The organism is Nocardioides sp. GCM10027114, assembly GCF_042659625.1.
GTDB lineage: Bacteria > Actinomycetota > Actinomycetes > Propionibacteriales > Nocardioidaceae > Nocardioides.
Genome location: NZ_JBHSSS010000003.1, coordinates 1 through 57,460 on the forward strand (window position 1 = coordinate 1; position 57,460 = coordinate 57,460).

General features: G+C 73.4%; 47 protein-coding genes and 1 pseudogene (1 of these 48 cut by a window edge). 33 read left to right on the top strand and 15 right to left on the bottom strand.

Features of this window, described 5'->3' with window-relative positions:
* Positions 1 to 186: 186 nt before the first annotated feature.
* Positions 187 to 1,599, top strand: a complete 1,413-nt coding sequence (locus ACFP2E_RS02235; protein WP_378522237.1) for a hypothetical protein — start codon at positions 187 to 189, stop codon at positions 1,597 to 1,599.
* Between the two features lie 22 nt (positions 1,600 to 1,621).
* Here the strand turns inward: ACFP2E_RS02235 and ACFP2E_RS02240 are convergent, their stop codons facing one another.
* Together ACFP2E_RS02240 and ACFP2E_RS02245 are read right to left on the bottom strand one after the other, a co-directional pair.
* Positions 1,622 to 1,894 (bottom strand): hypothetical protein, encoded by a 273-nt coding sequence (locus ACFP2E_RS02240; RefSeq protein WP_378522513.1) that lies wholly within the window; start codon positions 1,892 to 1,894, stop codon positions 1,622 to 1,624.
* A gap of 187 nt (positions 1,895 to 2,081) precedes the next feature.
* Positions 2,082 to 2,219, bottom strand: a pseudogene (locus ACFP2E_RS02245) (nucleotidyltransferase domain-containing protein); the annotation flags it as partial.
* Positions 2,220 to 2,308: 89 nt separating this feature from the next.
* On the opposite strand from ACFP2E_RS02245, the gene ACFP2E_RS02250 reads away from it, so the two are divergent.
* Entirely contained in the window at positions 2,309 to 3,958 is a 1,650-nt protein-coding gene (locus ACFP2E_RS02250; protein ID WP_378522238.1) for a DUF885 domain-containing protein, read from the top strand.
* A 6-nt stretch (positions 3,959 to 3,964) separates the two neighbouring features.
* Here ACFP2E_RS02250 and purU read toward each other — a convergent pair whose 3' ends face one another.
* A complete protein-coding gene (gene purU, locus ACFP2E_RS02255) occupies positions 3,965 to 4,846 on the bottom strand; it encodes a formyltetrahydrofolate deformylase (RefSeq protein ID WP_378522239.1) in 882 nt (293 codons plus the stop codon).
* Between the two features lie 86 nt (positions 4,847 to 4,932).
* Between purU and ACFP2E_RS02260 the strand changes: the two genes are divergently transcribed.
* From ACFP2E_RS02260 to ACFP2E_RS02325, 14 genes are all read left to right on the top strand, one after another.
* Positions 4,933 to 5,718 (top strand): IclR family transcriptional regulator, encoded by a 786-nt coding sequence (locus ACFP2E_RS02260; RefSeq protein WP_378522240.1) that lies wholly within the window; start codon positions 4,933 to 4,935, stop codon positions 5,716 to 5,718.
* 134 nt (positions 5,719 to 5,852) lie between these two features.
* The gene (locus tag ACFP2E_RS02265) at positions 5,853 to 7,322 is read left to right on the top strand and encodes an aldehyde dehydrogenase family protein (RefSeq protein ID WP_378522241.1); all 1,470 of its coding nucleotides are present in this window, start codon (positions 5,853 to 5,855) and stop codon (positions 7,320 to 7,322) included.
* An 8-nt stretch (positions 7,323 to 7,330) separates the two neighbouring features.
* Positions 7,331 to 9,049, top strand: coding sequence for a choline dehydrogenase (betA, locus tag ACFP2E_RS02270; protein ID WP_378522242.1), 1,719 nt, complete (start codon positions 7,331 to 7,333; stop codon positions 9,047 to 9,049).
* On the top strand, positions 9,049 to 10,131 hold the full coding sequence (locus ACFP2E_RS02275; protein ID WP_378522243.1) for a glycine betaine/L-proline ABC transporter ATP-binding protein: 1,083 nt from the start codon (positions 9,049 to 9,051) through the stop codon (positions 10,129 to 10,131). Before betA ends, ACFP2E_RS02275 begins: the two co-directional genes overlap by 1 nt.
* Positions 10,128 to 12,203, top strand: a complete 2,076-nt coding sequence (locus ACFP2E_RS02280) for an ABC transporter permease (protein ID WP_378522244.1) — start codon at positions 10,128 to 10,130, stop codon at positions 12,201 to 12,203. The genes ACFP2E_RS02275 and ACFP2E_RS02280 overlap by 4 nt, the downstream gene beginning before the upstream one ends.
* Before the next feature lie 61 nt (positions 12,204 to 12,264).
* Entirely contained in the window at positions 12,265 to 13,254 is a 990-nt protein-coding gene (locus ACFP2E_RS02285) for an ABC transporter substrate-binding protein (protein ID WP_378522245.1), read from the top strand.
* 121 nt (positions 13,255 to 13,375) lie between these two features.
* A complete protein-coding gene (locus ACFP2E_RS02290; RefSeq protein WP_378522246.1) occupies positions 13,376 to 15,916 on the top strand; it encodes an FAD-dependent oxidoreductase in 2,541 nt (846 codons plus the stop codon).
* On the top strand, positions 15,916 to 16,710 hold the full coding sequence (locus tag ACFP2E_RS02295; protein WP_378522247.1) for an electron transfer flavoprotein subunit beta/FixA family protein: 795 nt from the start codon (positions 15,916 to 15,918) through the stop codon (positions 16,708 to 16,710). Before ACFP2E_RS02290 ends, ACFP2E_RS02295 begins: the two co-directional genes overlap by 1 nt.
* Entirely contained in the window at positions 16,707 to 17,690 is a 984-nt protein-coding gene (locus ACFP2E_RS02300) for an electron transfer flavoprotein subunit alpha/FixB family protein (RefSeq protein ID WP_378522248.1), read from the top strand. The genes ACFP2E_RS02295 and ACFP2E_RS02300 overlap by 4 nt, the downstream gene beginning before the upstream one ends.
* 32 nt (positions 17,691 to 17,722) lie before the next feature.
* Positions 17,723 to 18,982 (top strand): M15 family metallopeptidase, encoded by a 1,260-nt coding sequence (locus ACFP2E_RS02305; protein WP_378522249.1) that lies wholly within the window; start codon positions 17,723 to 17,725, stop codon positions 18,980 to 18,982.
* A 99-nt stretch (positions 18,983 to 19,081) separates the two neighbouring features.
* Positions 19,082 to 19,339: a hypothetical protein gene (locus tag ACFP2E_RS02310; protein WP_378522250.1), complete on the top strand. Its 258-nt coding sequence runs from the start codon at positions 19,082 to 19,084 to the stop codon at positions 19,337 to 19,339.
* 10 nt (positions 19,340 to 19,349) lie between these two features.
* A complete protein-coding gene (locus ACFP2E_RS02315; RefSeq protein ID WP_378522251.1) occupies positions 19,350 to 20,327 on the top strand; it encodes an NADPH:quinone oxidoreductase family protein in 978 nt (325 codons plus the stop codon).
* Positions 20,328 to 20,332: 5 nt separating this feature from the next.
* The gene (locus ACFP2E_RS02320) at positions 20,333 to 22,276 is read left to right on the top strand and encodes a M13 family metallopeptidase (RefSeq protein WP_378522252.1); all 1,944 of its coding nucleotides are present in this window, start codon (positions 20,333 to 20,335) and stop codon (positions 22,274 to 22,276) included.
* 7 nt (positions 22,277 to 22,283) lie between these two features.
* Entirely contained in the window at positions 22,284 to 22,796 is a 513-nt protein-coding gene (locus ACFP2E_RS02325; RefSeq protein WP_378522253.1) for a universal stress protein, read from the top strand.
* Here the strand turns inward: ACFP2E_RS02325 and ACFP2E_RS02330 are convergent.
* Both ACFP2E_RS02330 and ACFP2E_RS02335 read right to left on the bottom strand, forming a co-directional pair.
* The gene (locus ACFP2E_RS02330) at positions 22,793 to 23,338 is read right to left on the bottom strand and encodes a hypothetical protein (RefSeq protein ID WP_378522254.1); all 546 of its coding nucleotides are present in this window, start codon (positions 23,336 to 23,338) and stop codon (positions 22,793 to 22,795) included. The two genes, ACFP2E_RS02325 and ACFP2E_RS02330, sit on opposite strands and share 4 nt — an antisense overlap.
* 35 nt (positions 23,339 to 23,373) lie before the next feature.
* On the bottom strand, positions 23,374 to 23,958 hold the full coding sequence (locus tag ACFP2E_RS02335) for a calcium-binding protein (protein WP_378522255.1): 585 nt from the start codon (positions 23,956 to 23,958) through the stop codon (positions 23,374 to 23,376).
* Between the two features lie 108 nt (positions 23,959 to 24,066).
* Here ACFP2E_RS02335 and ACFP2E_RS02340 point away from each other — a divergent pair, with 108 nt between their 5' ends.
* The gene (locus ACFP2E_RS02340) at positions 24,067 to 26,187 is read left to right on the top strand and encodes a RecQ family ATP-dependent DNA helicase (protein ID WP_378522256.1); all 2,121 of its coding nucleotides are present in this window, start codon (positions 24,067 to 24,069) and stop codon (positions 26,185 to 26,187) included.
* 2 nt (positions 26,188 to 26,189) lie between these two features.
* On the opposite strand, the gene ACFP2E_RS02345 is transcribed toward ACFP2E_RS02340, so the two are convergent.
* The 3 genes from ACFP2E_RS02345 to ACFP2E_RS02355 form a co-directional block, all read right to left on the bottom strand.
* Positions 26,190 to 27,656 carry an MFS transporter gene (locus tag ACFP2E_RS02345; protein ID WP_378522257.1) on the bottom strand — a complete coding sequence of 489 codons (1,467 nt, stop codon included), beginning with the start codon at positions 27,654 to 27,656 and terminating at the stop codon, positions 26,190 to 26,192.
* Between the two features lie 115 nt (positions 27,657 to 27,771).
* Positions 27,772 to 28,404, bottom strand: coding sequence for a GAF and ANTAR domain-containing protein (locus ACFP2E_RS02350; RefSeq protein ID WP_378522258.1), 633 nt, complete (start codon positions 28,402 to 28,404; stop codon positions 27,772 to 27,774).
* The gene (locus ACFP2E_RS02355) at positions 28,401 to 30,332 is read right to left on the bottom strand and encodes a SpoIIE family protein phosphatase (protein ID WP_378522259.1); all 1,932 of its coding nucleotides are present in this window, start codon (positions 30,330 to 30,332) and stop codon (positions 28,401 to 28,403) included. Before ACFP2E_RS02355 ends, ACFP2E_RS02350 begins: the two co-directional genes overlap by 4 nt.
* A gap of 196 nt (positions 30,333 to 30,528) precedes the next feature.
* Here ACFP2E_RS02355 and ACFP2E_RS02360 point away from each other — a divergent pair, with 196 nt between their 5' ends.
* Positions 30,529 to 31,449, top strand: coding sequence for a SigB/SigF/SigG family RNA polymerase sigma factor (locus ACFP2E_RS02360; RefSeq protein WP_378522260.1), 921 nt, complete (start codon positions 30,529 to 30,531; stop codon positions 31,447 to 31,449).
* Here ACFP2E_RS02360 and ACFP2E_RS02365 read toward each other — a convergent pair.
* On the bottom strand, positions 31,446 to 31,934 hold the full coding sequence (locus ACFP2E_RS02365) for a glutathione peroxidase (RefSeq protein ID WP_378522261.1): 489 nt from the start codon (positions 31,932 to 31,934) through the stop codon (positions 31,446 to 31,448). The genes ACFP2E_RS02360 and ACFP2E_RS02365 overlap by 4 nt on opposite strands.
* A gap of 51 nt (positions 31,935 to 31,985) precedes the next feature.
* Here ACFP2E_RS02365 and ACFP2E_RS02370 point away from each other — a divergent pair, with 51 nt between their 5' ends.
* From ACFP2E_RS02370 to ACFP2E_RS02385, 4 genes are all read left to right on the top strand, one after another.
* Positions 31,986 to 34,745, top strand: a complete 2,760-nt coding sequence (locus tag ACFP2E_RS02370; protein WP_378522262.1) for a DEAD/DEAH box helicase — start codon at positions 31,986 to 31,988, stop codon at positions 34,743 to 34,745.
* The gene (locus ACFP2E_RS02375; protein WP_378522263.1) at positions 34,742 to 35,416 is read left to right on the top strand and encodes a hypothetical protein; all 675 of its coding nucleotides are present in this window, start codon (positions 34,742 to 34,744) and stop codon (positions 35,414 to 35,416) included. Before ACFP2E_RS02370 ends, ACFP2E_RS02375 begins: the two co-directional genes overlap by 4 nt.
* A gap of 147 nt (positions 35,417 to 35,563) precedes the next feature.
* Positions 35,564 to 40,525, top strand: coding sequence for a BTAD domain-containing putative transcriptional regulator (locus ACFP2E_RS02380; protein WP_378522264.1), 4,962 nt, complete (start codon positions 35,564 to 35,566; stop codon positions 40,523 to 40,525).
* A 131-nt stretch (positions 40,526 to 40,656) separates the two neighbouring features.
* The gene (locus tag ACFP2E_RS02385; protein ID WP_378522265.1) at positions 40,657 to 40,998 is read left to right on the top strand and encodes a hypothetical protein; all 342 of its coding nucleotides are present in this window, start codon (positions 40,657 to 40,659) and stop codon (positions 40,996 to 40,998) included.
* 13 nt (positions 40,999 to 41,011) lie between these two features.
* Here ACFP2E_RS02385 and ACFP2E_RS02390 read toward each other — a convergent pair whose 3' ends face one another.
* A complete protein-coding gene (locus tag ACFP2E_RS02390) occupies positions 41,012 to 41,572 on the bottom strand; it encodes a TetR/AcrR family transcriptional regulator (RefSeq protein ID WP_378522266.1) in 561 nt (186 codons plus the stop codon).
* A 99-nt stretch (positions 41,573 to 41,671) separates the two neighbouring features.
* On the opposite strand from ACFP2E_RS02390, the gene ACFP2E_RS02395 reads away from it, so the two are divergent.
* Genes ACFP2E_RS02395 through ACFP2E_RS02420 form a run of 6 tightly spaced genes read left to right on the top strand, consistent with a single transcriptional unit; the run spans position 41,672 to position 49,531 of the window.
* A complete protein-coding gene (locus ACFP2E_RS02395) occupies positions 41,672 to 43,240 on the top strand; it encodes a carboxyl transferase domain-containing protein (RefSeq protein WP_378522506.1) in 1,569 nt (522 codons plus the stop codon).
* A gap of 7 nt (positions 43,241 to 43,247) precedes the next feature.
* Positions 43,248 to 45,182 (top strand): acetyl/propionyl/methylcrotonyl-CoA carboxylase subunit alpha, encoded by a 1,935-nt coding sequence (locus ACFP2E_RS02400; protein WP_378522267.1) that lies wholly within the window; start codon positions 43,248 to 43,250, stop codon positions 45,180 to 45,182.
* Positions 45,182 to 46,126 (top strand): hydroxymethylglutaryl-CoA lyase, encoded by a 945-nt coding sequence (locus ACFP2E_RS02405; protein WP_378522268.1) that lies wholly within the window; start codon positions 45,182 to 45,184, stop codon positions 46,124 to 46,126. Before ACFP2E_RS02400 ends, ACFP2E_RS02405 begins: the two co-directional genes overlap by 1 nt.
* Complete coding sequence (locus tag ACFP2E_RS02410; protein WP_378522269.1) at positions 46,123 to 47,223, top strand: hypothetical protein; 1,101 nt, start codon at positions 46,123 to 46,125, stop codon at positions 47,221 to 47,223. The genes ACFP2E_RS02405 and ACFP2E_RS02410 overlap by 4 nt, the downstream gene beginning before the upstream one ends.
* Positions 47,220 to 48,323 (top strand): hypothetical protein, encoded by a 1,104-nt coding sequence (locus tag ACFP2E_RS02415; RefSeq protein ID WP_378522270.1) that lies wholly within the window; start codon positions 47,220 to 47,222, stop codon positions 48,321 to 48,323. Before ACFP2E_RS02410 ends, ACFP2E_RS02415 begins: the two co-directional genes overlap by 4 nt.
* A complete protein-coding gene (locus ACFP2E_RS02420) occupies positions 48,320 to 49,531 on the top strand; it encodes a hypothetical protein (protein WP_378522271.1) in 1,212 nt (403 codons plus the stop codon). Before ACFP2E_RS02415 ends, ACFP2E_RS02420 begins: the two co-directional genes overlap by 4 nt.
* Here ACFP2E_RS02420 and ACFP2E_RS02425 read toward each other — a convergent pair.
* On the bottom strand, positions 49,492 to 50,172 hold the full coding sequence (locus ACFP2E_RS02425; protein WP_378522272.1) for an EcsC family protein: 681 nt from the start codon (positions 50,170 to 50,172) through the stop codon (positions 49,492 to 49,494). The two genes, ACFP2E_RS02420 and ACFP2E_RS02425, sit on opposite strands and share 40 nt — an antisense overlap.
* Positions 50,173 to 50,203: 31 nt before the next feature.
* Here ACFP2E_RS02425 and aat point away from each other — a divergent pair, with 31 nt between their 5' ends.
* Complete coding sequence (gene aat, locus ACFP2E_RS02430) at positions 50,204 to 50,938, top strand: leucyl/phenylalanyl-tRNA--protein transferase (RefSeq protein WP_378522273.1); 735 nt, start codon at positions 50,204 to 50,206, stop codon at positions 50,936 to 50,938.
* A gap of 43 nt (positions 50,939 to 50,981) precedes the next feature.
* Positions 50,982 to 51,548 carry a hypothetical protein gene (locus ACFP2E_RS02435; protein WP_378522274.1) on the top strand — a complete coding sequence of 189 codons (567 nt, stop codon included), beginning with the start codon at positions 50,982 to 50,984 and terminating at the stop codon, positions 51,546 to 51,548.
* A gap of 1 nt (position 51,549) precedes the next feature.
* Here the strand turns inward: ACFP2E_RS02435 and ACFP2E_RS02440 are convergent, their stop codons facing one another.
* Both ACFP2E_RS02440 and ACFP2E_RS02445 read right to left on the bottom strand, forming a co-directional pair.
* The gene (locus ACFP2E_RS02440; protein ID WP_378522275.1) at positions 51,550 to 51,885 is read right to left on the bottom strand and encodes a rhodanese-like domain-containing protein; all 336 of its coding nucleotides are present in this window, start codon (positions 51,883 to 51,885) and stop codon (positions 51,550 to 51,552) included.
* 47 nt (positions 51,886 to 51,932) lie between these two features.
* Complete coding sequence (locus tag ACFP2E_RS02445) at positions 51,933 to 52,799, bottom strand: Fpg/Nei family DNA glycosylase (RefSeq protein ID WP_378522276.1); 867 nt, start codon at positions 52,797 to 52,799, stop codon at positions 51,933 to 51,935.
* A 90-nt stretch (positions 52,800 to 52,889) separates the two neighbouring features.
* Between ACFP2E_RS02445 and ACFP2E_RS02450 the strand changes: the two genes are divergently transcribed.
* Positions 52,890 to 53,171: a hypothetical protein gene (locus tag ACFP2E_RS02450; RefSeq protein ID WP_378522277.1), complete on the top strand. Its 282-nt coding sequence runs from the start codon at positions 52,890 to 52,892 to the stop codon at positions 53,169 to 53,171.
* A gap of 50 nt (positions 53,172 to 53,221) precedes the next feature.
* Here the strand turns inward: ACFP2E_RS02450 and ACFP2E_RS02455 are convergent, their stop codons facing one another.
* Entirely contained in the window at positions 53,222 to 54,442 is a 1,221-nt protein-coding gene (locus ACFP2E_RS02455; protein WP_378522278.1) for an ATP-binding protein, read from the bottom strand.
* Between the two features lie 126 nt (positions 54,443 to 54,568).
* Between ACFP2E_RS02455 and ACFP2E_RS02460 the strand changes: the two genes are divergently transcribed.
* On the top strand, positions 54,569 to 55,366 hold the full coding sequence (locus tag ACFP2E_RS02460; protein ID WP_378522279.1) for a glycerophosphodiester phosphodiesterase: 798 nt from the start codon (positions 54,569 to 54,571) through the stop codon (positions 55,364 to 55,366).
* Positions 55,367 to 55,375: 9 nt separating this feature from the next.
* Positions 55,376 to 56,320 (top strand): DUF5926 family protein, encoded by a 945-nt coding sequence (locus ACFP2E_RS02465; protein ID WP_378522280.1) that lies wholly within the window; start codon positions 55,376 to 55,378, stop codon positions 56,318 to 56,320.
* Between the two features lie 217 nt (positions 56,321 to 56,537).
* Here ACFP2E_RS02465 and ACFP2E_RS02470 read toward each other — a convergent pair whose 3' ends face one another.
* A protein-coding gene (locus ACFP2E_RS02470) for an arginine deiminase (RefSeq protein WP_378522281.1) crosses the window boundary here: on the bottom strand, positions 56,538 to 57,460 show its 3' portion. Its footprint extends 319 nt past the window's final position; only the last 923 of its 1,242 coding nucleotides appear in the window; its start codon lies beyond the right edge, outside the window — the gene reads right to left on this strand; it ends in the stop codon at positions 56,538 to 56,540.

Genomic DNA, 57,460 nt, shown 5'->3' on the forward strand with positions numbered 1-57,460 from the left:
TACATCGGCAACGGCCGACCCCCTGGACCGCGACCCAGGAACCCCGAACCGTCACCGAAGTCCTGATACATCAAGTGTCACCGATCCCCTGATGCAGAACTGTCACCCATGTCTTGAGACATCACAGCCTCCACCCCGATCGACGAGCTCGACGCCGCGGCAACGCTGGCCGCGCTCGAGGACGGGGTGCGGGCCCGGCGCGAGGCCGAGGTCCGCGACCTGCTGCTGGTGGCCCGGTGGGCTGACCTGCAGGGCACCGACCCCGGTGAGGACCCCCGGCCGGACCCGTCGCTGCCGCGGCCGCCCGGTGGCGACCGGCTGGTGCCGGTCGGTGGTGAGGGGACGCCGATGGTCCGCGAGCTCACGCTGTGCGAGCTGGGCATCGCCCGCGGCGTCCACACGTTGGCGGCCCGCAAGGCGGTGGCCGACGTGCTCGACCTGCGTCACCGGCTGCCGCAGACCTGGTCCCTGGTGCTCGACCTCGACGCTGAGCCGTGGCTGGCCCGCAAGGTCGCCACGATGTGCCGCCACCTGCCGGTCGCGGTGGTGGGTGTCGTGGACGCCGCGGTCGCCGACGCGATCCGCACCGAGGCCCCCTCGCGGGTGATGGCGATCGCCGAGGCCAAGGTCATCGAGGCAGACCCCGCCGGCCACGCCGCCCGGATCGCCGCCGAGCGTGAGCGCCGCTACGTCGCCCTCACCCGCCCCGACGCCACCGGGCTGCGGACCATCGTGGCCCGGGTGACCGCCGGCGACGCGGCGTGGATCGACGCCACCGTGGCACGCGTCGCCGAGATCCTCGCCGCCCGGCCCGGCCATGCCGACACCCCTGTCGACGACTTGCGCGCCGAGGCCGCCGGCTGGCTCGCCCGTCCCGCCGAGCTCACCCGGCTCCTCCTCGAGGGAGCCGAGGTCCCTGCCGAGGTCGGCGAGGAGCCCGACCGCGAGGCCCAGGGCCTGGAGCCCGATGACACCCCGTGCCGGGCGCTCGCGTTCCCCGCCGACCTGCTCGACGCCCTGCGCGAGGTGGACCTCGAGAAGCTCCGCCCGCGCTCGGTCCTCTACGTCCACCTCCACGAGGCCGCACTGACCGGGATGGCGCAGAGCGTGGCCCGGGTCGAGGGCCTCGGCCCGCTCGCCCTGGCCCAGCTGGGCGACCTGCTCGGCCACTCCCGCGTCACGGTCAAGCCGGTGCTCGACCTGGCCCACCACCACAGCGTCAACGCCTACGAGCACCCCGAGGCCATCCGGGAGCGGATCCACCTGATCCGCCCCGGCGACGCCTTCCCCCACGCCTCCGCGGTCTCGCGCAACACCGACCTCGACCACCCCGTCGCCTTCGACCCCCATGGGCCTCCCGGGCAGACCTCCTGCCGCACCAGCCAGCCGCTGGGCCGGCGGGGCCACCGCGCCAAGACCCACCTCGGCTACACCGCCACCCCCGCCGCCGCGGGGACCACCATCTGGCGCACCCCCCATGGCCTGCACCGCAGGGTCGACGGGTCCGGCACCCACCACCTCGACCCACCCGACGATCAGGCCGTCACCCACACCGACGACATCGACCGTGTCCTGGAGCTCCTGCTCGGCGCTGCCTGACGCTCTGCCCACGTGCCGGGTTCTAGAGCCTCGCCATCCATGGGTGGTCCGGGGAGACCAGCGACAGTGCATCCGCGAGCCATGAGCTCTGGTCGGCATCCAGGTGAGGCAGGACGGCGAGCAGGCCGGCCTCGTCCTTGGGGCGCGGGTTCTTGCTCTTGTAGAGCAGCTGGACCTCGGGTGCGAGCACCCGTCGGCTCTGGTCCGACGCGGGGCCGTCGAGCTCCCCGACAGCACGCCGGATGCGTGGATCGCGACGGTAGGTCCACTCGCCGTCCGCGACGTCGTCCAGCATCACCTGCAGCGACCAGGCCGATCCCGGAGTGCGGCGGCACCAGATGTCGCGCCCGCGCGGGGAGCACCTCACCCGCGGACCAGGGCCGTAGCGAGCCCGGCGGATCGACGACGTGCAGGTCCCAGCCGGCGAGCGCTGCCTGCAGGGCGAGCTGGGAGTCGCGCGGGACCGTGACATCGGTGTCCTCGTGGACCCGGGTCTGCCGGCCGATGTGGAGGTCGATGGCCCAGCCGCCCGCGATCCACCACGGGTCCCCGAGGTCACCGAGAAGGTCGACGCTCTCCTCGGTCGCCAAGGGTTCCCAGACCCCGCCACTCAGCCGCACTCCCGTGCCTCACCCGCTCATCTCAAGGCACCGTGAGGTAGAACGGCTCCGACCGCTCGCGCAGCGAGCCCGCCCGCGGAAGGAACCTGATGAGCGACCTCGACGCCCTGGCCGACGAGTACTGGCAGCACTACCTCGAGGTCCACCCGACCGCCGGGCACCTGTACGGCTTCACCGAGCACGCCGGCCGATTCGACGACGCCACCCGGGCGGCCGAGGACGCCGACGTGGCTGCGCTGCGGGACTTCGCCCGTCGGGCCGAGGAGATCGACCCGACCGACCTCGACGAGAACGGCCGGCTCACGCGGGCGGTCCTCATCTCCGACGCCACCACCCGGGCCGACATGGTCGAGACGCGGCTGGCGCAGCTCAACGCCGACCCGATCTTCGGCCTCCAGGTGGAGCTGCCGATCGTGGTCGGGATGCTCTCGCTGCCGACCGCCGAGGTGGCCGAGAAGCTCGTCGAGACCTACCGCGGCCTGGGCCGCCACTACCGCGAGCTGGCCGACCGCCTGCGCGAAGGTGTCGAGGCGGGCCGGGCACCCGCCGCCTTCGCTGTGACCGGCACCGTCGAGCAGATCGACTCGATCCTCGCCTCCCCGGTCGAGGAGGACGGGCTGCTCCGCACCGCCGCGCCCCCGGAGGGTCTCGACGTCGATGCCTGGCGCGACCGCCTGAAGGCGGTCATCGAGTCCGACGTCCGGCCCGCGATGGCCCACTACCGCGACGTCCTCCGCGACGAGGTCGCCCCGCACGCCCGGCCGGACGACCGGTGTGGCCTGAGCTCGCTTGCCGACGGCGAGGAGACGTACGCCGCCGCGCTCCGCTACTACACGACCACGACCATGTCGGCGCAGGAGATCCACGACCTCGGCCTGGCGCAGATCGAGAAGCTGGCCGCCGAGTACCGCGCGCTCGGCCCCGAGGTCGTCGGCACCGACGACCTCGCCGCGATCTTCGAGGCGATGCGCACCGACCCGGCGCTGCACTTCGAGCGCGGCGAGGAGCTGGTCGAGCAGTCCGAGGTTGCGATGCAGCGCGCCTGGGACGCAATGCCCGACTGGTTCGAGACCCTCCCGCAGGCGCCCTGCGTCGTCGAGGGCACCACCACGGGTGCCAAGGCGTTCTACTTCCCGCCGTCGCAGGACGGCAGCCGCGGGGGCACGTTCTTCATCAACGTCGACGACCCGGCCTCGTGGGGCACCTTCGAGCTCGAGGCGATGGCGTTCCACGAGGGCATCCCCGGCCACCACCTGCAGCTCGCCATCGCTGCCGAGCTGGCCGGCGTGCCGGAGTTCCGCAAGCACCTCGGCAACGCGGCGTACGCCGAGGGGTGGGGCCTCTACACCGAGCGGCTCGCCGACGAGATGGGGCTCTACAGCGGGCCGGTCGACCGGATGGGCATGTACGCCGCCGACTCGATGCGGGCCTGCCGGCTCGTCGTCGACACCGGCCTGCACGCGCTCGGCTGGAGCCGGCAGCAGGCCGTCGACTTCATGGTGGCGAACTCGCCGCTCACCGAGGCGATGTGCCGGCCCGAGGTGGACCGCTACGTCCTCCACCCCGGCCAGGCCTGCTCCTACATGGTCGGCCGGGTCGAGATCGAGCGGATGCGCACCGAGGCGGAGCAGCGGCAGGGCGACCGGTTCGACGTGCGCCGCTTCCACTCGGCCGTGCTCGATGCCGGTTCGCTGCCGCTGGACGTGCTCGACGAGCGGGTGCGCGCCCGCCTGGCCTGAGGCCCGTCAGCGGAAGACAACCGTGCGGTGCCCGTTGAGCAGCACCCGCGACTGCGAGTGCCACCGCACGGCCCGGGAGAGGACCTGCGCCTCGACGTCGCGACCGGCGGCGACGAGGGAGTCCTGGTCGTGGGTGTGGTCGACGCGGACGACGTCCTGCTCGATGATCGGGCCCTCGTCGAGGTCGCTGGTGACGTAGTGGGCGGTGGCGCCGATCAGCTTCACGCCGCGGTCGTAGGCCTGGTGGTAGGGCTTGGCGCCCTTGAAGCTCGGCAGGAACGAGTGGTGGATGTTGATCGCCCGGCCGGACAGCTCGCGGCAGAGCCCGTCGGAGAGAACCTGCATGTAGCGGGCCAGCACCACGAGGTGGACGTCGTGCTCCTTGACGAGCCGCAGCAGCTCGGCCTCGGCCTCGGGCTTCGTGTCCGGCGTGACCGGGACGTGGTGGAACGGGATGCCGTAGGTCTCCGCGAGCCGCGCCGCGTCGGTGTGGTTGGAGACGATCGCGGGGATGTCGATCTGCAGCGAGCCGGTGGAGGTGCGGAAGAGCAGGTCGTTGAGGCAGTGCAGGTGCTTCGACACCATGATCAGCGTCCGGTACGGCGCCCGCGCGTCCCACAGCTCGAAGTCCATCGCGAACATCTCGGCGACGGCCGCGAACTCCGACCGCAGCTCGTCCGCGTCGACGCCGCCCGACCCCGAGCCCTCGACCGAGAAGTCGATGCGCATGAAGAACTTCCCGGACTGGCGGTCCCCGAACTGCTGGCTCTCCAGGATGTTGCCGCCGTGCCGCACCAGGAAACCCGTGACGGCGTGGACGATCCCGGGCCGGTCGTCGCAGGAGAGGCTGAGCACGAAGTCGCCGGCGGCGACGGGGGTGGGGGACATCGGAAGACCTTAAAGGACTGGACCGCTGTTGCGGCAGGGGGAACCGAGTCTGCGATACGCAACACCGGCTGCGCTACTGTCCCGACATGGGCAACGCGTCCGGCGAGGCCGTCGCCGCCGCGAGCGGCGTGCAGTCGGTCGACCGTGCGCTCACCATTCTCGAGGTCCTGGCCCGGGTCGGTGAGGCAGGGGTCACCGAGATCGCCGACCAGCTCGCGGTCCACAAGTCCACGGCGTTCCGCCTGGTCGCCACGCTCGAGGCCCACCGGCTCGTCGAGCAGACCGGCGACCGCGGCAAGTACCGCCTCGGTGTCGGCGTGCTGCGCCTCGCCGGCGCCACCACCGCGCGGCTCGACCTCGTGCAGGAGGCGCGGCCGGTCTGCCGCCAGCTCGCGTCGGACACCGGCGAGACCGTCAACATCGCCGTCCTGGCGGGCGGCTCTGCGCTCTACCTCGACCAGGTGGCCGGCTCCTCGGCGCTCCAGCCGCACAACTGGGTCGGCCAGCACATCCCGCTCCACGCCACCAGCAACGGCAAGGTGCTGCTGAGCGGTCTGGACCGCAAGGACCTCGACGCGGTGCTGAAGAAGCTGCCCGTGTACACCCCCGCGACCATCACCCGGAAGGCCCAGCTGCGGCTGGAGATCGAGCGCGTCCGCGAGCAGGGTTACGCCGTCGCGGTCGACGAGCTCGAGGTCGGCCTGACGGCCGTGGCAGCGCCGATCCGCAACGTCCACGGGGATGTCGTGGCCTCGATGAGCGTCTCCGGGCCGACGTTCCGGCTCGGTCCCGAGCGCGTCGACGACGTCGTCAAGCTGCTGGTGGAGGCGGCGTCCGAGGTCTCCCACCGGCTCGGCTGGGGTCAACGTTAGGTCACGTACCCGGTCCGGTCCTTGACGCCTGCTGGCGAACCCGGACATTCTCGGAAGTGGCCCACGGTTGCGCGGGGAGCGACTGGGTTGCGAGATGCGCAACGACGGACCTTGTCGAAGGAGTGGAAGCGGGAGTGGCCGAGCTCTACATCGACGGGGAGTGGGTCAGCGCGCGAGCCGGGGGCCGGCGGGAGATCAGGTGCCCCGCGGACGGGTCCCTGGTCGCCGAGGTCGACGAGGGCACCCGCGAGGACGCCGAGGCGGCGATCGCGGCCGCGCACCGGGCCTTCCACGAGGGTGACTGGCCGAGCACGCCCGCCCGCGAGCGCGGCGACCTGCTGCTGCGCGTGGCCGACCTCCTCGAGCGCGACACCGAGAAGGTGGCGCGGATGGAGTCGCTCGACACCGGCAAGCGGATGGTCGAGAGCGAGTACGACATCGCCGACATCGTCTCGGTGTTCCGCCACTACGGCCACGTGGCCGCCGAGGACGCCGGCCGGATGGTCGACACCGGCATGCCCGACGTGGTCAGCCGCATCGTCCACGAGCCCATCGGCGTGTGCGGCCTCATCACGCCCTGGAACTACCCGCTGCTGCAGACCTCCTGGAAGGTCGCGCCCTGCCTCGCGGCCGGCAACACGTTCGTCCTCAAGCCCAGCGAGATCACCCCGCACTCCTCGATCCACCTGATGAAGCTGCTCGAGGAGGCCGGCCTGCCCGCCGGCGTCGGCAACCTCGTGCTCGGCCCGGGCGGCGACGTCGGCGCGCCGCTGTCCGAGGACGGGCGGGTCGACCTGGTCTCCTTCACCGGCGGCATCGACACCGGCAAGCGGATCATGGCGGCAGCGGCCGGGAACGTGAAGAAGATCGCCCTCGAGCTCGGCGGCAAGAACCCCAACGTCGTCTTCGCCGACGCCGACCTCAAGGTCGCGCTCGACTACGCGCTGATGGCCGTCTTCCTCCACTCCGGGCAGGTGTGCTCGGCCGGTGCCCGTCTCGTCGTCGAGGAGTCGATCCACGACGAGTTCGTCGACGCGCTGGTCGACCGCGCCCAGAAGATCCGGATCGGTGGCCCGTTCGACGAGGACGCCGAGACCGGGCCGCTCACCAGCGAGGAGCACCGCACCAAGGTAGAGAAGTACGTCGCCCGCGGCCTCGAGGAGGGCGCCGTGCTGCGCTGCGGCGGCGGCCGCCCCGAGGGCGAGCAGTACGCCGACGGCTACTACTACCTGCCGACGATCCTCGACCGCTGCACCAGCGACATGTCGGTCACCCAGGACGAGTCGTTCGGCCCGGTGCTGACCGTCGAGACCTTCACCGACGAGGCGGAGGCGGTGCGCATCGCCAACGACTCCATCTACGGCCTCGCCGGCGCGGTGTGGACCCAGGACGCGGGCCGGGCGGAGCGGGTCGCCGCCGCGCTGCGGATGGGCACCGTGTGGATCAACGACTACCACCCGTACGTCGCCCAGGCCGAGTGGGGCGGCTACAAGCAGTCCGGCATCGGCCGGGAGCTCGGGCAGGCAGGTCTCGACGAGTATCGCGAGACCAAGCACATCTGGCACAACATCCGGCCCACCGAGCAGCGGTGGTTCAAGGGATAGGAGCACGCATGGGCGCGGACCGGTACGACTACGTCATTGTCGGAGGAGGCTCGGCCGGGTGCGCCCTCGCCAACCGGCTCTCCGTCGACCCGGGCACGCGCGTGCTGGTGCTGGAGGCCGGGCGCTCCGACTACCGGATCGACCCGTTCGTCCACATGCCCGCGGCGCTGCCGATCCCCATCGGCAACCGGTTCTGGGACTGGAAGTACGAGACCGACCCGGAGCCCCACATGAACGGCCGACGCATCTTCCACGCGCGCGGCAAGGTGCTCGGCGGCTCGAGCAGCATCAACGGGATGATCTTCCAGCGCGGCAACCCGATGGACTACGAGCGCTGGGGCGCCGAGCCGGGCATGAAGGAGTGGGACTACCTCCACTGCCTGCCCTACTTCAAGCGGATGGAGACCTGCCTCGCGGGTGCCGACGAGTGGCGCGGCGGTGACGGGCCGCTCAAGCTCGAGCGGGGCCCGGCCGAGAACCCGCTCTTCGGGGCCTTCTTCCAGGCGGCGCAGGAGGCGGGCTACCCGCTCACCGACGACGTCAACGGCTACCGCCAGGAGGGTTTCGCACGGTTCGACCGCAACGTCTACCGCGGCCGCCGCCACTCGGCGGCCCGCGCCTACCTGCACCCGGTCAAGCACCGCAAGAACCTCGACGTCGAGACCTACGCCTTCGTGACCGGGATCCGGTTCCGCGGCCGGCGGGCCGTCGGCGTCGACTACCAGCGGGGCGGCCGGCTGAACCGCAGCGTGGAGGCGAACGAGGTCGTCCTGTGCGGCGGTGCCATCAACACCCCCCAGCTGCTGCAGCTGTCCGGTGTCGGCGACGAGTCGCTGCTGCGGAGGGTCGGCGTCCCGGTGGTCCACCACCTGCCCGGCGTGGGCGAGAACCTCCAGGACCACCTCGAGGTCTACATCCAGTACGCCTCGAAGCTGCCGGTCTCGATCGCCCCCGGCCTGCGCTGGCGGGCCCGGCCCAAGATCGCCTACGACTGGCTGTTCCACCGGTCCGGGCTGGGCGCGACCAACCACTTCGAGGGCGGCGGCTTCTGCCGCAGCAACGACGAGGTGGACTACCCGAACCTGATGTTCCACTTCCTGCCCGTCGCGATCCGGTACGACGGCACCTCGCCCACCAAGGGGCACGGCTACCAGGTGCACATCGGCCCGATGTACGCCGACACCCGCGGCTGGGTGCGGATCAAGTCGCGCGACCCGCGCGAGCACCCGTCGATGCAGTTCAACTACCTGTCGACGCCGACGGACCGCAAGGAGTGGGTGGAGGCGGTCCGGGTGGCCCGCGACATCCTCAACCAGCCGGCGTTCGCGCCGTACAACGACGGCGAGCTCTCGCCCGGCCCGAAGGTCGAGACCGACGACGAGATCCTCGACTGGGTCCGCGAGGACGCCGAGACCGCCCTGCACCCCTCGTGCACGGCCAAGATGGGGACCGACGAGATGGCCGTGGTCGACCCCTCCACGATGAAGGTGCACGGGATGGAGGGGCTGCGCGTCGTCGACGCGTCGGTGTTCCCCTTCGTCACCAACGGCAACATCTACGCCCCGGTGATGATGGTCGCCGAGAAGGCCGCCGACCTGATCCTGGGCAACACCCCGCTTCCGCCCGCCGACGTGCCGTTCTACCGGTACCGCGACGGCGACCCGCTGTATCCCCCGGGAGACCCGCGCAACGATGGCGGCGCCCGCGCCGCCGGTGAGGAGGCGTGATGAGCGCCGTCATCCAGCCCGACGCCCCCCAGGCCCCGTCGACCGCCGAGACGGACGACGCGGCGCTGTCGGTGCGCCACCTGTGGAAGATCTTCGGCAAGGGCGCCGACAAGATCATCGGCTCCCCCGACGAGGACCTCTCGCGGGCGGAGCTCAAGGAGAAGACAGGCTGCGTCGTCGGTGTCCGTGACGTCTCCTTCGACGTCGCCCCCGGCGAGGTCTTCGTGGTCATGGGCCTCTCCGGCTCCGGCAAGTCGACGCTGGTGCGCTGCCTGACCCGGCTCATCGAGCCGACGGCCGGTGACGTCGTCATCGACGGCAACGACGTGACGAGCGCCAGCGAGTCCGAGCTGCGCGACCTGCGACGCAACCACGCCTCGATGGTCTTCCAGCACTTCGGCCTGCTGCCGCACCGCCAGGTGATCGACAACGTCGCCTACGGTCTCGAGGTCCGCGGCGTGCCCAAGAAGGAGCGCCGGGCCAAGGCGGCCGAGGTCGTCGACCTGGTCGGGCTGACCGGGTTCGAGCACTCCTACCCCGACCAGCTGTCGGGCGGCATGCAGCAGCGCGTCGGCCTCGCCCGGGCGCTCGCCGGCGACCCGTCGCTGCTGTTGTTCGACGAGCCGTTCTCCGCGCTCGACCCGCTGATCCGCCGCGACATGCAGAACGAGGTCAAGCGGCTGCACAGCGAGCTCGGCAAGACGATGGTCTTCATCACCCACGACCTCGCCGAGGCGCTCAAGCTCGGCGACCGCATCCTCATCATGCGCGACGGCGCGATCGTCCAGGTCGGGACGCCCGACGAGGTCGTCGCCGCCCCCGCCGACGACTACGTCCGCGACTTCGTCAGCGACGTGCCGCGCTCGCACGTGCTCACGCTCAAGTGGGTGATGCATGCGCCGAACGGCGACACCGCGGACGGACCTCCGCTGCAGGCCGACCAGATCGTCCGCGACGCCGCCCGCGTCGTCCTCGAGCACCACGGGCCGTGCCCGGTTCTCGACGGTGACAAGCTCGTCGGTGTCGTCGACGACGAGGACATCCTGCGGGTGGTGGTGGCGGAGGAGGAGGTCCACGCATGACCGCCACGCTCGCCCAACGGCCCGAGCCGTCGGGGCAGCCCAGCCAGTCGGGCAAGGAACCGCCGCCTCCACCGCAGGTCCCGAAGAGCCTGCCCCGCTGGGCGTGGGCACTGCTCGTCGTCGCTGCGTGGATCGTCGTCTGGACCGTCACCCAGGGCCGGGACACCCTGGCCCGTCCGGTGCGCGAGCGCACCGACCTGATGGAGACCTTCGCCGGCTTCCGTGACGACGTCATCGCCAACCGCGACACCAACCCGGTCATCCAGACGACGTACGCCATCGGCGACGGCTTCGTGTCGGCCATCGACTGGTTCCAGAGGATGGTCTCGGTCGCGAACTTCCCGCGGCCGGTGCCCGAGATCGGCTGGCTGGGCGTGGTCGCCATCGCCGCCTGGATCGGGCTCGCCATCGCGGGCTGGCGGATCTCGCTGCTGATCGCCGCCTCGTTCGTCTCCTTCGGGCTCTTCGGCTACTGGACCGACGCCGTCGACCTGCTCATCATCACCTTCGTCGCGGTCGCGGTGGCGGTGCTGATCGGCATGCCGCTGGCCATCTGGATCGCGAGCAGCAGACGGGCCGAACGTGTGGTCACGGTCTTCCTCGACCTGATGCAGACGATGCCGACCTTCGTCTACCTGCTGCCGGTCGTGCTGTTCTTCGGGATCGGTGCCTCGGGCGCGGTGCTCTGCACGCTGATCTACGCGCTGCCGCCGCTCATCCGGATCGCCGGCCACGGCATCCGCACCGTCTCGCCGAGCACCATCGAGGCGACTGACTCCTCGGGCCAGACGTTCTGGCAGCGGCTGCGGAAGGTCCAGCTGCCGATGGCGCGCCGGACGATCGTGGTGGGCCTCAACCAGACGATCATGGCGGCGCTGGCGATGGCCACGCTGGCGGCGTACGTCAACGGGCCGGGCCTGGGCCAGCCGGTGCTCAACGCGCTGATCCGCATCGACATCGGTGGCGCGTTCGTGCCCGGCGCCCTGATCGTGGTCATGGCGATCATGCTCGACCGCACCGCCACCGCAGCCAGCGAGCGCAGCGAGACCATCGCCCGCGGCGGCGGTGGGAACGCGCGCCAGCGCCAGGTCGTGCTCGCCGCAGCCGGCGCGGCCGCGCTCGTGGCGGTCTACCTGTCGCGCAGCTACCTGTGGGCGGCCGAGTTCCCCGAGAACGGTTCCGGCCGCTGGGTCGCCGACCAGGTCAACTCGTTCGCGGGCTGGGTGGTCGACACCTTCGGTGGCCTCACGGAGGCATTCAAGGACATCGTCACGGTGACCCTGCTGAACCCGCTCGAGGCGCTGCTCGCCGAGTCGCCCTGGTACCTCGCGGCGGCGGCGATCCTGGTGCTCGGCCTGGTGCTGGGCGGGGTCCGGACGCTGGTCCCGACCGTGATCTGCCTGGCCGGCCTGCGCTTCTTCGACCTGTGGAACGACTCGATGGTCACGCTGGCCATGGTCCTGGTGGCCACCCTGATGGTGATGGCCCTGGCGCTGGTCTTCGGCGTCTGGATGGCGCGCAGCGGACGGGCCGACGTGGTGATCCGCCCGTTGCTCGACGCCGGCCAGACCATCCCGCCGTTCGTCTACCTGATCCCGGTGCTCGCACTGTTCGGCCCCAGCCGGTTCACCGCGATCACGGCCGGGATCATCTACGCCGCCCCGGCGGCCATCAAGCTCGTCGCCGACGGCGTGAAGTCCGTGTCGCCCGCGACGATCGAGGCGTCCCGGTCGACCGGCGCCACCACCTGGCAGGAGATCACCAAGGTGCAGCTGCCGATGGCGCGCGGCTCGCTGGTGCTCGCCGCCAACCAGGGCCTGCTGTTCGTGCTGGCGATGGTCGTCATCGGCGGCCTCGTCGGCGCCGGCGCCCTCGGCTACGACGTCGTGCTCGGCTTCTCCCGCTCGGAGGAGTGGGGCCGTGGCGCCGCCGCCGGCATCAGCATCGTCCTGCTCGGGATCATGCTCGACCGCATCATGCGCGCCGCGGCGCACCACCAGCCGAAGCCCCTCGGCAGCCAGCTGCGCCAGATGCGGGCGCGGGCGACCCAGTCGTTGGGGACGGCGCGATGACACACCCGCTCACCGGAGCGACCAGAGCCCCCGGACACCGCAACACCGATGGAGGTAGCAGATGAGGATCACAATCAGCAGGACCGCGCGCGGGGTGGCCGCCACGGCCGTCGCCGCACTGGTGCTGGCCGGGTGTGGCGGTGGCTCGATCGGCGAGCAGACCGCCGAGAACGAGGCCCAGGCCGGCGAGTCCGGGGACTGCGGCGAGCTCAACATGGCCGTCAACCCCTGGGTCGGCTACGAGGCGAGCGCCTACGTCGTCGGCCACGTCGCCTCGGAGCAGCTCGGCTGCAAGGTCAACTACAAGGACCTCAAAGAGGACGTGTCGTGGCAGGGCTTCGGCACGGGCGAGGTCGACGTCGTCATCGAGGACTGGGGCCACCCCGACCTCGAGGCCAAGTTCGTCGCGGACAAGGGCGGTGACGGCAGCGCCACCGACTTCGGCGAGAACGGCAACGTCGGCATCATCGGCTGGTACGTCCCCGGCTGGCTGGCCGAGGAGAACCCGGACATCCTGAACTGGGAGAACCTCGACAAGTACTCCAACGAGTTCGCCACCTCCGAGTCCGGCGGCAAGGGCCAGTTCCTCGGCTCCGACCCGTCGTACGTCCAGTTCGACGAGGCCATCATCGACAACCTCGGACTCGACTACGAGGTCGTCTTCTCCGGTGGTGAGGCCGCGACCATCACGGCCTTCCAGAAGGCGCAGAACAACGAGGACTGGCTGATCGGCTACTTCTGGGAGCCGCAGTACATCCACGCCGAGGTACCGATGGAGAAGGTCGAGCTGCCGCCCTACGAGGAGGGCTGCCAGGAGGACCCGGCCAAGGTCGACTGCGACTACCCGGAGACGCCGCTCAAGAAGTTCGTCTCCACGTCCTGGGTCGAGGAGGGCGGTCCCGGCGTCGAGCTGGTCCGCAACTTCTCGTGGACCAACGACGACCAGAACCTCGTCGCGAAGTACATCACCGCTGACGGCATGTCCCCCGAGGACGCCGCCGCCAAGTGGGTGGCCGACAACCAGGACGTCGTCGACGGCTGGCTCGGCTGAGAGCTCACCCTCACGTGCCCGGCCGGGGCCATTGACTTCCCGGCCGGGCACGGGTGATTCTGGGGGTGTTCCGCATCACGCATTGAGTTGCGCATAGCGCAACAGCCTCTGGAGGCGCCCCATGGCCACCGTTCCCAGCACCGCGCAGGTCGTCGTCATCGGCGCGGGCATCGTCGGCAACAGCCTCGTGCACCACCTCGCCAGGCTCGGCTGGCGCGACATCGTCCAGATCGACAAGGGGCCGCTCCCCAACCCGGGGGGCTCAACCGGCCACGCCTCGAACTTCATCTTCCCCGTCGACCACTCCCGGGAGATCACGGACCTGACGCTCGACTCCGTGCGGCAGTACGAGGAGATGGGCGTGTTCACCCGGTCCGGCGGCTTCGAGATCGCCCGCACCGAGGAGCGGATGGAGGAGCTGCGGCGCCGGATGTCGAGCGCGCGCGCCTGGGGCATCGAGGCGCACCTCGTCGAGCCGGACTTCGTCAAGGAGAAGGTTCCCTTCATCGAGACCGACCAGTTCATCGGCGCCTTCTGGACGCCGTCGGTGGGAGTCGTCGACTCGCTCCGTGCCGGCACGATCATGCGGGAGCGGGCCTTCGAGGCCGGCGCGCTGACGACCGTTCCCAACGTCGAGGTGCTCGGCCTCGACACCGAGGAGCGGCCCGACGGGCGCCGCCGCATCACCCGCGTCCGGACCAGCGCGGGCGACATCGAGACCGGCGCCGTCGTCATCGCGTGCGGCGTGTGGAGCCCCAAGATCGGCGACATGGCGGGCGTCTCCATCCCGCTGACGCCCGCGGTCCACCAGATGATCAGCGTCGGGCCCTGCGCGCAGCTCGCCGAGCGTGAGGGCGAGATCAGCTTCCCGATCATCCGCGACATGGACTCGTTCTGCTACGAGCGGCAGCACGGCGCCGACATGGAGGTCGGCTCCTACGCCCACCGGGCGATCCTCCACGAGCCGGAGGACATCCCGTCGATCGAGCAGGCCAAGCTGTCGCCCACCGAGATGCCCTTCACCTCCGACGACTTCGACCCGCAGCTCGAGACGGCGTACGAGCTGATGCCCGAGCTGCTCGGTGCCGAGGGCGCCGAGATGCGCTACGCCATCAACGGCCTGCTCTCGCTCACCTGCGACGGCAGTCCGATCCTCGGCGAGAGCGCGGTCAAGGGCCTGTGGACCGCGGCCGCGGTGTGGATCAAGGAGGGGCCCGGCGTCGGCCGCGCCGTCGCCGAGTGGATGACCCAGGGCTGGTCGGAGATCGACGTCTCCCACAGCGACATCGCGCGGTTCCACCAGCACCAGATGCGGCGCGAGCACACCAGGCTCCGCACCACCGAGTCGTTCATCAAGACCTACGGGATCATCCACCCTTCCGAGCAGTACGAGTCCGACCGCGACCAGCGACTGGCCCCCATGCACGAGTCCCAGAAGAAGCTCGGGGCCTTCTTCTACGAGACCGCCGGCTGGGAGCGCCCGCACTGGTACGAGTCCAACGCCGGCCTGCTCGAGGAGTACGGCGACCGGGTGATGCCGCGCGAGCACGAGTGGGACTCGCGCTGGTGGAGCCCGATCATCAACGCCGAGCACCTGCGGATGCGTGAAGCGGCCGGCGTCATCGACCTCACGGCGTTCGCGATCTTCGACATCGAGGGCCCCGACGCGCTCGACAGCGTGCAGCGCACCTGCGTCGCCCAGTGCGACGTGGCGGTCGGCAAGGTCGTCTACACGCCGGTGCTCGACGCCCGCGGCGGCTTCCGCTCCGACCTCACGGTGATGCGCCTCGCGGAGGACCGGTTCCGGGTCGTCACCGGCGGCGCGCACGGCATGGCCGACCGGCAGTGGTTCGCCGACCACCTGCCCGAGGACGGCCGCACGACGCTGACCGACCGGACCGACGAGGTCTCCACCATCGGGCTCTGGGGGCCGCGCGCCCGCGACATCCTCTCCGGCCTCACCGACGCCGACGTCTCGGACGGCGGCTTCGGGTTCCTCACCTGCCGCGAGGTCACGGTCCGCGGCGCGAGCGGGCGCGACCTGACCGTCCTGGCCTCCCGCATCTCCTACGTCGGCGAGCTGGGCTGGGAGCTCTACGTCGCCATGGGCGACGCCGCCGACCTGTGGGAGACGCTGCTCGAGGCGGGCGCCTCGCACGGCGCGGTCCCGGTCGGTATCGGCGTCTACGGCACCACCGGCCGCATCGAGAAGGGCTACCGGGCGTTCGGGTTCGAGCTCGACAGCGAGCGGACCATCGTCGAGGCGGGCATGCAGCGACCGAAGGTGAAGACGGCCGACTTCACGGGGCGCGAGGCCTACCTGCGCCAGCGCGAGGAGGCGCCCAGGACGGTGCTGTGCACGATGACCGTCGACGACCACACCTCGGCCGACGGCACGAAGCGCTACATGCTCGGCGGCGAGCCGATCGTCCGTCGCGACGGGAGCACCCTCACCGACGGGCACGGCCACCACCCGTACGTCACCACCGCCGGGTCGGCGCCGTCGCTGGGCAAGCACGTGCTGATGGCCTACCTGCCGCCCGAGGAGGCGATGGTCGGCAACGAGCTCGCGGTCTCCTACATGGAGCAGCTCTACCCGGTCACCATCGGCTCGGTGGACGCGACGCCGCTGCTCGACCCGGCCAACGAGCGGATCCGCTGATGGTCTCGACGGGCTCGACCGGCGTGAATGTCCTGGTCTGCGTGAAGCGGGTGCCGGACTCCTCCAGCGAGGTGGTCCTCACCGAGGACGGCCAGGCCGTCGACGGGCGGTACGCCGGCTTCACCATGAGTGCCCACGAGGAGTGCGCGGTCGAGCTCGCGGTGCAGGTGGCGACGGCGACCGGCGGCGAGGCGACGGTGCTGACGCTCGGGGACGCCGACGCGGTGGAGCAGCTGCGCGCCGCGCTCGCAGTCGGCTGCACGGCGGCGACCCACGTGGTGGCCGACCCGCAGCGGTTCGGCCCGGCCGACGTCGCGCGCGAGATCGCCGCCGTCGTCCGGGCGCACGAGGCCGAGGGCCGCAGCCACGACCTGGTGCTGCTCGGCAACGACGCCGCCGACAGCGGCGACTTCCAGGTCGGGATCCGGCTGTCCTACGCGCTCGGGCGGCCGGTCGTGAACGGCGCGAAGTCGCTCGAGGTCGCCGACGGAGCGGTGACCGCCCACGCGGACGGGACCGAGGGGCACGAGACCTACCGGGTGCCGCTGCCTGCCGTCGTGACCGTGCTGGAGGGCGGCGTCTCGCCGCGCTACCCGACGGTCCCGGGCCGGATGAAGGCCAAGAGGGTGCCCGTGGAGGAGCGGACCCCGGCCCGCGAGCCGGTGGGGCCGGCACGCGAGCGGCTGCTGCTGCCGCCCCCCGCCCCCAGCGACGTGCAGGTGCTCGGCAAGGGAGCGGAGGCCGCGCCGGCGGTCGTCGACGTGCTCGAGCAGCTGGGGGTGCTGGCGCGATGATCCTGGTGCTCGTGGAGAAGGACCTCGCCGGCCTCGCCGTCGAGGTCTCGCGGGAGACGCTGACTTTCGCCCGGTCCCTGTCCGGGGCCGGCGGCGGGGTCCCGGTCGACGTCGTCGTCGTCGGCGAGGTGTCCGACGGCCTGCGCGACCAGCTCGCGGCCCAGGGCGTCCGGCACGTCCACCGGCTGACCGGTGCCGCCTTCGACGCCTACGGCGGCGCCACCTGGGCCGCCGGCGTCGAGTCCGTGCTGGCCGGCACCGGCTCGGTCGTGGTGACCGCCGCCGGGACGCCGCGCGGCAACGAGGTGCTCGCCCACCTGGCCGCGCGCGCGGACGTGGCGATGGCGGCCAACGTGCTGTCCTTCGGCGGCCTCGCGCCGTTCGTGGTGACCCGCCAGGTCGTCGGCGGCCAGGCGATGGAGGAGATGCGGCTGTCCGACCGGCCGGCGGTCTTCTCCGTGGCCGGCCACGCGGTCGAGGCAGCCGCGGCGGCGGTCCCGGGGCCGGCCGAGGTGGTCGAGCACGCCCCGGAGGTGGCCGAGCGGGACCTGGTCGCACGGGTGGCCTCCAGCGAGGAGCCCGAGCCCGACCTGTCCGGCAGCCTCAAGTCCGCGAAGGTGGTCATCGGGGCCGGCCGCGGCGCCGGCAGCGCCGAGGGCTTCGACGACCTCCTCGAGCTCACCGACCTGCTCGGCGGCCAGCTGGGGGTCTCGCGCGTCGTGACCTCCCTCGGCTGGCGGCCGCACCACGAGCAGGTCGGGCAGACCGGCAGCCGGATCTCGCCCGACCTCTACATCCCGTGCGGCATCAGCGGGGCGATCCAGCACTGGGCGGGCTGCTCGAGCGCGAAGGCGATCCTGGCGATCAACACCGACGCCGAGGCGCCGATGGTCACCCGCGCGACGTACGCCGTGATCGGCGACCTGCACGAGGTGGTGCCGGCGATCAACGCAGAGATCCGCCGCCGCAAGGGGGGCTGACCTACCCTGTCGCTGTGCAGGGGACCGGGCCCGTGAGCGGGCGGACGAGGCGGAGCAGCCGGGGGGCGGGTCGCGCCCTCGCGGTCACCGTCGCGCTGCTGGCAGCCGCCTGCGGCGGCGCCGACGCCGGCCCGGACGCGGCGCCGACATCGCCCGCGAGCACAACCCCCGTGGCGCCGTCGGAGTCTGCCGATCCCTCCGCCACCGCCGCGCCGTCCCCGAGCCCGGCGGTGGTCGACGCGGAGCACGCCGTGGACCCGCCCGGTCCGCTCGAGGACCGCCTCTACGCCGCCGACCTGCTGATCTTCAACGAGGACCCGCTCGAGCCGGGGATGGTCAGGCGCATCAAGCGGATCAAGGGCATCGCCGCCGTCGAGGTGATGGGCCTGGCGAACGTCACCATCGAGAACCGCGCGATCAACGTGGCGGCGGTCGACCCCGCGACGTACCGCCGGTTCACGCCCGCCAACTCCGCCCAGCTCCAGGAGGCCTGGGACCGGGTGGCAGGGGGCGAGCTCGCGATCACGCCGCGGCTCGGCCGCCGGCTCGAGGACGAGGACGGCCTGGTCCGGCTGGGCGCCGACAAGGACGCGCCCACGGTCCACATCGGCGCCTACGCCCCGCAGGCCACCCAGGTCGACGTCGTCCTCAACGAGAAGTGGGCCGAGGAGCTAGGGATGGAGCTCGGCAACGCCGTGCTGCTCTCCACCGACGAGGTCGCCCCGGACGCCGTGCGCAAGCCGCTGCAGCGCATCGTCGGCGAGGACGCCTCGGTCCAGCGCCTCGACGTGGTCGCCCGCTTCGGCCTAGACACCAGCGTCCAGCAGACCGCGGTGCTCACGGGCGGCTCGGTCGCGCAGGTCATCGGCACCTTCAACTACCGGGTCCTCGGGGGCGGCAGGATCGCGCCCGAGCCGTCGTGGGTGGCGAGCCACATCGAGAGCCGGGTGATGCCGATCATCGGCCCGATGACCTGCAACAAGGCGATGTTCCCCCAGCTGGAGGCCGCCCTGCGCGAGGTCGTGGAGCGCGGCCTGGCCGACGAGCTCAACCCCGGCGAGTACGCCGGGTGCTACTACCCGCGCTTCATCGCCGGCACCACCAAGCTGTCGAACCACTCGTTCGGCACCGCCATGGACTTCAACGTGCCCGGCAACCAGCGCGGCACCGTCGGCGAGATGGACCGGACCGTGGTGGCGATCTTCAAGAAGTGGGGCTTCGCCTGGGGCGGTGACTGGAAGTACACCGACCCCATGCACTTCGAGATGAACGCGGTGGTCTCGCCCCGCTGAGCGGGCCCCTCCTGCGCGCCTCCCCGGATTCCGGGCCTCCACGTCGTCTACTGAACCGGTTGGTGCCGGTCGGGGGGAGGTCGACAGGAGGGGACAGGCATGACGATGTGGCAGGCACACGACAGGCTGGGAGCAGGCGCGGGGGGCGCCGAGCCGGCCGCGCTGGTGGCCGACCGGTTGCAGCGCACGGTGCTCGACCAGGTGATGCGGGTGAGCTACTCGCTCGCCGGGGCGGTGGGCGCGGGGTCCGACTCCCGCACCACGGTGCGGATCGCCGACGCCATCGAGCAGCTCGACGGGGTGGCCCGCGAGCTGCTCGACGTGATCGTCGACCTGCGCACGGAGGGGGAGCGCTAGCCTCCGGGGCATGCGCGCCGTCCAGGTCACTGACACGTCCACCGGCCCGGCCGGGGTGCGGGTCGTCGAGATCGACGCCCCCGTCCCCGGCGACGACGAAGTGCTCGTGGAGGTCCACCGCGTCGGGGTCTCCTTCCCCGACCTGCTGCTGAGCAGGGGGGCCTACCAGCTGCGGCCGGAGCCGCCGTTCACGCTCGGGGTCGACTTCGCCGGCACGGTCGTGAGCGGCCCCGAGGGCTACCGCGCCGGGGAGCGGGTCGCCGGTGTGCTGCCGTACGGCGGGGCGGCCGAGCTGGTCGTGGCGCCGCCGATGGCGGTGTTCCCGCTGCCGGACGAGACCTCCTTCGACGAGGCGGCGGCGCTGCCGATGAACTACCTCACCGCCCACTTCGCGCTGCTCGAGCGCGGCGGGCTGCGGGCCGGCGAGACGGTCCTCGTGCACGGCGCCGCCGGCGGCGTCGGCACCGCCACCCTCCAGGTGGCCAAGGGCTTCGACGCCCGCACCATCGCCGTCGTCAGCACCGAGGAGAAGGCGAAGCTGGCGCTCGCCGCGGGCGCCGACGAGGTCGTGCTCCTCGACGGCTTCCGGGACCGCGTCCTGAAGCTGACCGACGGCGAGGGCGTCGACCTCGTGCTCGACGTGGTGGGCGGCGAGGTCTTCACCGACTCGCTGCGCTGCCTCGCCCCGCAGGGACGGCTGCTGGTCGTCGGCTTCGCCGCCGGCCAGGGAATCCCCGAGGTCAAGGTCAACCGACTGCTGCTGAACAACACCGACGTCCGCGGCGTCGGCTGGGGCGCCTACGCGATGGCGCGGCCGGGCTACATGCACGAGCAGTGGGACGCGCTGCTGCCGCTGATCGCGGCGGGAGTGGTGCGCCCCCCGATCGGCGCGACGTACGCCCTCGAGGACTTCGGGACGGCGCTCGCCGACATGGAGGCGCGGCGCACCCTGGGCAAGTCCGTGGTGCGGGTCCGAGACGTAGGGTGATCCGCGTGACCATCCTCGACGACGCCCAGCCGGGCATGAACCCCGACATCCGTCCCCAGGACGACCTGTTCGGCCACGTGAACGGCCGCTGGCTCGACGAGACCGAGATCCCCTCGGACCGGTCGAGCTGGGGCCCCTTCGTGCAGCTCGCCGACGCGGCCGAGCAGCAGGTGCGCGAGATCATCGAGGGCCTCGCCGCCGCCGACCCCGACACGCTCGACGAGGACGCCCGCAAGATCGGCGACCTCTACGCCTCGTTCATGGCCGAGGACCGGGTCAACGCTCTCGGCCTCGCGCCCGTGCAGCCGCAGATCGACGCGGTCGCCGCGCTGCGCGACGTCCGGGACCTCGCGGCGTTCCTCGGCGAGCTCGAGCGGATCGGTGGCTACGGCCTGTTCGGCTCCTACATCAGCACCGACGACCGCAACTCCGACCGGTACCTCTTCCACCTGGTGCAGGGCGGCCTCGGCCTGCCCGACGAGTCCTACTACCGCGAGGACAAGTTCGCCGAGGTGCGCGAGAAGTACGTCGCCTATCTCACGGAGCTCTTCGCCCTGGCCGGGCACGAGTCGCCGGAGGCGGCAGCCCACACCGTCCTCGAGGTCGACACCCGGCTGGCGAAGGGCCACTGGGAGCGCGCGGAGACCCGCGACGTCCAGAAGACCTACAACCTGATGACGGCCGGCGAGCTCAAGGAGCTGTGCCCGTCGTTCGACTGGGACGCCTACGTCACCAACCTCGGCGGCTCCGTCGAGACGATCGCCGAGAGCTGCGTCCGCCAGCCGTCCTACTTCGCCCACCTCTCGACGGTGCTCGACGAGGTTCCGCTCGGGGACTGGAAGGAGTGGCTGCTCTTCCACGTACTCCGCTCCGCGGCGCCGTACCTCACCGACGACTTCGTCGCCGTGAACTTCGACTTCTACGGCCGCACCCTCAACGGCACGCCGGAGCTGCGGGCCCGGTGGAAGCGCGGCGTCACGCTGGTCGAGGGCGCGATCGGCGAGGCCGTCGGCAAGGAGTACGTCGCCCGGCACTTCCCGCCGGACTCCAAGGCCAAGATGGACGAGCTGGTCGCCAACCTGCTGGAGGCCTACCGGCAGTCCATCGCCGCCCTCGACTGGATGACCGAGGAGACCAAGCAGCGGGCCTACGAGAAGCTCGCGACCTTCCGGCCCAAGATCGGCTACCCCGAGAAGTTCCGCGACTACTCCGCGCTGCGGGTGAGCCCCGAGGACCTGCTCGGCAACGTCGCGGCCGCGTCGGCGTTCGAGACCGACCGCGAGCTGCGCAAGATCGGGTCGCCGGTCGACCGCGACGAGTGGTTCATGCTGCCGCAGACGGTGAACGCCTACTACAACCCCGGCACCAACGAGATCTGCTTCCCCGCCGGCATCCTCCAGAAGCCGTTCTTCAGCCCCGACGCCCACCCGGCCGAGAACTACGGCGGCATCGGCGCCGTCATCGGCCACGAGATCGGCCACGGCTTCGACGACCAGGGGGCGCAGTACGACGGCGCCGGCAACCTCAACGACTGGTGGACGCCCGACGACAAGGCCGCCTTCGAGGTGAAGTCGAAGGCGCTCATCGAGCAGTACGACGCGTTCGAGCCCCGCGCCCTCCCCGGCGAGCGGGTCAACGGCGCGCTGACCGTCGGCGAGAACATCGGCGACCTCGGCGGCCTCACCATCGGCCACATGGCCTACGTCATCTCCCAGGGCGGCGAGGCCGACGAGGAGTCGCGCCGGCGGCTCTTCATGAACTGGGCCTACTGCTGGCGCACCAAGCGCCGCAAGGAGCAGGAGCAGCAGTACCTCACCATCGACCCGCACAGCCCGCCGGAGTTCCGCGCCAACATCGTGCGCAACCTCGACGAGTTCCACGAGGTCTTCGGGACGCAGGAGGGCGATGGCCTGTGGCTCGACCCCGAGCTCCGGGTCCGGATCTGGTGACCCGGCGATGACGCAGGTGACCGCGGAGATCGACCTCGGGGGCGGCGTCCTCGTCGGGTTCGACGGCTCGTCGACCTCGGCCGAGGCGGTGCGCTGGGGCGCGCGCTACGCCCAGCGGTTCGGCTGCCGCCTCCACGTCGTGCGGTGCTGGAGCATCTCGTCGGCACCCCGGCCGCCGAGCGCCAGCGTCGGCTACGTGCCGTCGCTGGCCGAGTTCGAGGAGGCCGTGTCGGACCGGCTGCGGCTCGACGTCGAGGGGCTCGGGCTCCCGGACGACGTCGACGTGGCGCACCACGTCCTCCACGGCGCGGCCGGCAGGCGGCTGATCGAGGCCAGTGCGACCGCGGACCTGCTCGTCGTGGGTGCCCGCGGCGAGGGCGGCTTCCACGGGCTGCGGTTCGGCTCCACCGCCGACCAGGTCGTGCGGCACGCGTCGTGCCCGGTGGTCGTCGTCCCGCCGGACGCCGGCGAGGGCGCTGATGGTGCGCCCACGGACCCGGACAGCCGGCTGGGCATCTAGCCCCGGCCTTCGGCCTCCTGCTGGTCGTCCACCCGCTTCCTGATCCGCCCCATTCCGGGCAGCTTCGCGAGCATCTCGTTGAGCTCGCGGGAGGTGTCGAGGAGGTCGTGGAGGTCGGGCGCGACCGTGGTGAGCGAGTTGAGGACCGGGATGACGTCGGTCTCCATCTTGGCCGCCAGCAGTGGCAGCTGGTCGATCAGCGCCACCATGGCGTCGACCTCGCGCGGGTCGGTCGTCTCCGCCAGCCGGTCCAGGGTCGGCTGCAGGGCCGTCAGTGACGGCTCGAACCGCTCGATGAGGGCGTCGGCCCGCTGCCGGGTGGTGTCGGTGGCGGCCACCACCTCGTCCGCGGCCGCGCGGGTGGCCTCGATCCGGTCCACCAGCCCGTCGATGCGGCCGAGCAGCTCCTCGCCGGCCGCCATCACCCGCCCGGCGGAGGCCACGAGCTCCTCGGCCGTCCCGAGCAACCCGGTCACGCGCTCGACGAGCTGGACCCCGTCACGCAGCAGGTCGCGGGGGTCGGGCAGGGGCGGCAGGCGCATGGGCCCACGCTACTGGCCGGACGCCCGCCGGGCCCTCAGCGTTCGCAGGCCGTGGCGTCCTCCACGTTCCGGCACCGGTCGCGACCCGGCCCGCCGCCCGCGGCGTCGCGGCCCGCGCCGCCGTCGATCCGGTCGTTGCCGGCGCCGCCCGACAGGTGGTCCGCGCCGCGCCCCGACCCCAGGTCGTCGTCGCCGGGCCCGCCGGTCAGGTACTGCCGACCCGGACCAGAGCGCAGGTGGTCGTCGCCCCGGCCACCGGTCAGCTCGGCGAGCTCCCCGCCGAGGTAGAAGAGCCGGTCGGCGCCGGGTCCACCGTCGAGGAGGAGGTCGGCGCCTCCGCCGTCGTACCAGACCCGGTCGCGCCCCGCGCCGGCGTGCACGAGCCCCGCCCCGCAGACGCGGTCATGGCCGCCGAGGGCGTGCACCTCCGAGCCGGCGTCGGCCAGGATCACGTCGTCGCCCTCCGTCCCGACGACGTAGCCGGTCCGCACGATGGTGGGCTCCTCGCCGAAGCAGGTGCGGCTGGTGGCGTCGGCCGGCGCCCCGGGAAGCAGGGCGAAGAGGCCGAGCACGAGGCCGGCCGGCAGGCCGAGGACGAGTATGGAACGGGCGTCAGGCATGAGCGTCTCCCCCGAGATGCGGCAGTGGTGTCGTAGGGGAGACGGTGCGGACGGCAGAAAGGTTGCCCGGACGGGCGAGGAGTCGGCGTGCGCTGGTAGACAGGCACGATGACGACCACGACCCCGTTGCCCGACGTCCGCGAGGTCCGCGCCCAGGCCGAGGAGCGGCTGCGCGCGCTGGTCGGCCGCGACGACGCATCGCTGCGCGAGGACCAGTGGACGGCCATCGAGGCGCTCGTGGTCGACCGGCGGCGGGCGCTGGTGGTGCAGCGCACCGGCTGGGGGAAGTCCGCGGTCTACTTCGTGGCCACCGCGCTGCTGCGGGCCGCCGGCGCCGGCCCCACCGTGATCGTCTCGCCGCTGCTCGCGCTGATGCGCAACCAGATCGCGGCGGCAGAGAGGGCCGGCATCCGCGCCGTGACCATCAACTCCACCAACATCGAGCAGTGGGACCCGATCCAGGAGTCGGTCCGCGCCGGCGAGGTCGACGTGCTCCTCGTCAGCCCGGAGCGGCTCAACAACCCGGGCTTCCGCGACGAGGTCCTGCCGCGACTGGCCGCCACCTGCGGCCTGCTCGTGGTCGACGAGGCCCACTGCATCTCCGACTGGGGCCACGACTTCAGGCCCGACTACCGCCGGATCCGGACCCTGCTCGGCGAGCTCCCCGACGGCATCCCCGTGCTGGCCACGACCGCGACCGCCAACCAGCGGGTGACCGACGACGTCGCCGAGCAGCTCCGTGAGGGGGTGCTCGTGCAGCGTGGTTCGCTCGACCGGCAGTCGCTGCGGCTCGGCGTCGTCCGGCTCCGGACCGCCGAGCAGCGGCTGGCGTGGCTGGCCGACCACCTCGCCGAGCAGCCGGGCAGCGGCATCGTCTACTGCCTGACCGTCGCCGCGACCCAGGAGATCGCCGACTACCTGCGCAGCCGCGGCCACCAGGTCGCGGCGTACTCCGGCCAGACCGAGCAGACCGAGCGACTCGCGCTCGAGGAGGACCTGCTGGCCGGCCGCGTCAAGGCGCTGGTCGCCACGAGCGCGCTCGGCATGGGCTTCGACGCCAGCCTCGGCTTCGTCGTCAACATGGGGGCGCCGTCGTCGCCGGTCGCCTACTACCAGCAGATCGGCCGCGCCGGCCGCGGCACCGACGACGCCAGCGTGGTGCTGCTCCCGGCCGTCGAGGACAAGGACATCTGGAGCTACTTCGCCAGCCTGGCGTTCCCCCGCGAGGAGCTCGTGCGCCAGACGCTCGCCGCGCTCGAGGAGGCGGGTTCCCCGCTGAGCACGGCCGCGCTGGAGACCCACGTCGAGCTCAACCGGACCCGCCTCGAGACCATGCTCAAGGTGCTCGACGTCGACGGCGCCGTACGCCGGGTCCGCGGCGGCTGGGAGGCCACCGGACGGCCGTGGGTCTATGACGCGGACCGCTTCGCGCGGGTCGCCGAGGCCCGCGAGCGCGAGCAGCGTGCGATGCTCGACTACCTCGACACCGACCGCTGCCGGATGCGCTACCTGCGCGAGCAGCTCGACGACCCCCACGCCGCCGACTGCGGGCGCTGCGACAACTGCGGCGGGCTCACCCTGTCCGTGGAGGTCTCCGAGGAGTCGGTGGGCGAGGCGGCCGCGCGGCTGGCCCGCCCCGGCGTGCCGCTCGAGCCGCGCCGGATGTGGCCGACCGCGTTGGCCAACCTCGGCGTGGACCTGCGGGGCAAGATCAGCGACGGCGCCGAGGAGGGGCGCGCCGTGGCGCGGCTGACCGACCTCGGGCACGGACCGGCGCTGCGGCGGCTGCTGACCGGAGACGCCCCCGACGGCCCGGTCCCGGTGCCGGTCGTCCAGGCCGTCGTCGAGGTGCTGCGCGACTGGCGGCCCGAGGTCGACGGGATCGCGGTGGTCGAGTCGGCCACCCGGCCGACGCTCACCGAGGACCTCGCCGCGGGGCTGTCCCGCTTCCTGCGGGTGCCGGTCGTGGGCCGCTGGGCGATCGCCGACCCGGACGTCGCGCCGGGCCAGGGGGCCGCCAACTCCGCGCAGCGGGTCGCCGCGGTCGGCCGCCGTTCCCGCCTCGTGCTCGACGAGGCCGCAGGGGACGCCGACGGGCTGGCCGGCCGCTCCGTGCTTCTGGTCGACGACCTGGTCGTGACCGGCTGGACGCTGACCCTCGCCGCCCGCGCGCTGCGCCGGGCCGGCGCGGGACGCGTGCTGCCGCTCGCGCTGGGAGTCTCCGGCTAGGGTCAGGCCATCGAGGGCTCGGTGCTCTCCTCGGCGGTCAGCGGCTTGGCGATGTTCTCCAGCGACCGCTGCTCCGCCCGGACGCCGAGCACGGAGGCGACGAGGCCGCCGGCCACCATGAGCGCGGCGCCGATGTAGTAGCCGAGCGCGATCGCGGGGATGCCCTGGCCGCCGTCCACGGCGTCCTGGATGAGCTTGCCGAACAGCAGCGGCCCGGCGATGCCGCCGGCTGCGGTGCCGATCGCGTAGAAGAAGGCGATGCACAGCGCCCGGGTCTCCATCGGGAAGACCTCGCTCGCCGTCAGGTAGGCGGCGCTGGCGCCGGCGCTGGCGAAGAAGAAGATGATGCAGCCCATCAACGTCAGGGTGACCGCGTCGAACGAGCCGAGCATCAGACCGGTGATGCCGAGCAGGACGCCCGAGGTGACGTAGGTGCCGGTGAGCATCCGCACCCGGCCGACCGTGTCGAACAGCGGGCCGAGGGTCAGGGCGCCGGCGAAGTTCGAGAGCGCGAAGACCGCGATGTACCAGCCGACCTGCTCGACGCCCATGAACGACGTCAGGGTGTCGCCGTAGGTGAAGAAGAATGCGTTGTAGAGGAACGCCTGGCCGATGAAGAGCGCGATGCAGAGCGCCGTGCGACGCGGGTAGAGGGTGAACACGGTGCGAGCGATCAGGCCGAGGCCGATCGTGCGTCGCTGCCGGATGGTGATGGTGTCGGTGACCTCCGGGAGCGACCCGGCGTCCTGGCGCACCTGCTCCTCGATGTCGCGGACGATCCGCTCGCCCTCGTCCTCGCGGCCGTGGATGAAGAGCCACCGCGGCGACTCGGGCACGTGCCGCCGCACGATCAGGATGCCCACCGCCAGGATGGCGCCGAGGCCGAAGGCGATCCGCCAGCCCCAGGCGGGGTCGACCATCGTCGGGTCGAGCAGCGGGATGGTCAGCAGCGCGCCGCCGGCGGCGCCGACCCAGAACGAGCCGTTGATCGCCACGTCGACCCGGCCGCGGTACTTCGCTGGGATGAGCTCGTCGATGGCGGAGTTGATCGCGGCGTACTCGCCGCCGATCCCGGCGCCGGTGAGGAAGCGGCACGCGAAGTACCACATCGGGTTCATCGAGAAGGCGGTCAGCACGGTCGCGACGGTGTAGACGCCGAGGGTGATCAGGAACAGCTTCTTGCGGCCGAACCGGTCGGTGAGCTGGCCGAAGAACAGCGCGCCGAGACAGGCGCCGGTGACGTAGACCGCCCCCGCGAGCCCGACCTGGAAGGACGTCAGCCCCAGGCCAGGGCCCTCCGGCTTGAGCGCCGCCGACATCGACCCGACGATCGTGACCTCGAGACCGTCGAGGATCCACACGGTCCCGAGCCCGACCACGACCATCCAGTGCCACCGGCTCCACGGCAGCCGGTCGAGCCGGGCCGGGATGTCGGTGGTGATGCGTCCGGTCTCGACTGCCTCCCCCATGGCCGCCTCCTCAGGCTGGGTCGGGGCACCCCCTGCGCCCGCGACGTGCCGGGTCCAGTACCCGGGACGACCCGCGGCCAAACGCGGTCCGGCGGCTGCCGATCAGGGGTGCCGGTCAGGCGTCCCGGGCCTCGTCGACCACCCGGGCGGCGAGGTCGCGGAGCTTGATGTTGTGCTGCTGGCTCTCCTCCCGCAGCGCGACGAAGGCCTCCTCGGGGCCGTAGCCGTGGCGGGCCACCAGGACACCCTTGGCCTGCTCGATCACCGGCCGTGTCTCGAGGGCCCGCCGGAGGTTGACCGCCTCCCTCTCGAGCACCTCGACCCGGGCCATCCGGTCGAGGACCTGGCCGGCGGTGAACGCGGCCACGTCGACCAGCGACTGGTCGAGGCCCGCGAAGGCGTCGGGGTCGCAGGAGTAGGCGTTGATCACCCCGACCGTGGCGCCGGCCGCCTCGACCGGCACCGCCAGCACGCTCAGCAGCGCGTCGGGCCTGGCCAGGTCCGTCAGCGCGGGCCAGCGGGGGTCCGCTGCGAGGTTCCCCGTCACCACCAGCTCGTCGGTCTCCCACGCCGACTGGCACGGCCCCTCGCGCGCCTGCACCTGCAGCCCGTCGTAGTGCTGCGCCCGCTGGCTCGTCGAGTCGACCGCGTGGGGGGAGACCGGCGGCCCGACGGTCAGGCTGAGGTCGGTCGCCGGCTCGAGCAGCCGCAGCAGCGGTGCGGCGGGGCCCGGGGCGGGTCGGGTCACGGGCCGCCCCCGTCCGCCTCGGGGAGGTAGGGCATGCCGGCGACGTCGAGGACGTGCTGCGCGGCGCTGCCCATCGGTGCCACCAGGTCCACGCTCGTGCCGTGCTGCGCCGCCCGCTTCTGGGCCTCCAGAAGCGCCAGCACCGCGGCGCTCGCGAGGTGGGTGACCTGGGTGAGGTCGACGGTCGCGGACTGCACCCCGGCGGAGGTGCTCTCGAGCAGGGCGGCGCGCAGCCCGTCGACGTTGTCCCAGTCGAGCGGCCCGCCGGCGACGAGCCGGCCCGGGTCGCTGTGGAGGACCCGGGCCCCGGGCGGCCCGGGCGGCGCCGTGGTGCGGCGCCCGGCCGGGGTGCGCAGCAGCTGCGCCTCCCGCGCGGCCGCGCGCTCCAGGGTGACGGTGGTCCCGTGCTCGGCGTCGCCGCGGTCCACCGACATCCGGTCGACCAGTCCCCCTGCCAGGGCCAGGCCGCGGCCGGAGTCGGCGGCGTCGTGCCAGGCGCCACCGTCGCGGACCGTCAGCCTGACCACGGCGTCCCGCGTGAGCTCGCCCCGCACGGCGACGGCCGGGGCGCCCGGGTCCGGCTCGGTGCCGGTGTAGGCGTGGTGGACCGCGTTGGCGACGATCTCGGTCGTCGCGTGGACGATGGCGCGCGCGTCGATCCGGCGTACGCCGAGCGTGGTCAGCCACATCGTGACCTCGTCCCGGGCCAGCGTGACGCTGGAGGGGTCGGCGGGCAGGTCGAGCTCCAGCGGCTGCGGCGGGTCGACGAGCCCCGCGGTGAGCAGCGTGACGTCGTCGCGCCGGCCGGTGCGGGTGACCAGCTGCTCGAGGACCTCCAGCGCCGGCCGGTCCGGGTCGTCGAGGTCGGCGGGCCACGGGCGGTGGGCGAACGCCTGCCCGGCGACCTGCCCGAGCTCGATCGTCGCTTCGCTGCTGGTGCGACCGGGGCGCTCGATGATGCCGTCGCTGTAGAGGACCAGCAGCTCGTCGGGGCCGATGCGGGCGTGGGCGCTGCGCCGGACGCCGGCCAGCGCGAGCGGCCGGGAGCCGCTCGGGTCGAGGTAGCGGAAGTCGCCGCGCCGGTCGACCACGAGCGGCGGCGGGTGGCCTGCGGTGAGGTACTCGACCTCGCCGCTGCGCAGGTCCAGGCTCGCGACGCAGACGGTGGCGCCGGCCGCGTCCGGCAGGTCGGCGGCGTACCGGTCGAGGGCGGTGAGTGCCTCGGCCACCGAGGCCCCGCTCGCCAGTCGCTCGTGCAGCACGGACTGCAGCCGCCCCATCACCGAGGCGGCGGCAACGCCGTGCCCGACGCAGTCGCCGACCACGAGGGCGACCCGGTCGTCGGCGAGCCGGACGACGTCGAACCAGTCGCCGCCGGCCGGCGAACCCTCGTCCGCGAGCAGGTAGTGGGCCGCGACCTGGAGGCCCGGGAGCACGGGCAGCGTCAGCGGGAGCAGCGCGTCGTGCAGGGCGGTCACCACCCCCTGCTCCTGCTCCACCACCGCCTCGGCGGCGGCGCGCGCATGCCGCTCCGCTTCCGCCCGCCGACGGGCGGTCGCGTCGTGACCGTAGCCGAGGACCCCGCGGACGGAGCCGTCCGGGCGACGCCACGGCCGCAGCTCGACGTCGAGCAGGATGTCGCGCGCCTCGGCGTCCGCCGCGCCAGCGACCAGGCCCGTCTCCTGGAAAGGCCGGCCGTCGCGCAGCACCTGGTCGCAAGCCCGCCAGAGCCAGTCGGACCGCGACCCCGGGAGCAACCGGCGTCCCGGGGTGCCCAGCGGACGGGGACCCAGGCTGGCCCGGGCCCGGTCGTTGGCGGCCACGACGACGTGCTCGGGGCCGTCGAGGGCCACGAGCAGGAAGGGGCTGTGGTCGTAGCCCGCCAGGGCAGCGGCGGGGTCGCCGCGGTCGATCTCCGGTCGTGCCATGTCGGGGCCTCACGTCGGTGGTGCGTGGATGGTGCAGGGCGGTCCGGGACGTGCGGGTGGCGTGCTGCGGCCTCGTACCCCCGAAAGGATGTTTTGAACCTCACCGGCCGGGTAGTAGCGTCAAGGACGGTGTGTCTCCCACGCCCCACTCGCTGCAACCAGTCGGCGGGACCGCTCGGAGCTTTCGGGAGGCTTCATGAGCACGTCCCCCACGGTCTTTGCGCCCGATTCCGAGGTCATCGACTCCTCGACCGGCGACGAGACCGACACCCCTACCACCACCACCAGCCAGCCGGCTCCGGTCGCCCGCCGCGGCCGGGACTCCGTCCTGTCACGCCGCGAGCGGCGCGAGCGCACCTCCGAGGCGCTGGCCGCGGCCGCGGAGGCCGACGGCGAGCAACGACGCGCCCTCCTCGACGAGGTGGTGCGCCTGAACATGGGCGTCGCACGCAGCGTCTCGAGCCGTTACGCCAACCGTGGCATCGACGAGGACGACCTGCTGCAGGTCGCCTACATGGCGCTGACCCGCGCCGCCCGCGACTTCGACCCGTCGCGCCACGACGACTTCCTCTCCTACGCCGTCCCCACGATGCGGGGCGAGCTGAAGAAGCACTTCCGGGACCAGGGGTGGACGGTCCGGCCGCCGCGCCGCGTCCAGGAGACGCAGGCGAAGATCACCCGCGCCGAGGGGGAGCTGCTGCAGCGCCTCGGCCGCTCGCCGCTGCCCTCCGAGATCGCTGCCCACCTCGACGTCCCCATCGACGACGTCATCGAGGCCCTCGGCGCCGACGGCTGCTTCGCGCCCGCCTCGCTCGACCGGCCGGTCGCCCGCGCCGACGGCGAGGGCACCGCGTCGCTCGCAGACTTCCTCGGTGAGGAGGACGCCACGCAGCCGGCCGCCGAGGCCCGGGTCGCGCTCGCCCCCGTCGTACGACGGCTCAAGGAGCGCGACCGCCGCATCCTCTACATGCGGTTCTTCGAGGAGCGCACGCAGCAGGAGATCGCCGACGACATCGGCGTCACCCAGATGCAGGTCTCCCGGCTGCTCACCCGCATCCTGCGCGACCTGCGCAATGACCTGGTCGACCGCGAGGGGATCGACCCCGGCCCGCACTAGGCCAGCAGGCGCTCCACGGCCGCCAGCAGCTGGGGGTCCGCCGGCTCGACGCCGGGGGCGAAGCGCGCCACGACGGTGCCGTCCCGGTCGAGGAGGAACTTCTCGAAGTTCCAGCTCACGTCGCCGGTGCGGCCTTCCTGGTCGGGGTGCCCGACGAGCTCGTGGTAGAGCTCGTGGCGGTCGTCGCCGTTGACCTCGACCTTCTCGGTCATCGGGAAGCTCACGCCGTACGTCGCGGAGCAGAACTCGGCGATCTCGTCGGGCGAGCCCGGCTCCTGTGCCCCGAACTGGTTGCACGGGACGCCGACGACCGTGAAGCCGCGGTGGCCGAGGGTCTCCTGCAGCCCCTCGAGACCGGTGTACTGCGGGGTGAGCCCGCAGCGGCTCGCGACGTTGACGAGGAGGGTCACCCGGCCCTCGGTGAGGTCGCCGAGCGTGCCCGGCGTGCCGTCGAGGCGGGCGATCTTGCAGTCCAGGGTGGTCACGTCGGGGGATGGTAGCCGGGCGCTGGTCACCGCAACGGTTACCGTCCCGACGTGAGCTTCGTCCCCGTGACCGGCCCCGCGGCCCTCCGGCCCGGCCTGCCGCCGCGCGAGGGAGTCGTGGAGTTCACCGACGGCAGCCGGTCGGTGGCGCTCCCGGTGCGCGCGGCACTGCCGGTGCTCAGCCGCGCCGCCCGTCGTGACGACGTCCACGCGTCGGTCGGCCTGCTCGCGGGCGCCGCGCTGCTGGGGCTGCGGCTGGTCGCGGCCGGCCGCTTCGAGCCCGCCGACGGCGGGTGGCGGCCGGTGCCGCTGGACGACGCCGACGAGGACCGCGTGCTCCGGCTGGCCGATCGGTGGGCCCCGGACACAGGTTCGGACACAGATTCGGGCACAGGTTCGGGCACAGGTTCGGGCAGCGGGTCCGACGCCGTGAAGGTCGTGCGCGACATGATCGCGGCAGTGGTCGACGCCATGCCCCGCAGCGCGCCCCGGAGTCAGCCCGCGGGGACCGGCGTCCCTGCCCGGCCCGGCTTCGCGGAGCGGCTGCAGGCGCGGCTGGCCACCCACGACGACCGCCCCTCCCTGGTGGGGATCGGGCTACGCGTGGAGGCGGACGAGGAGGACCTGCTGGAGGGCCGGGTCCGGCTGGTGCTGCAGGTCCACGACGAGGCCCAGCCCTGGCACGTCTGCGACGCCGCGCGGCTCTGGGAGGAGCCGGGCGCCGGCGCCAGCCACGGGTTCGGGGACCGGGCGCGGGTGCACGCCGTGGTGGCGCTGCGCGCCGCCGCCGAGGCCTGGCCGGTGCTCGACCGGCTGCTCGCCCTCCCCGTCCCCGACGAGGTCGTGCTGGACGGCGACGAGGTCGCCGACCTGCTCGAGCGCGGGGTGGCCGCGCTCGCTGCGCGCGGCTGCGACGTGCTGTGGCCCCGGTCGCTGGGGCGCGACCTGACCAGCTCGCTCGTCCTCGAGGAGGCCTCCGCGACGGGCCGGTCGCGGGGCGGTGTCCGGGAGGCCCCGCTGGTGGCGCCGGCCGCCGGCACCGAGTCGCTGTTCGCGTTCCGCTGGCAGGTCTCCCTCGGGGGCGACCCGCTCACGGAGGAGGAGATGGCGCAGCTCGCGACCGCGGCCACACCGGTCCTCCGGCTGCGGGGCGGCTGGACGGTGGTCGACCCGTCGGTCGCCCGCCGGGCGCGGCGCCGGCTGGTGCGCCGGGTGAGTGCCACCGAGGCCGTGGGGATCGCCCTCTCAGGCCTGCCGCCGGAGGACCTGGTCGACGGCGCCGACGGTCCGGCCGAGGTGGTGGTCGGTGCGAGCCTGGAGCGGTGGCGGGACCGGCTGCGCGACGCGGCCACCCGGGAGCCGGTCGAGCCGCCGGCCGCGCTGCAGGCGACGCTGCGCGACTACCAGAGGCACGGCCTGACCTGGCTCGCCGAGCTGACCGACCTCGGGCTCGGGGCCTGCCTCGCCGACGACATGGGCCTGGGCAAGACGGTCACCCTCATCGCGCTGCACCTCCACCGGCGCGAGCGCGGGCACACCGGTCCCACCCTGGTCGTCTGCCCGACCAGCCTCCTCGGCACGTGGGAGGCGGAGATCAGGCGGTTCGCTCCCGGCACCCCGGTCCGGCGCCACCACGCCTCCGAGCGCGACCTCGACGACCTCGCCGGACCGGGGGCCGGCTTCGTGCTCACCACCTACGGCACCCTGCGCCGCGACCGCGACCTGCTGGCGGCGGTCGCCTGGGACCTCGTCGTCGCCGACGAGGCCCAGCACGTGAAGAACTCGCGGACCAGCACCGCACGGGCGCTGCGCGCGCTGCCGGGCAGAGCGAGGGTGGCGCTGACCGGAACCCCGGTGGAGAACGACCTCACCGAGCTGTGGTCGATCCTCGACTGGGCGACGCCGGGCCTGCTGGGCAGCCGACAGGCCTTCCGGCGGGTCTGGGCCGCGCCGATCGAGTCCGGCCTGGTGCCGAGCCGGGCCGCGCAGTTCCGCGACCTGGTGTCGCCCTTCGTGCTGCGGCGCCGCAAGTCCGACCGGGACATCGCGCCCGAGCTGCCCCCCACGACGGAGACCGACCACGCGCTGTCGCTGACCCGGGAGCAGGCGGTGCTCTACGAGGCCTTCGTCCGCGACACGCTGGACCGCATCTCCCGCTCCGACGAGCTCGCCCGCCGCGGCCTGGTGCTCGCGCTGCTCACCGGGCTCAAGCAGATCTGCGACCACCCTGCCCTGTTCCTCAAGCAGTCGGGGGCGAAGGTCGAGGGCCGGTCGCAGAAGGTCGACCTGCTCGAGGAGCTCGTCACCACCGCCCTCGCCGAGGACGGCGCGGTGCTCGTCTTCACGCAGTACGTCGAGATGGCGCGGTTGCTGGAGCGCCGGCTGTCGCGGCTCGGGGTCGGCCACCAGCTACTCCACGGTGGCACGCCCGTGCGGGAGCGGGAGGCGATGGTGGCCCGCTTCCAGGCCGGCGAGGTGCCGGTCTTCCTGCTCTCGCTCAGGGCCGGCGGCACCGGGCTGACCCTCACGCGTGCCGACCACGTGGTCCACGTCGACCGCTGGTGGAACCCGGCCGTGGAGCAGCAGGCCACCGACCGGGCGCACCGGATCGGGCAGACCCGGCCGGTCCAGGTGCACCGGATGGTGGCCGTCGGGACGGTCGAGGAGCGGGTCGCCGAGCTGCTCGCCCGCAAGCGGGCGATCGCCGACGCGGTGCTCGGCAGCGGTCTGGAGCATGCCCTGACCGAGCTCGACGACGACGAGCTGCGCGACCTCGTGCGGCTGCGTCCCGAGGCCACGGAGGACCCGTGACCCGGGTGCTGCACCCGCGGTTCCCGCCGCGGCGAGACCCGGCCCGGGCCCGGAGCTGGTGGGGCAAGGCGTGGGTTCGCGCGGTCGAGGAGGCGGCGTACACCCCCGAGGACCTGGCCCGGGCGCGCTCCCTCGCCCGCGGCGGGCACGTCGGCGGCCTCACCACCACTCCCGGCGGAGTGCTGGCGGCGGTCGCCGACGGCGACGAGCTCTGGACCGTCGACTGCCGGCTGCCGCTGCTCGACGACGTCGCGCAGCAGGCCCTGGTCGAGGTGGTCGCGGCCGGGTCGGGCCGCGTCGCCGAGCTGCTGGCCGGCCGGCTGCCCCTGGAGCTGGTCGAGCACGCCGAGGAGGCCGGGGTCGAGCTGCTGCCGTACGGCGGCGAGCTGGAGACGAGCTGCACCTGCGACCCGTGGACCGACCCGTGCCCCCACGCCCTCGCGGTGCTCTCGCAGGTGGCGTGGCTGGTCGAGCAGGACCCGCTGGTGCTGCTGCAGCTGCGCGGGCTGCCGCGCGAGGAGCTGCTGTACCGGGTCCGCGGGGCCACGCCTCCCGCGGCCGCGGGCGAGCCGGAGGGCGACCTCGACGAGGGCGTCGACGCGGCGCTGCGGGCCGCGCGGATCCTCCGGCTGCTCGACGAGCCGGACGCAGCGGTAGACCACCTCTTCTGAGGGGTGCCGGGGGTCGCCCGGCGGTGCGACGATCGTCTGTGGGGGTCGGCGCAGTCGCGGACTGCCACACGACTGGGCTGCCACAGGACTGCCACACGGCCGAGGCACGGTGACACCGGCAGGCGAACGGTCGAACGGGCTGTGCTGATGATCCGGTTCCACGCGCTGGGCGGGCTCGCCGTCACCGACGAACGGGGCGGCGAGGTGGGCATCGGCGGGCCGCGCCAGCGACGGCTGCTGGCCATGTTGCTGATCCACCGTGACGCCGTGGTGTCGGTGGACCGGCTCGCCGATGCCGTCTTCGCCGGCGTCCCGACGCCGGCCGCGAGCACGACCCTGCGCAGCTACGTCGCCAGGACCCGCCGGCTGATCGACGGTGAGGGGAACGGCACCGCCGTGGTCACCCGGGCACCGGGCTACGTCCTCCGGGTGCCGGCGGAGCTCTTCGACGTCGCGTGCTTCGAGCGGTCGGTCGCGGAGGCCGGTGCCAGTCTGGGCCGGGACGACCCCGAGGGAGCCGCGGCGCTCCTCCGCGAGGCGCTCGCACTGTGGCGCGGCGACGCGTACGCCGAGTTCGCGGACGAGGACTGGGCACGTCCCGAGGCGCAACGGCTGCAGGAGCTGCGGCTGGTCGCGCAGGAGCGGGTGGTCGAGGCAGAGCTCGCCTGCGGTCGGGCGGCGGAGATGATCCCACGGCTCGAGGCCCTGGTGCGCGAGCAGCCGCTGCGGGAGGGCTTCCGGGCGCAGCTGATGACCGCGCTGTACCGGGTCGGTCGTCAGGCCGACGCCCTCGCGGTGTTCCGCGGCTATCGGGCGCTGCTCGTCGACGAGCTCGGCGTCGAGCCGACCCCCTCGCTGGCCGCGCTGGAGCAGCGGGTGCTGGTCCACGACCCGACACTCGTGCTTGCCGAGCCGGCGACCCGACCGCTGCGGGGCTACCGCCTCGGTGAACGGCTCGGCACGGGCCGCGACGGGACGGTCCGCGCAGCCCGGCTCCCGGGTGTGGAGCGTGACTTCGCGATCCGCGTGGTGCGCCGCGAGGTCGCCGACCACCCGGACTTCGTGCGGACGTTCGAGGCCACGGCGCACCGCCTGGCGGCGCTCCACCACCCGGGGATGGTGCCCCTGCACGACTACTGGCGCGAGCCGGGCGCGGCGTACCTCGTGATGCGCCGGATGCACGGCGGCTCGCTGGCCGACCGGCTCCAGCGCGGACCGCTCTCGGACCCCGAGCTGCAGTCCCTGGTCGCGCGGGTCGGCGGGGCGCTGGCAACGGCGGCGGCGCAGGGCATCGCGCACGGCCGGGTGGGCCCCGGCAGCGTCCTGCTCGACGCCGGCGGCGACTTCTTCCTGGCCGACTTCGCCCTGGCCGGTGGGGCGTCCGCCCCGGACTTCGGCTCCGACGTCAGCGACTTCGCCGAGCTGGTGCGCGGCTGCCTCGACCCCAGTCGGGATCGCGCCCCCGTCGTGCCGGTGCTGGACCGAGCCCGGCTCACCGTGGGCAGGCCGTCCATGGCCGAGCTGGTCCTGACGCTGGTCGCGGGCCTCGCGGGGGAGTCGCCGGCCACCAGCCGCGTCCTCCCGAACCCGTACAAGGGCCTGCGTCCCTTCGCCGAGGCCGACGCCGAGGACTTCTTCGGTCGTACGGACCTCGTGCAGGCGATCCTGGACCGGCTCCGCGAGGACGGGCCGCGCGGCAGGTTCGTGCTGGTCGTGGGCGGGTCGGGGAGCGGCAAGTCCAGCGCCGTCCGGGCCGGTGTGCTGCCGCGCGTGCGTCACGGCGACGTCCCGGGCTCCCGGCAGTGGTTCGTCACGACCATGCTGCCGGGCACGTCCCCCTTCAGGGAGCTCGCGGAGAGCCTGCGCCGGGTCGCGGTGGTCGACACCGTCGGGCTGCCGGAGCTCCTCGCCGAGGACGTGGAGGGAGTCGACCGGGTGCTGCGACGGCTGCTGCCGGAGGGTGGCCAGCTCCTGCTGGTCGCAGACCAGCTGGAGGAGCTGTTCACCCTCGCCGGACCGCAGGAGCAGCGCGCTTTCCTGGCCGGGGTGATGCACGCGGTGACTGCAGTCGACAGTCGGCTGCGGGTGGTGGCGACGCTCCGTGCGGACTTCTACGACCGCCCCCTGGGCGACCAGACCCTCGGACCGCTCGTGAGCGAGGCCACGGTGACGGTGGTGGCGATGACGGCGGCCGACCTCGAGGCGGCCATCGTCGAGCCGCTCGAACGGGTGGGCGGGAGCATCGAGGCTCCGCTCGTCGCCGAGCTCGTCGGCGCCGCCGTCGACGAGTCGGCCCCGCTGCCGGCGCTCCAGTACACGCTGTACGAGCTGGCCGAGCGCAACCCCTCCCGTCGGCTGGAGCTCGCCGCCTACCGCGAGCTCGGGGGCGTGGGTGGCGCCGTCGCCACCCGCGCCGAACGGCTCTACGCCGAGCTGGACGACGCGGAGCAGGCCGCCGTTCGCCGGATGTTCGAACGGCTCGTGGTGGTGGGGGCGGAAGGGGAGCCGGCCCGCCGTCGTGCGGCCCGAGCCGAGCTGTCCGGGCTGGCCGGCGACGCGGTCATCGACCGGTGGGCGAAGGCGCGACTGCTGACGCTGGACCGCGACCCTCGCAGCCGGGTGCCGACCGTCGAGCTCGCGCACGAGGCGCTGCTCCGCGAGTGGCCACGGCTGAGGAGCTGGATCGAGGAGGACCGGGAGGCGATCCTGGCGCTGGACCGCCTCCGCGAGGCGGCGGCTGCCTGGCTCGAGCTCGACCGGGACCCGGGAGCGCTGTGGCGGGGCGCCCGGCTCGACCTCGTCCTGGAGAACACAGCCGTCGCAGACACCGACCTGCCCCGGCCCGAGCACGAGTTCCTCGAGGCCAGCCGGGAGGCCCGCGACCGCGAGCGCCGCGAGGACGAGCGGCGTGCCGCCCGGCAGGTGCTGGCCAACCGGCGGCTCCGTCGGCAGCGCGCCACCATCGCCGGCGCCCTCGCGGTTGCGCTGGTGGGCGGCTTCGTCGCCCTGGATCAGCGGGACGAGGCCGAAGGCGAGCGGCGGGTGGCGATGGCGCGCGAGCTCGCCGCGGCAGCCGTGACGAGCATGCCGGCGGACCCGCAGCGCAGCATCCTGCTCGCGCTGGCCGCGGTCGACGAGACCCGCTCCCACGGTGAGCCGGCCCTCCCTGAGGCGGTCGAGGCCCTGCACGGGGCGGTGGCCGGGTCCCGCGTGCTGCGCAGCTTCCCGGCCGTCGGGGGCGGCCTCGACTGGAGCCCCTCGGGGGCAGTCTTCGCGACGGAGGGGCCGGAGGAGTCGGGGCTGGTCGAGATCCGTGACGCCAGGACGGGGGAGCCGGTGCACAGCTTCCGCGGCCACGACGACGACGTCAACGACGTCTCCTTCAGCGAGGACGGGTCGATGCTCGCGACGTCCGGCGACGACGGGTCGGTGCGCGTGTGGCGGGCGGACACGGGGCGCGAGGTGCTCACGGTCCGGCACCCCGGGGGCCCGGTCGTCGACGACGTCGCGGTGTGGAGCCCCTCGTTCAGCGCCGACGGCGGGCGGCTCGCCGCCGGGTGGCCGGACGGCGTCAGGGTCGTCGACGTCGACTCGGGTCGGGTCGTGGCCGAGATCGCCGCGGACCGTCCGATGGGCATCGCGCTCAGCCCGGACGGGAGGCGCGTGGCGTTCGGCGGCGGTGGCGGGGCCACGGCCACGGTCGCCTCCGTGGCGACCGGGGAGGTGCTGCTCCGGCTCGGGCGGGACGACCCACCCACCGACCTGGCCTGGAGCCCGGACGGTCGGTGGATCGCCGTCCCGGGTAGCCGCGGCTCGGTCGCGGTGTGGGACGCCGGGACCGGAGAGCTCGCCGCCGTGTTCCCCGGGTCGGCCGATCATGTGTGGGAGGTCGACTGGAGCCCGGATGGGACCCGCCTCGCGGCGGTGGGGGACGACGGGACGGCTCACGTCTCCGAGGTCGGCGGTGGGGGAGGGCGACCCCTCATCGTCCTGTCGGCGCCGGACTCCAGCCGCGGCGGCGGGATGAACGGCGTGGCCTTCTCCCCGGACGGACGTCGCCTGATGACCGGCGACCTCGCGATCACGTCGGTGACCGTCTGGGACGTCGACACCACCGGTGGTGGGGAGTGGGCCAGCGTGGAGGGCGGTGTCGGGTTCACCGCCGACGGCGACGGGCTCCTGGTGGTCGGCCGGGACGGCGCGGTGTCGGAGGTGTCCGCGGACGACGGCTCGCACCTCGCCGACGTCCGGGACGGCCCGGCGGAGGTCTGGTGGTCCGAACCGAGCCCCGACGGCGCCCTGCTGGCGCTGCTCGGCCCGCGTGGGGTCACGGTCGTGGATGCCGCGACCGGCGCCGAGCGGTTCGTCCTCCCGTGGCGGGGAGCCGACTGGGTGCGCGACCTGGAGTGGAGCCCGGCAGGAGACCACCTGGCCGTCGCCTTCACCTCCTTCGACCGCCGCCGCCCCGCGGTCGTCGTCGACACCTCCGGCGTCGAGCTCGCCCGCCTGCTGGAGAAGGCCGGGAACGACGTGGGCTCGCTCGCCTTCAGCCCCGACGGGCGGCTGCTCGCGACCACCCGGCTCGGGGTCGCCAAGGTCGACCCGACGCAGATGCCCGTCACGCTCTGGGACTGGGAACGGGAGACCGTGGTGGGCAGCATCGACGCGACGGCCGCCAGCGTGGTGTTCGACCCCACGGGGAACCTGCTGGCGACCACCCGGCTGGCCGAGGGAGTCGTCGACGTCTGGGAGGTGGGAACCGGCCGTCTCGCCGCGAGCCTCACCGGGTCGGCCCCGGTCCTCGGGCTCGCGTTCGACGCCGCGGGCACCCGGCTGGCGTCGGCGCACGCCGACGGCACGATCCGGCTGTGGGACCCACGGGCCGGGACGCGTGCCCTCGTCCTGGGCGCGGACGACGACCCGATCGAGAGGGTTTCCTTCAGTCCCGACGGCTCCCGGCTCCTCTCCGTGGGCGAGTCGGGCCTCGCCCGGGTCTGGGCGCTGGACCTCGACGACCTGGTGGACCTCGCGCACGGCCGGCTGACGCGCGGCCTCACCGAGGACGAGTGCCGCCGGTTCCTCCACCGCGACCGCTGTCCGGCCGCCTGACCGGCTCCCCGTGGCGCCCCGGCCGAGCCGCCACGGAACTGCCACGCCGTCGTCCGTGCCACGCCACCCCCGCGTTGCAGCCTCGGAGCGATCAGACCGCTGCCACTGGCAGCCCACACCGAGGAGTCGTCATGACACACGCAGCAGCACCGATCCCCCACGCCGGGGACGTCATCACCGGCAAGGCCCCGTCGTCGCGCCGTTCCGCACGGACCCAGCTGACCTGGGCCGCCATCGTCGCCGCGCTCGCCCTCGCGGTCGGGCTCGCGCTGATGGTCCTCGCCGGGAGCACCGGCACGGAGTCGGTCGTCCCGACCGCCCCCGCAGTGCCGGCCGAGCCGGGTGTCCCGTTCTCGCCGGACCAGGCCGAGCGCTACCTGGCCGACCTCCAGAAGCTGGCTCCGGCGGCACCGCGCGAGGCCCCGCTGGCGCCCTCGTTCACCCCGCCGGAGCGCTACGTCCCCGGTTCCTAGAAGCGGTTCTGACCTACACCGAGAGGGAGCGAAGGGCCATGTCCGTCAGCAGATCCCGCATCGGGGCCTCGGGCAGCAGCCCGCTGTGCGGCGTGGAGTTGATGAGCCCGAAGGCCGCGTGGGCCATGGCCCGGGCCCGGTCCCGGTCCAGCTGCGGGTGCAGTGCCCGCAGCTGGTCGGCCCACAGGTCGACGTACTCGCGCTGCAGCTGCCGCACCTGCTCGCGGGCCTTGACGGGCAGCGACTCCCAGTCGCGGTCCTGCACGACGATCAGCGAGCGCTGCCGGAGCGCGAAGGAGACGTGCCAGTCGACGAGGGCGGCCACGGCGGCGCGGGCGTCGGGAGCCTGCGCCACCCGCTCCCGGCCGACCCGGAGCAGCTCCTCGCTGATGGAGACCAGCATCTCCGCCAGCACGGCGTCCTTCGACACGAAGTGCTTGTAGAGCGCCGGCCCGGAGATCCCGCACGCGGCGCCGAGGTCGGCCACCGAGACCCCGTGGAACCCTCGCGCCGCGAAGAGGTCGGCCGCGGTCGCGAGGATCTGCTCGCGACGGGTCAGCGGCTCGGTGGTCACCCCCCAAGGTTAGCGTTCGCTAACGCCCGTGGACCGGTCGTCGCGCACGGTGGACGGGGTAGTTAACGATCGCTAACCTTGACTGTCGTGAGCCAGGAGATGAAGGAGCTCGTCAACGAGCTCCGCGACCGGTTGGCCCTCGCCCGCCGCGGCGGCAGCGAGGCCGCCCGCACCAAGCACACCGACCGAGGCAAGCTGCTGGTCCGCGACCGGGTCGACCGGCTGCTCGACCCCGGCAGCCCCTTCCTCGAGCTGAGCCCGCTGGCCGCGACCGGCATGTACGGCTCGAAGGTCGACGAGGGCGGCGAGGAGGCGGTGCCCAGCGCCGGCATCGTCACCGGGATCGGCCGGGTCAGCGGCCGCGAGTGCGTGGTCGTCGCCAACGACGCCACCGTCAAGGGCGGCACCTACTACCCGATGACGGTCAAGAAGCACCTGCGCGCCCAGCAGGTCGCCTCCGACAACAACCTGCCGTGCCTCTACCTCGTCGACTCCGGCGGCGCCTTCCTGCCGATGCAGGACGAGGTCTTCCCCGACCGGGAGCACTTCGGCCGGATCTTCTTCAACCAGGCGAACCTCTCCGCGCGCGGCATCCCGCAGGTCGCCTCGGTGATGGGCTCGTGCACCGCCGGCGGCGCCTACGTCCCCGCCATGTCCGACGAGACGGTGATCGTGCGCAACCAGGGCACGATCTTCCTCGGCGGGCCGCCGCTGGTGAAGGCCGCGACCGGCGAGGTGGTCAGTGCCGAGGACCTCGGCGGCGGCGACGTCCACGCCCGGACCTCCGGCGTGGTCGACCACCTGGCCGAGGACGACGCCCACGCGCTGTCGATCGTGCGCAGCATCGTGGCGACCTTCGAGCGCCCGACCGCCGGGTCCATCCCGGTCCACGAGGTCGAGGAGCCGCACGACGACCCCGCCTCGCTCTACGACGTGGTCCCGACCGACACCCGCACGCCGTACGACGTGCGCGAGGTGATCCGGCGCATCGTCGACGCCAGCCGGTTCCACGAGTTCAAGAAGCTCTACGGCGAGACCCTCGTCTGCGGCTTCGCCCGGATCTGGGGCATGCCGGTCGGCATCGTCGCCAACAACGGCATCCTCTTCAGCGAGTCCGCGCTCAAGGGCGCCCACTTCATCGAGCTGTGCAACCAGCGCGGCATCCCGCTGGTCTTCCTGCAGAACATCACCGGCTTCATGGTCGGCCGCGAGTACGAGAACCGCGGCATCGCCCGCGACGGCGCCAAGCTCGTCACCGCGGTCGCCTGCTCGGTCGTCCCGAAGTTCACGGTGGTCATCGGCGGCTCCTTCGGCGCCGGCAACTACGGCATGTGCGGCCGCGCCTACGACCCACGCTTCCTGTGGATGTGGCCCAACGCCCGGATCTCTGTCATGGGCGGCGAGCAGGCCGCGTCGGTGCTCGCCACCGTCCGCCGCGACGGGATCGAGGCGAAGGGTGGCGAGTGGTCCGCCGACGAGGAGGAGCAGTTCAAGGCGCCGATCCGCGACCAGTACGAGGTCCAGGGCTCGCCCTACTACTCCACCGCGCGCCTGTGGGACGACGGCGTCATCGACCCCGCCGACACCCGGCGGGTGCTGGGCATGGGCCTGGCGGCCGCCGCCAGCGCGCCGATCCCCGAGCCCTCCTACGGCATCTTCCGGATGTGATCGACTCATGAATCTCACTACCGTCCTCATCGCCAACCGCGGCGAGATCGCGCTCCGGGTGATCCGCGGTTGCCGGGCCCTCGGCCTGCGCAGCGTGGCCATCCACACCGACCTCGACCGGTCCGCCCCGCACGTCCGCGAGGCCGACGACGCCGTCCGGGTGGGCAGCTACCTCGACATCGACGAGGTGGTCGCCGCCGCCCGGACCGCCCACGCCGACGCGATCCACCCCGGCTACGGCTTCCTGTCGGAGCGGGCGGCGTTCGCCCGCGCCGTGGAGGCCGCCGGGATCCGCCTCGTCGGTCCCTCGGCCGAGGTCATGGACGCGATGGGCCGCAAGGACGCGGCCCGCGAGATCGCGGTGGCCGCCGGCGTGCCCGTCGTGCCGTCGTACGGCATCGACGAGGACCCGGCCGGCTTCGCCTACCCGGTGCTCGTCAAGGCCGCCGCGGGCGGCGGCGGCAAGGGCATGCGGATCGTGCGCAGCGTCGACGAGTACGAGGCCGCCGCGGCCGCCGCCGCGCGCGAGGCCGCTTCGGCGTTCGGTGACGACACCCTGCTGGTCGAGAAGTACGTCGAGCGCGGCCGCCACATCGAGGTGCAGGTCCTCGCCGACGCCCACGGCAACGTCGTCCATCTCTTCGAGCGCGACTGCTCCACGCAGCGGCGCCACCAGAAGGTGCTGGAGGAGGCGCCGGCGCCCACCATCTCCGACCAGGTGCGCAAGGTCGTCACCGAGTCGGCGGTCGCGCTCGCCGCGCACGTCGGCTACGTCAACGCCGGCACGGTCGAGTTCCTCCTCGACGCCGACACCGACGAGGTCTACTTCCTCGAGATGAACACCCGGCTCCAGGTCGAGCACCCGGTCACCGAGCTCGCGGTGCGGGTCACCGACGGGCCGCTGGACCTGGTGGCGCTGCAGCTGCGGGTGGCCGCCGGGGAGCCGCTGCCGTTCACGCAGGACGACGTCCGGCTCCACGGCCACGCGATCGAGGCCCGGGTGTACGCCGAGGACCCGTTCGGCGGGTTCCTGCCGCAGGCCGGCACCGCCACGCTGGTCCACTGGCCCAAGGTGGCCCGGGTCGACGCCGCCCTGGAGTCGGGCAGCGTCGTCAGCACGTCGTACGACCCGATGCTCGGCAAGGTGATCGTGCACGGCGCCGACCGCGAGACGGCCCGCCGCGCCCTCGTCGCGGCGCTCGACGACACCGCGGTGCTCGGCCTGACCACGAACGTCGGCTTCCTCCGGACCCTTGCCGCGTCCGACGAGTTCCGCGACGCCACGATCGACACCGCGTGGCTCGACCGCACCGAGATCGAGCCGCCGGACGAGGAGGTGCCGCGGCTGCTCGCCGCCTGGACCGACGTCGCGGCCCGCTCCTCGGCGGTCCGCACCCCGCACCCGTTCGGCCCCGACGGCTGGCGCTCGGGCGCGGCCCCCGCGCCCACGCTGGTCGAGCTCGAGTCGTCGCGCCGCGGCGGCGAGGCGCGCGCCTACCGGGTCGACCGCGCCGGCGGCCTCGTCGACGACGTCCGGGTCGCCGAGCTCGGCGCCGAGGACGGTGTCGTCGTGCTGTCCGTCGACGGCCGCCGCCACCGCGCGGTCGTCGCGGTCGGCCCCCACGACGTCGAGGTCGTCCACCGCGGCCAGCGCTTCGTCTTCGCCCGCCCCGACGTCTTCGCCGACCACGGCGCGGCCGCCGGCGACGGCAGCATCGTCGCGCCGATGCCCGGCACCGTCCTCGAGGTCCGGGTCGCGTCCGGCGACCGAGTGGCCGAGGGCGACGTCCTCGGCATGATGGAGGCGATGAAGATGGAGCTGAGCCTCAAGGCGCCGTTCGACGGGACGGTCGAGGCGGTCGATGCCGGTGCCGGGGCGCAGGTCGCGCTGGGCGCCCGGCTCTTCCTCGTCGTGCCCGACGGCGCGGAGGGTGACGCCTGATGCGGACCCCTGCCGTCGTCCGCGCCGAGGGGCTGCCCGAGCGCGTCACGATCTACGAGGTCGGGCCGCGCGACGGCCTGCAGAACGAGTCGTCGCAGGTGCCGACCGAGGTCAAGGCCGAGTTCGTGCGCCGGCTGCTGGCCGCCGGGCTTCCGGTCGTCGAGGCGACCAGCTTCGTCCACCCGAAGTGGGTGCCGCAGCTCGCCGACGCAGCCGACCTCATGACGGCGCTCGTCGACGAGCTCGGCGACAGCGCGCGGGACCTGCCGGTGCTCGTCCCCAACGAGCGCGGCCTCGACCGGGCGCTCGAGCTGGGCCTGCGGCACGTCGCGATCTTCGGCTCGGCCACGGAGACCTTCGCCCAGCGCAACCTCAACCGCGGCCTCGACGAGCAGTTCGCGATGTTCGAGCCGACCGTGCGGCGGGCCCGCGAGGCCGGCCTCGACGTCCGCGCCTACGTGTCGATGTGCTTCGGCGACCCCTGGGAGGGCGCCGTCCCCGTCGACCAGGTGGTCTCGGTCGGCAAGCGGCTGCTCGACCTCGGTGCCAGCCAGCTCAGCCTCGGCGACACCATCGGCGTCGGCACGGCCGGCCACGTCACCCGGCTGCTCGGGGCGTTCGGGGAGGCCGGGACGGGCGTCGACCGGCTCGCGATGCACTTCCACGACACCTACGGACAGGCCCTCGCCAACGCCCACGCCGCGCTGCAGGCGGGCGTCACGACGTTCGACGCCAGCGCCGGCGGCCTCGGCGGCTGCCCCTACGCCCACAGCGCCACCGGGAACCTCGCCACCGAGGACCTGGTGTGGATGCTGCACGGCCTCGGGATCGAGACCGGCGTCGACCTGGACGCGGTGGTGGCGACCAGCGCCTGGATGGCCACGAAGCTGGGACGCCCCAGTCCCTCGGCGGTGGTCCGCGCACTGGCAGAATCCCCTGCATGAGCCGGGTCGTCCACCTGCACATCGGTGCCCCCAAGACAGGCACCACCTACGTCCAGGACCGGCTCACCGTCAACGCGGCCGAGCTGGCCCGGCACGGCGTCCACTTCCCCACGGGCTCGCGCCTGGTGAGCCCCGCGCTCTTCCAGTTCCGGGCCGCGCTCGACCTGCTCGGGCAGGACTGGGGCGGCGCCCCCGGCCATGCCGAGGGCAGCTGGGACGCGCTCATGAAGCGGGTGCGGAAGCTCTCCGGCACCGTGGTCATCAGCCACGAGATCCTCGCGCCTGCGCGCCCGGAGCGCGTCGACAGGGCGCTCGCCGACCTCGCCGGCAACGAGGTCCACCTCGTCTACTCCGCCCGCGACCTCGCCCGGGCGCTGCCCGCCGCCTGGCAGGAGAGCATCAAGCAGGGCCGCAAGTGGTCCTACCGCCGCTTCCTCCGCAAGGCCGAGAAGGGCACGCCCTGGTTCGCCCGCGCCTTCGACGTCCCCTCGGTGCTGGACACCTGGGGGCGCGAGATCCCACCTGAGCGGATCCACGTCGTCACCGTGCCGCCGCGCGGCACGCCGAGGACTCCGGGTGCCGACCCGCTGTGGCTGCGCTTCTGCGAGGCCTTCGGGATCGACCCCGCGTGGGCGCCCGAGGACAGCACCCGCACCAACCCCTCGCTCGGCGGGCCCGAGACGACGCTGATCAGGCAGCTCAACCGCCGCTTGGGCCGCGCCACCCGGCGCGAGGCGCCCTACGACTCGCTGGTGCGCGACATGCTCGCCCAGCGCGAGCTGGTCAAGCGCGACTCCGAGCCGGTGCGGCTGCCGCCCGCCGCCTACGGCTGGGTCGAGGAGACCACCGAGCGCTGGATCGAGCACCTCGCTGCGAGCGGGGTCGACGTCATCGGTGACCTCGACGACCTGCGCCCGGTGCGCCCGGCGCCCGACGAGCCTTGGCACGACCCCGACAAGGTCAAGCCCCGCAAGCGGCTGCAGGTCTCCCTCGACGCCCTCGCCGCGATGACCCACGAGGCGGCCCACCGTCCCGACCCGAGCCAGCGGCTGGTGCGGAAGGCGCGCGCCAACGTCGGCCGGCTGCGACGCCGGTGACCGGAACGGCGCGGGCCTGGGGCTGGTACGCCCACCTGCGCGACGGCGGCACGACCGCGTGGTGCGACTGGGCCGGGACCGGCCCGGTCGCGGCCCCGCGGCTCCCGGGCGCCCAGCAGCTCGAGCTGCTGCGCCGGGTCAACCGGCTCGCCGGGGCCGCCGGCCCCGCCGCCGACGTCGTCGAGGACCTGCTGGCCGCCGACCCGCCACGCCGGGAGCGGCCCGACCTGCCCCTCGTCGACGGGCCGCCGGTGCCGGACCACGGCCCCCGACCGGTGGACCCCGCCGCTCTCCCCGCCCACGAGCTCCTCGGGCTGCTGGCGGTCGTGCTCGCGCGCCGGCTCGCCCGGCGGACCGCGCCGCAGCCCCCGGTCGGCCGGGTCCGGCCGTGGGCGCCGCGCTACCACCTGTACGGCGACCCCGAGCTCGCCCGCGTCGTCCGCCGCCACCTCGTGGCCCGCGGCCGTCCCGAGGCCACGCACGGCGGCCGGGCCCTGGTGCTCGGCGACGACGTGGGCCGGATGCTCGCGGACCTGTGGACCGACCGGGCCCTCGGCGTCGGCGGCGCCTCCTGGCCCGAGTGGTGGCGGCGCTGGGTCCGCAGCGACCGGCTGCCCGTCGCCGCCGACCTGGCGCGGGTCGCCGAGGAGGCGCGCCGTCGCCCCGGCGTGCGCGGGGTCGAGATCGTGCTGGACCCGGCCGCGGCCGTGCGCCGGGTCGGCGTACGCCGGGCGCCCGAGGCGCCCCGGCCCCTCGCCGCGGCGGCGGTGGAGCTGGGGCGGCTGACCGCGGCGGAGCTGCGCCCGCTGGTGGAGCCCGGCCGGCGCGACCTGCTGGTCTCGGAGGTGCTGCGGCCCCGGCTCGCGACCGTGCCCGGCGCCCCGCTCGCCGTGCCGCGTGCCCACCGCGACTGGGTGGCCGAGCAGGCCGACCAGCTGATCGCCCGGCTGGGCCGGCAGCCGGACCGCTACCCTGTGCTCGGCGATCTGGCCGCGCTGCGGCCCGCCGCGCCGTCCGGACGACCCGGCGCCGGCACGATCCGCCCCCGCCGGACGCTCGCCGCCGGGATCCGACTGCTGCTGGACGAGGAGTTGCCGTGAGCCGACGGGTGCTGCTGCACGTGGGCACCCCGAAGACCGGGACCTCCCACCTGCAGGACGTGCTGTTCCGCAACCGCGACCGGCTCCGCGGGCACGGCATCCTCTACGCCGCCGACCGCTTCGACGCCCACTTCCTCGCCGCGCTCGACCTGATGCAGCTGCGCTGGGGCGGCATCGAGGACGAGTGCGTCGGTGCCTGGGACGCCCTGGCTGCGCAGGTCCGGGCCTTCGACGGTACTGCGGTGATCAGCCACGAGATCCTCGCCACCGCCTCGCGCGGCCAGGTGGAGCGGGCGCTGGAGTCGCTGGGTCACCCCGACACCGAGGTCCACGTCGTGCTGTCGGTGCGCGACCTGGTGCGCCAGATCCCCGCCGAGTGGCAGGAGAACGTCAAGCACCGCCGGCTGCTGCCCTACGCGACGTTCCTCGAGCAGCTGCGCGACCCGGAGCGCGCCACCGGTGTCGCCCCGTGGTTCTGGGGCGTCCAGGAGATCCCCGACATCCTCGACCGCTGGGCCCGTGACCTGCCTCCCGAGCGGGTCCACCTCGTCACGGTGCCGCCGCCGGGCGGCCCCCGCGAGCTGCTCTGGGAGCGGTTCAGCTCCGTCTTCGGGCTCGACGACCTCGACGACCTCGACCTCGAGGCCGAGCGTGCCAACCCGTCCATGGGCGTGCCCGAGACGGCGCTGCTGCGCCGGCTCAACGCGCGCGTCAACGACGTCGTGCCGCCCGACGCATACCGGCCGCTGGTGCGCGAGCTGCTCGCCCACCAGACGCTCTCGCAGCGCCGGTCCTCGGCGCGGCTGACGCTGCCACCCGACGACCTGCCGTGGGTGCAGGAGCTCACCGACTCCTGGCTGGCGACGCTGCGCGAGCGCGGCTACCACGTGGTCGGCGACCTCGACGAGCTCGTCGGCACGCCCCCCTCGGAGTACGCCGACCCCGACCGCCCCGACGAGCACCAGGTCGCCGACGCCGCGCTCGACGCGATGAAGGCGCTGCTGCTGGAGAACGCGCGGCTCGTGCGCGCCGAGGCCGACCTGGCCCACCGGCTCGCCGAGACAGAGGCCGCGCTGGCGCGCAGCTACCTGCGGCCGAGCTACCGCTTCCGCGAGAAGACGGTGCGCCTGCTGCAGCGCAGCCTGCCCGGCCGGGCGGCGCTGGGTGCCTACCGCCGGGTGCGGGGCAGGAGCTCCCGGTCGGCGTAGCGGCCGACCTTCCACGTCGCGTAGCCGTCGGCGCCCATGCCGACGACCCCGCCGACCACGGGGACCCGCCGGGCCACGGTGACGGCCAGCCGCTTCCCGGCGACCTTGGAGATGAGGTCGGAGGCGACCTCGGTGGAGACGGTGCGGTCGAGGGCAGGGTCGTGGGCGGGGGCCGTCGCGATCGCCATCGGCGGTGCCGGAAGCTTCTTGCGCTTCACGAGCGCGTGGACGGTCTCCTCGCCGAGCAGGCAGGCGAGGACCGCGTTGCGCACCCGCGGGTCCTCGAGGTCGTAGCCGCGCAGGTGGGCGATGCCGGCGATCATCCGGCACTGGATGAGCGCGAGCCCGGACACGTTGGTGGGGATGGTGACTGCGGCGGTGACGAGGCCGCCGATGTTGGTGGCGAATCCCTGTGCGCCGGCGTACCGGACGTGGTTCTCGATGACCTCGTGGATTGCCCGGTCGACGTTGCCGTGCTGCTCGGCGAGCTGCTTGTCCGCGGCCGCCGCGGCCGGCGGCAGCGGCCCGACGCCGGCGATGGCACGGGCCAGCGCCTCGCGGACGAAGCTCGTGGTCAGACCGGGCGCTGCCTGGCTCAGCCGCGGCGCGAGCGCGCGGCCGATGCTTCCCCTGACGCTCATGGGAGCAGCCTACGGGCGCTACGGTCGACCCGTGCCCCCCGTCGAGCCGCCGCCCACGGGCTGGGCCTTCCCGGACCCGGGCCGGTGGGACCCGGCCGACGACCTCGTCGGCGCGGGCGCCGACCTGGAGCCGGGGACGCTGCTGTCGGCCTACCGCCGCGGGCTCTTCCCGATGCCGGTGGGGGCGCCCGGGGACCCGATGTACTGGTGGAGCCCGGTGCGCCGTGGCGTGCTGCGGGTCGACGGGCTGCGGGTCTCCCGCTCGCTGCGCCGCTCCGCCCGCGAGCTCGAGATCCGGGTCGACACCGCCTGTGCCGAGGTGATCGAGGCCTGCGCCGACCCGCGCCGCGAGGGCGCCTGGATCGACGACCGGGTCCGGGCGGCGTACCTGCGGCTGCACGAGCTCGGCTGGGTCCATTCCGTGGAGGCGTGGCGGGGCGACCGGCTGGTCGGCGGGCTCTACGGCGTCGCGATCGGCGGGCTGTTCGCCGGCGAGTCGATGTTCCACCGGGAGCGGGACGCCTCGAAGGTCGCCCTGCTCGGCCTGGTGCGGCTGCTGGACGACGGACGGGCGGACGCCCGGCTCATCGACACCCAGTGGGTCACGCCCCACCTCGCCAGCCTGGGGGTCGAGGAGGTGAGTCGCACGGCCTACCTCGCGCGGTTGCCCCACCTGCTGGCCACGCCCCTGCCCGCGGCCCTCGTGGAGTGGCAGGATGGGGGCTCCGCGCCGGGGCGGACAGGCCCGGCGGACGCGAGCTCGTGAGGGGGCACTTCGGATGGGCACGGTTCGGATGGGCACGGTTCAGATGGGCAGAGCACTTCGGGGACGGATCGGCAACCGGATCGGACGCGCCGCGCTGGTGGCGGGCCTCGCCGCCGCGGGCCTCGCAGGATGTGGCAGCGACGGCGGCAGCAGCGCGCCCGACAATGCCTCGACCGAGGACTTCTGCGGTGCCTACCTGTCGGTCTTCGACGACATGGACTTCTCCGAGGTGCCGTCCGACGAGGAGGCTGCCGAGATGATGCGGCAGTGGGGCGACAGGCTCGCCGAGGTCGGCACGCCGGAGGACATGTCCGAGGAGGCCCGTGACGGCTTCGAGCTCGTGGTCGACACCCTCGGCGAGATCGACGCCGACACCTCGGCTCAGGACATCGAGGACCTCGGCGAGGACTGGAGCGAGGAGCAGGACAAGGCCGGCGAGGCCTTCTCGCAGTTCGTCGCGAAGGAGTGCCCGATGGAGATCCCGGGCATGGAGGACCTCGAGAAGGAGCTCGGCGACCTCGAGGGCGAGCTCGGCGACCTGGAGTCCCAGCTCGAGGACCAGATGGGCGAGCTGGAGGGCGAGCTCGAGGGGTTGACCGAGTCGCCGTAGGTCAGACGACCTGCGCAGGCTCGCCGGTGTCGCTGACCATCGGCCGGCCGGCCTCCGCCCACCCGATCATCCCGCCGTCGAGGTTGACCACGTCGCGGCCCTGCTGACCGAGCCAGGCGACCGCCTGGGCGGAGCGGCCGCCGATCTTGCACACCACGACGGTGCGGCCGGTGGGGACCTCGTCGAGCCGGTGGCCGAGCTCCATGAGCGGGATGTGCACGGCGCCGTCGATGTGGCCGCGGGCCCACTCGACCGGCTCCCGGACGTCGAGGACGTGCAGCCCCTCGGGCAGCGGGTTCGGGAGCTCGTGGGCGCTCACGGTCGGGATCTCGTGCACGGCGGTGCTCCCCCTGGGTGTGTGGCTGGTGGGTCCGGAGGCCGGGCTCACTTGAGCAGCTTGGACATCCGGCGGTCGGCCAGCGGCTTGCCGCCGGTCTGGCAGGTCGCACAGTACTGGAGGCTCGAGTCGGCGAAGGAGACCTCCCGGACCACGTCGCCGCACACCGGGCACTGCTCGCCGGCGCGGCCGTGGACTGCGAGGTGCGACTTCTTCTCGCCCTTGAGCTCGCTGGCGTGGAGGCCGCGCGAGCGCTCGACGGCGTCGCCGAGGACGCCGCGGATCGCGTCGTACAGCGTCTGCACGTCGTCCGTGTCGAGGCTGCTCGCCGGCTTGAACGGCGACATCCGGGCAGCGTGCAGGAGCTCGTCGGAGTAGGCGTTGCCGATGCCGGCGATGGTGCCCTGGTGGCGCAGCACGCCCTTGATCTGGGCGCGGCCCGCCTCGGCGAGGATGCCGCGGAGGGTGTCGACGGTGAAGTCGTCTGCCAGCGGGTCGGGGCCGAGCGAGGCGATGCCGGGGACGTCGGCCGGGTCGCGGACGAGGTACATCGCCAGGCTCTTGCGGGTGCCGGCCTCGGTGATGTCGAGCCCGGACTGGTCGTCCAGGACCACGCGCACCGCCAGCGTGGACTTGCTGCTCGGCTTCGGCGGCAGCGCCGGCACCTCGTCGCGCCAGCGCACCCACCCGGCGCGGGCGAGGTGGAGCACGAGGTGCAGCCCGGAGGCCTCGATGTCGAGGAACTTGCCGTGCCGGGTGACGTCGTCGACGAGCGTCCCCTCGATGGCGCGCAGCGGCGGGTCGAAGGTCTTCAGCGCGCTGAACGCGGCGACGTGCACCGCGGTGATCGCGCGCCCCTCCAGCCGACCGCGCAGGTCGGCCGCGAGGGCTTCGACCTCGGGCAGCTCGGGCACGCGCCCAGCCTAGTTGCCCCGCCCCCCCGGCCTCCCCCATCTGGGGGACGGCCGGTGACAGCGACGGCCGTCCCGACGCATCATGGCGGCATGCCCGCCACGCGGCCCCTGCCCCGGACGGGGTCGGTGTTCCTCGACCCCCGCGGTGACGGGCGCGCGCTCCGGGTCTCCTGGCACCACGACGACGGTGGGGTCGGAGCCGAGGGAGACAGGGCCGACCAGGGGGCCGGGCTGGTCGTGCTCTCGCTGTGGCGCGACAACGTCTGCAGCGGCTCGTTCCGGCTCGCCGCCGAGGACGTCGCCGAGCTGATCGCGGTCCTCGCCGCCGGCCTCGGCGCGAGCTGCCACCAGTTGCCCGCGCAGACCGGCTGACCTGCCACCAGTTCCCCGCGTAGACGGGTCGAACTGCCAGCAGTTGCCCGTTAGGCCCCGGCGTGCTCGCGGAGGTACCGCCCGAAGTGCGGCACCGTGAACGCGATCCGGCCCCGCTCGCCGGAGTAGATCAGCCCCTTCTTGAGCAGCGAGTCCCGGGCGGGGGAGAGCGACTGCGGCTTCTTGCCCAGGGCGGAGGCGACCTCGGACGTCGGCACGCTCTGGATGTCGTCGAGCTCCTCCTCGCCGCGCTCCGCGATCGCGGCCGCCGAGTCGGCCATCGCACGCAGGTAGTCGCGCTCGCCGGGCGTCGCCCGCTCGTAGCGGCTGCCGAAGAACCCGACCGCGAGCTCACGCTCCGCCTCGGGCGCGGCGACGGCGACGTCCTCGGCGGTGATCGGGGAGCGCGGGGCGAGGTCCCACACGGCCTTGCCGTAGGCCTGGATGAAGTACGGGTAGCCGCCGGTCGCGGCGTACATCGCCGCCAGCGCCTCCCCGGTGTACGCCGCGTCCTCCTCGAGCGCGGGCGCCGTCAGCGCCAGGTCGGCGGCGTCGCGCGCCAGCCGGTCGATCCGCTGGTAGCGGAAGAGCCGCTCGGAGTAGGACTTGCTGGCCGAGAGCACGGCGGGGAGGTGCGGCAGGCCCGCGCCGACGACGATGACCGGCAGCCCGGACTGGCTGATCTCGTGGCAGGCGGCGCAGAGGGCGGAGACGTCGTCGGGGCCGAGGTCCTGCATCTCGTCGATGAACACCGCGACGCCCTTGCCGACGTCGGCGGCGAGCCCGCCGAGGTCGGTGAAGAGCTCGACGAGGTCGATCTCGATGTCGCCGGAGTCGGCACGGCCGCGGACGGCGGGCGCGTCGATGCCGGGGTTCCACTGGTCGCGCAGCTTCGCCCCGGCGCCGGCGTCACGCTGGGCGAACGCCCGGATCACGCCGAGGACGTGGTCGACGTCGTCCGACTGCGGGTGGCCGAGCTCGCGCACGGCCTGGTGCAGCGCGCTCGACAACGGCCGCCGCAACGGCTGGTCGGGACGGGCCTCGAGCTTGCCGGTGCCCCAGCGGCGGCGCACCGCGGCCGACCGGAGTGCGTTGAGCAGCACGGTCTTGCCCACGCCGCGCAGCCCGGTCAGGACGAGGCTGCGCTCCGGGCGGCCCCGGGCCACGCGCTCGAGCACCACGTCGAAGGCGCCGAGCTGCTCGTCGCGGCCGGCGAGCTCGGGCGGGCGCTGGCCGGCGCCGGGGGCGTAGGGGTTCCGGATCGGGTCCACGATCGGAACGTATCGGCGTCTCTAGGCCGAGCCGTAGATTTCCGTATCGAGCCCTCGACGTGTCGTGGGGCCCGGGTACGGGCGTGTCGGTCGGCGTCCCGGCCACCACGCGCAAGAATCGGCGGCATGAGGCCGCAGGTGGTCGCCCACCGGGGCGCCAGCCACGACAACGCCGAGCACACGCTGAAGGCCTACCTCGCCGCGCTCGACGAGGGGGCGGACGCGCTCGAGTGCGACGTCCGGCTGACCGCCGACGGGCACCTCGTGTGCGTCCACGACCGCACGTTGCGGCGTACGGCGAGTCGTCGCGGCATCATCTCGACGCTCGAGCTCGCCGACCTCGACAGCCTCGACTTCGCCTCGTGGAAGAACCCGTGGGCGGACCTCGACGACGAGGCGCCGGACCGCGAGGAGCACCACGACAAGGTGCTGACGCTGCGCAAGCTGCTCGAGACGGTCGCCGACCAGGGCCGACGGGTGGAGGTGGCCATCGAGACCAAGCATCCGACCCGCTACAGCGGACTCGTGGAGCGCCGGCTGGTGGAGATGCTCCGCGACTTCGGCTGGGACCGCGCGGGGACCCCGGTCCGGGTGATGAGCTTCAGCTACTCCGCGCTGCAGCGGGTGCAGCGGCTCGCCCCCGAGGTGCCGCTGGTGATGCTGGTCGAGAAGGCCCACCACTGGCCGGTCCTGAAGCAGGTCGTCGGTCCGGGGTGGGCCGTCGGGCCCGGGGTCGACGAGCTGCGCGAGCACCCGAAGTTCGCCCAGCGCCTGGTGCGCAGCGGCCGGCCGATCCACGTGTGGACCGTGAACACCCCGGCGGACCTCCGGATGTGCCTGGACCTCGGGGTCTCGTCGGTGATCACCGACCGTCCGTCGTACATCCGCGACCTGCTCGACGGACCGCAGGGGCGCGACGGATAGCCTCCCCGCATGGCGAAGCGCTCCCGCACCAAGGCCCGTGACCATGCAGCAGCCACCCCGGGAGAGGTGGGGCCGCGCCAGCCGTGCCCGTGCGGCTCCGGTCGGCGCTACAAGGCCTGCCACGGCTCGGCCTCCGGAGCGCCGACCGTCTACGTGGCGCGCCCCTTCGAGGGGATGCCGTCCGAGTGCGACGTCATCGCGATGCGCGAGCTCGTGCCCGCCGCCACCGCTCCGCTGACGCTGAAGGACGGCGACCGGACGGTGAAGCTCTGCTCGCTGCTGCCGATGGCGGCCCCGGCCATGGTCCGGGAGAGCGGCGAGGTCTGGCTCGGGCTCCAGGTGCAGCACAACTACGGCGACCCCGCCCGCGACCTCGGGGCCGTGCTCGTGAAGGCGCTCGACGCGGCCGAGGCGGGGGACACCGGCATCGTCGGCCTCACCGAGGCACCCGGCGAGGGGCCGCGGCTCCAGGACCTGGTGACTGGCGACGGGCTCGACGTGACCGTCCACGAGGGCTTCGACTTCTGGATCGCCGACGTCGAGGACCAGTCGGGGATGGCGGCCGCGCTCCAGCAGGCCAACGAGGCGGCGCAGCCGACCACCCGGCTCACGTCCGTCACCGCCGCCTACTGGACCAGCGTCGGCAGCAAGGAGCACCTGCGCTGGGTCATGCCCGAGCCCGAGGACGCCCTGCTCGACGCGCTCGCGCGGCTGCACGCTGCCGGCAAGGACGTGCTGGTTCCCGAGTCCCGGTTCGTCGGCATGTTCCGGGCCCACGGCCTGCTCGCCCCGGTGTGGGACCTCGCCGTCGGCACCGGCGCGGAGGCGCTCGAGGAGCCGGCCGACCGGTTCGCCGCCGACCTGGCCGCCGCGCTCGCCGACGACAGCCCGCTCACGGCCGAGGAGCGCTCCGCGCGGCACGGTCTGGCCAACCGCCAGGTCACGATCCGGTGACCGTTCGGGCGCCCGATCGGATGACCTCTGCAACCAGTTCGTCGCCGCGGTGACGGACGTCACCCGGATGGGTGAATCGCGTGGGGGCGGGCGCCTTGTGTCACGCCCCCACGCACAGTAGATTCCTCTTTACCCGGTCGTTGTTGTGTCCCCCGTCAACAGCGGCCGGGTCTTCACATTTCCGGGTTCTTTCGCAGGCCCCTCGGCCCGCTGCCGGTCAGTCCACCGGCAGCGGCTCGCGATCGATCGGGCAGCTCATGCAGCGCGGCCCGCCACGGCCGGAGCCGAGCTCCGAGCCGGCGATCCTGACGACCTCGATGCCGGCCTCCTCGAGCCGGTCGTTGGTCTCGTCGTTGCGCTCGTAGGCCACTGCCACCCGCGGTGCGAGGGCCAGGGTGTTGTTGCCGTCGTCCCACTGCTCGCGCTCGGCGGTCACCGGGTCGAGGCCGGTGTCGATCTGGTGGAGGGTGTCGATCTCCATCGCCTTGGCGGCCGCCACGAGGAACGGCTCGGCGTCGGCGACCTGCAGCTCGAGCTCGTGGGCGCCCTCGCCGCGGCCGGCCACCGTGACGGCGTACGCCTGCAGCGAGTCGGCGACGTTGGGGTACATGACGATCTTGTCGACGTCGACCATCGTGCAGACGGTGTCGAGGTGCATCGTCGCCCGCTCCTGGGCGATCGGCACGGCGAGCACGGTGTGTGCGAGGTCGGCGTGGAACACCTGCCGGGCCAGCCGCTCGACGCCGGCCGGGGTGGTGCGCTCGCCGACGCCCACCGCGATGACGCCCGGGGCCATGAGCAGCACGTCGCCGCCCTCGACGTGCTCGTGGTGCCAGCCGTGGATCTTGCGGGTGCCCTGGAACCGCGGGTGGGCGGTGTAGATCAGCTCGGTCAGCTGGGTCTCGCGGGCCCGGGCCGGCATCGCGAGCGACGTGACCGCCACCCGGTCGCGCACCCAGACGCTGGAGTCGCGGGTGAAGAGCAGGTTCGGCAGCGGGTCGATCAGGAAGTCGTCGTGCGCGAGGAGCGAGGTGACGAGCCCGAAGCCGCCGCGGACCTCGTCGTTGCGGATACCGGCCGTGAGGTACGTCGTGAGGTCCTCGGGCGAGGCGTCCTGCAGGTAGCGGGCGAGGTAGTTGC

Coding starts and splice junctions, on each gene's coding strand:
- ACFP2E_RS02240 (WP_378522513.1), bottom strand. CDS start 1,894: ATGCTGGACGACGTCGCGGACGGCGAGTGGACCTACCGTCGCGATCCA.
- ACFP2E_RS02250 (WP_378522238.1), top strand. CDS start 2,309: ATGAGCGACCTCGACGCCCTGGCCGACGAGTACTGGCAGCACTACCTC.
- purU (WP_378522239.1), bottom strand. CDS start 4,846: ATGTCCCCCACCCCCGTCGCCGCCGGCGACTTCGTGCTCAGCCTCTCC.
- ACFP2E_RS02260 (WP_378522240.1), top strand. CDS start 4,933: ATGGGCAACGCGTCCGGCGAGGCCGTCGCCGCCGCGAGCGGCGTGCAG.
- betA (WP_378522242.1), top strand. CDS start 7,331: ATGGGCGCGGACCGGTACGACTACGTCATTGTCGGAGGAGGCTCGGCC.
- ACFP2E_RS02275 (WP_378522243.1), top strand. CDS start 9,049: ATGAGCGCCGTCATCCAGCCCGACGCCCCCCAGGCCCCGTCGACCGCC.
- ACFP2E_RS02280 (WP_378522244.1), top strand. CDS start 10,128: ATGACCGCCACGCTCGCCCAACGGCCCGAGCCGTCGGGGCAGCCCAGC.
- ACFP2E_RS02285 (WP_378522245.1), top strand. CDS start 12,265: ATGAGGATCACAATCAGCAGGACCGCGCGCGGGGTGGCCGCCACGGCC.
- ACFP2E_RS02290 (WP_378522246.1), top strand. CDS start 13,376: ATGGCCACCGTTCCCAGCACCGCGCAGGTCGTCGTCATCGGCGCGGGC.
- ACFP2E_RS02295 (WP_378522247.1), top strand. CDS start 15,916: ATGGTCTCGACGGGCTCGACCGGCGTGAATGTCCTGGTCTGCGTGAAG.
- ACFP2E_RS02300 (WP_378522248.1), top strand. CDS start 16,707: ATGATCCTGGTGCTCGTGGAGAAGGACCTCGCCGGCCTCGCCGTCGAG.
- ACFP2E_RS02310 (WP_378522250.1), top strand. CDS start 19,082: ATGACGATGTGGCAGGCACACGACAGGCTGGGAGCAGGCGCGGGGGGC.
- ACFP2E_RS02315 (WP_378522251.1), top strand. CDS start 19,350: ATGCGCGCCGTCCAGGTCACTGACACGTCCACCGGCCCGGCCGGGGTG.
- ACFP2E_RS02325 (WP_378522253.1), top strand. CDS start 22,284: ATGACGCAGGTGACCGCGGAGATCGACCTCGGGGGCGGCGTCCTCGTC.
- ACFP2E_RS02330 (WP_378522254.1), bottom strand. CDS start 23,338: ATGCGCCTGCCGCCCCTGCCCGACCCCCGCGACCTGCTGCGTGACGGG.
- ACFP2E_RS02335 (WP_378522255.1), bottom strand. CDS start 23,958: ATGCCTGACGCCCGTTCCATACTCGTCCTCGGCCTGCCGGCCGGCCTC.
- ACFP2E_RS02340 (WP_378522256.1), top strand. CDS start 24,067: ATGACGACCACGACCCCGTTGCCCGACGTCCGCGAGGTCCGCGCCCAG.
- ACFP2E_RS02345 (WP_378522257.1), bottom strand. CDS start 27,656: ATGGGGGAGGCAGTCGAGACCGGACGCATCACCACCGACATCCCGGCC.
- ACFP2E_RS02355 (WP_378522259.1), bottom strand. CDS start 30,332: ATGGCACGACCGGAGATCGACCGCGGCGACCCCGCCGCTGCCCTGGCG.
- ACFP2E_RS02360 (WP_378522260.1), top strand. CDS start 30,529: ATGAGCACGTCCCCCACGGTCTTTGCGCCCGATTCCGAGGTCATCGAC.
- ACFP2E_RS02380 (WP_378522264.1), top strand. CDS start 35,564: ATGATCCGGTTCCACGCGCTGGGCGGGCTCGCCGTCACCGACGAACGG.
- ACFP2E_RS02385 (WP_378522265.1), top strand. CDS start 40,657: ATGACACACGCAGCAGCACCGATCCCCCACGCCGGGGACGTCATCACC.
- ACFP2E_RS02395 (WP_378522506.1), top strand. CDS start 41,672: ATGAAGGAGCTCGTCAACGAGCTCCGCGACCGGTTGGCCCTCGCCCGC.
- ACFP2E_RS02400 (WP_378522267.1), top strand. CDS start 43,248: ATGAATCTCACTACCGTCCTCATCGCCAACCGCGGCGAGATCGCGCTC.
- ACFP2E_RS02405 (WP_378522268.1), top strand. CDS start 45,182: ATGCGGACCCCTGCCGTCGTCCGCGCCGAGGGGCTGCCCGAGCGCGTC.
- ACFP2E_RS02410 (WP_378522269.1), top strand. CDS start 46,123: ATGAGCCGGGTCGTCCACCTGCACATCGGTGCCCCCAAGACAGGCACC.
- ACFP2E_RS02425 (WP_378522272.1), bottom strand. CDS start 50,172: ATGAGCGTCAGGGGAAGCATCGGCCGCGCGCTCGCGCCGCGGCTGAGC.
- ACFP2E_RS02435 (WP_378522274.1), top strand. CDS start 50,982: ATGGGCAGAGCACTTCGGGGACGGATCGGCAACCGGATCGGACGCGCC.
- ACFP2E_RS02450 (WP_378522277.1), top strand. CDS start 52,890: ATGCCCGCCACGCGGCCCCTGCCCCGGACGGGGTCGGTGTTCCTCGAC.
- ACFP2E_RS02460 (WP_378522279.1), top strand. CDS start 54,569: ATGAGGCCGCAGGTGGTCGCCCACCGGGGCGCCAGCCACGACAACGCC.
- ACFP2E_RS02465 (WP_378522280.1), top strand. CDS start 55,376: ATGGCGAAGCGCTCCCGCACCAAGGCCCGTGACCATGCAGCAGCCACC.